The sequence below is a fragment of the Pseudomonas sp. PNPG3 genome (assembly GCF_023093815.1).
Lineage (GTDB): Bacteria > Pseudomonadota > Gammaproteobacteria > Pseudomonadales > Pseudomonadaceae > Aquipseudomonas > Aquipseudomonas asiatica.
The window spans coordinates 182,460-226,783 of sequence record NZ_JALLKV010000002.1 but is presented as its reverse complement, the minus strand read 5'-3'; the positions used below and the strand labels follow the sequence as shown (position 1 = coordinate 226,783).

Here is a 44,324-nt window from a genome sequence, read left to right as displayed (position 1 = left end):
ACTGGCCTCTTCGCGGGTAAACCCGCTCCCACAGGTTCTCCACTGCCCTTGAGGCCTGTGCAATACCTGTGGGAGCGGGTTTACCCGCGAAGAGGCCAGCACAGGCGACACCTCACCTGGCAGACAGCTCCTCGACACTGATCTCGCGCATGCGGAACTTCTGCACCTTGCCGGTCACCGTCATCGGGAACTCATCGACAAAGCGGAAGTACCGCGGCACCTTGAAGTGCGCGATCCGCGCCTTCGCCCAATCGCGCAGTTCCTCCGCGCTGGCCGTATGCCCCGGGTGCAGCCGCACCCAGGCCACGATCTCTTCACCGTACTTGCTGCACGGCACGCCAATCACCTGCACATCGGCCACCGCCGGGTGGGTGAAGAAGAACTCCTCCAGCTCGCGCGGGTAGATGTTCTCGCCGCCGCGAATGATCATGTCCTTGCTGCGCCCGACAATACGCACATAGCCCTGCTCGTCCATTACCGCCAGGTCGCCGGTGTGCATCCAGCCTTCCTCATCGATGCTTTCAGCCGTGGCCTTGGGGTTGTTCCAATAGCCCAGCATCACGCTGTAACCCCGCGTGCACAATTCGCCGATCTCGCCCCGCGCCAGCGTGTTGCCATCAGCATCGATCACCTTGTTCTCCAGCCTTGGCTGGGTGCGCCCGACGCTGGTCACGCGGCGCTCCAGGTCGTCGCTGGCGCCGGTCTGCAGCGACACCGGGCTGGTTTCGGTCATGCCGTAGGCAATCTGCACCTCGGCCATGTGCATCTCGCCGATAACCCGGCGCATCACTTCGATCGGGCAGGTGGCGCCGGCCATGATCCCGGTGCGCAGGCTGGACAGGTCGAACTCGCCGCGCTGGGGGTGGTCCAGTTCGGCGATGAACATGGTCGGCACACCATACAACGCCGTGGCCTTTTCTTCCGCCACCGCACGCAGGGTGGCCAGCGGGTCGAAGGCGTCGTTAGGGTAGATCAGGGTGCTGCCGTGGGTCATGCAGCCGAGGTTGGCCATGACCATGCCGAAGCAGTGGTACAGCGGCACCGGCACCACCAGCCGGTCATGCTCGGTCAGGCCCAGGCTTTCACCGACCATGTAGCCGTTGTTGAGGATGTTGCTGTGGCTGAGGGTGGCGCCTTTCGGGAAACCGGTGGTGCCCGAGGTGTACTGGATATTGATCGGGTCGTCGCAGCGCAGCTGTGCCTGGCGCTCGGCCAAGGCTTCGCGGCTGACGGCCGCGGCACGGGCCTGCAGGTCGTGCCAGGCGAGAAAGCCCGCCGGTGGCGCGACGGCCAGGCTGACCACACCGCGCAGTTCGGGGAAGCGTTCGCAGATCAGGGCGCCCGGCTGGCTGCTGGCCAGGCCCGGAACCAGGCCCAGCAACATGGCGTGATAGTCGGATGTCTTGAACGCGTCGGCGCAGATCACCCAGCGGCAGCCGGACTGGCCGAGGGCGTAGTCCAGTTCGCTGGAGCGGTAGGCCGGGTTGATGTTGACCAGGATCGCGCCCACCTTGGCGCTGGCGAACTGGGTGATGCACCACTCTGCGCAGTTGGGTGCCCAGATGCCGAGGCGGTCACCGGGCTGCACGCCCAGGGCCATCAGCGCACGGGCGTGCTGGTCGACGGCTTCGGCCAGTTGCTGCCAGGTGTAGCGCAGTGCCTGGTGGCGGACGACCAGCGCGTCACGGTCGGGGAAGCGGGCGACGGTGGTGTCGAAGGCGTCGCCGATGCACTGGGTAAGCAGGGGTTTGTCCTGGTTGCCCTGGGAGTAGCTTGGCTGGGGCATGGGCGGTCTCTTGTTGTTCTTGTGTTGATTGAGCGGGCCTCTTCGCGGGTAAACCCGCTCCCACAGGGACCGCAGCACATTCAGCCCCTGTGGAGATCCTTGTAGGAGCGGGTTTACCCGCGAAGAAAGCAACACCGGTTTAACGGATGAACACCTGCGGCGTGGTGGTGGACATGTCCCCACCCGGCAACTTGATGTTCTTCACTTTCTCCAGCGTATCCGGGTTGAACACCGCCAGGTCGTTGAAGGTGCCGCCCAGGTACAACTTGTCGCCTTTCTTGTCGAAGGCCACGCAGTAGTAAGTGTGGTCCAGATTCGCCGCCTTGATCAGCTTGCGCTGTTTGAGGTCGTACTTGGCCAGGCGGTTGAGCACGCCGTAGATCTGGTTCGGGTCTTTCGGCGAACGCAGCCCGGTGAAGTACAGCTCGGTCAGGTCGGCAAATTCCTGGGTGTGGGTCTTGCCGGTCTTCAGGTCGACGCTCAGGTAGCCATACAGCAGATCGGCGGTGGCCGGGTCCTGCTTGTCATCCTTGAACCTGGCAATGGTGTAAAGCATCGAAAACTCGTGGCGCGGGCTCTGGTGCGGCCAGAAGTACAGCACGTCCGGGGCGCTGTAGCCTTTGCGGTTCCAGTTGCGCAGCGGCAAGGCCACCGTGTACTTGCCGGTCTTCACGTCCATCTTGTAGATGTCCGGCCCGGCGACGTACAGGCTGCCATCGTCCGCCGCTCGCATCAGGTACACCTGGCGCGGCATCGGGAAGGTGCGCACCGGCTTGGCCTCCAGGCCGTCGGCGGTGCTGAACACCTCCAGCCGCGGTGGCTTGACCACGTAGTGGTCGTTCAGGCGCTGGGTCGGGTTGACCGTGGCGTACACTTCCTTGCCGTCCGGGCTGATGGCGAACGAGTACATCGACCGGCCCACCTCACCCGGCACGCTGGACAGGTTGGCGTGGAAGGTGTTCTTGCAGGTGTCCAGGTCGATGCCGTAGATGTCGCCGTAGTGGTTGTTGAGCACGTAGGCGGTGCGGTTGTCCGGCGCCATCATCGCGGTGCCGGGGCCGAACTTGTCGGGCATCACGCAGCTCTTGTACACCGTGTCACTGGCCACATCGACCACGTGCAGGTTGTTCGGGTAGTTGGTCACGATCATGTATTCGTGGCCAGCCTTCAACGCCGGCCCGGTGTCGGCGGCCTGTACCAGCCCGGCACAGGCCGTGGCGGCGATGGTGAGCGCGAGTGACGCGCAGCGTCCAGCTTTCATGCGGTTTCCCCTTGTCATTCTTGTTGGGCCGGTCACTTGTCTTTCGGGAACACGGTGCCGAGGTTGCGCCAGTCTTCCGCCGAGTTGCTCGCCTGGGCGTTCCAGTCCTGGTAGGTGCTCATCATGTCCGGCACCTGGGCCGGCCACCAGCAAGGGTCGGAGCAGCCATACAGGTCGGCCTCCATCGGCTGGCACAGCGAGCTCACGCCACCAAAGGCGTCCACTTCCCAGCCCGGGTCGGTGGTGGCGGTGCAGCCCGCCACTGCGCTCATGGCCATGACTTCTTCGACGCGGTCTTCGGCGGCGGCCTGCTCGAGGATGCGCGCCTTGTTGTTCAGGGGCTTCAAGTGCTTCATGTCAGTGCGCCTTCCGCGGGGTGATGTAGCGATCGATGAAGGCCGGGTTGGCGGCCATGATGCGGCTGTAGACTTCGATGCCGAAGTCGACCCAGTCGCGCATCAGTTCGCAATAGTGGTAGGTCGGGTGCTGCGGGTCGCCATAGCGGGCATAGCTTTCGTGGTAGCAGCCGCCGGAGCACAGGTTGCGGATGCGGCAGCTGTCGCAGCCGGTGTTGCTGCGGTCCAGGCGCTGCGACAGGAAGTCGTTGAGCTGCGCCTGCTTCACGCCCTGGTGCACATTGCCGAAGGTCGGCAGGCTGGACCCGGTGAAGCGGTGGCACAGGTTCAGCTCGCCCTCATGGTCCACGGCCAGCATCTTCAGCCCGGCGCCGCACGGCAGGGCCTTCTTGTGGCCTTCGTGGATGTCGGTGATCAGCTGGTGCAAGTTGGAGAAACCGATGTTGCGGTGCTCCAGCGCAGCCTCCAGGTAACGCCGGCCCAGCGCCTTCATGTTGGCGAACACCTGCACCAGTTCTTCGCCGGTGAGGTTGAAGTTGGCCATGTCGCCGGAGGTGACCGGGGCAAAGCCGACTTCAGCGAAGCCCAGTTCGTTGAACAGGTGGTTCCAGATGGTCTCGACGTCGGTGATGCCACGGGTCAGCGTGACCCGTGCGCCCACCGGGCGGCTGTGGTAGCGCGACAGCAGCATGTCGACCTTGCGCCGCACCACGTCATAGGTGCCCTGCCCGCCCACGGTGATGCGGTTGCGGTCGTGCACGGTCTTGGGGCCGTCGATGCTGATCGACAGGCCGAAGCGATGGGCATTGAGCCAGTCGACGATCTCTTCGTTGAGCAAGGTGGCATTGGTGGTCATGATGAACTCCACCTGCTTGCCCGCCTCGGCGAAGCGCCGCTCGCAGTAGGCGACCATGTGCTCGATCAGTGGCCGGTTGGACAGCGGCTCGCCACCGAAGAACACCACGCTGTAGCGCTGCTCGTCGGGCGACTCCTTGAGCAGCATCTCCACCGAAGCCTCGGCGGTGGCGGTACTCATCTTCTTGCCCGCGGACGGTTTGTCCAGGTCTTCCTTGTAGCAGTAGGTGCAGCTGAGGTTGCAGCCGGTGTTGACGTTGAGCACCACGGTGTTCAGCGCCGTGCGCTCGACCTGCTTGAGGGCGATTTCCGGGGTCAGCGGCGAGCCGTCGCTGACCAGTTCCAGCGCGATCAGCTCGCGCAGGGTGTCCTGGATATCGCTGCCGGCAAACCGCTGGCCAAGGCGCTGCATCAGCTCCTCGGCCGAGCAGCCTTGCTGGCGCAGGGTGTCGATGATGCCGCCGGTCACCGCGTCGGCGGTGAACAGCGAACTGCTGGGGATATGGAACAGCATGCGGTCGGCGTCGACCTGCACTTCATGCAGGTTGCGTTCGACCAGGTTCAGTAGCGCGCCCATGGCGACCTCCCGATAATCGATCCGTTGGAAAACCGTAAGCCCCCTGCCGTTACGGCAGCGGCGGGTTGTTCCAGCGCTGTACGGTGACGATCATGTGCCCCTCGCCAGTCTGGCCACCGTCGGCCAGGGTGGCGATGACCTTCAGGTTGCCGGCGTTGTTGGTCATCATCTTGCGCTCCGGGTTGGGGCCAGCACCGCCTGGCACGAACACGCCATCGGCCTGCATCTTCCCGGCGAACTTGACGTCTTCGTCCTCGACCGCACGCTCGTTGAACGGCTCGACCTTCCAGCTGGCCGGCAGGTAGCCGATGCGCAGCGGCTGGCCATTGGCGTCCTTGCCCCAGGCTTCGGCCTCGAAGCGGCCCTGCACCTTGGGCACCGAGGCACCGTTTTCGCCGATGCGGGCGATGGAGAACGCCGGCACCACTTTCACTTCCTCGACTTTGTCGTACACCGCCAGGTTGACGCCCTTGAGCGCCCCGATGGCGACTTCGCGCTGGCCTGGTTTGGCATCGGCCGCGGCGCGGGCCTTCACCCGTACCAGGGTCGGGGTCTGCTCCAGCACCTCGGTCACTTCCACGCCAGCGCCCAGGTCCGGTTTGCCGGCCAGGCCGCTGCCGACCAGGGTGATCTCGCTTTCGCCACCGGCCTTGATGAATGCCGGTTGTACCGCCAGCAGGCGCGCCTTGCCCTCCTTCACTGCGGTGAAGTCCAGGCCACGCTCGTCGTGCTCGGCCTCGAACATGCGGCCCTTCATTTCGCCATCCAGCGCGGCGAACACCTGGCGCAGGTTGGCGTCGCCGACCTTGACGTTGCCACGCCATTCATAGCCGTTGTAGAGGATCGCCGAACCGCTGCCATTGAACGGCGTGCCGTCGGCATAAGCGCCCTTGACCTCGACCTTGAAGGTGTCACCCTGGTCAGGCGTGACGCTCATCACCCCGCGCACATCGCCCTTGGCCAGCATGTGGCCGCTGAATGCCCACTGACCCGGCAGCGCATCGGCCTTTGGCCTGGCCTTCTGCCATTCGGCCCACGCCGCGCTTTCCAGCGGGTAGCGCTTGGCCAGGTCGGGCACCACTTGTTGCAGGGCGATCGGCAGCCAGTCGCGGTCACGCGCCTGGGCCTGGTATTCGAGGGACGGCCACTGGCCGAGATGGAAGTTGACCAGGTGCTCCCATTCCTTGGCCGGGCGCCGCTGCAAGGCGACACGGGCACCGGAGTGGCAACGGCCACAGGTTTCGCTGAGCTGGGTGTCGAACTGCTCGACAGTGTTCAGCCGGCGCTCCATGGCATACCGCACGCCATCGGTTTCGCTGGGCGCCAGGCCCTGCTTGTCGGCCAGGTACTTGACCAGGGTGCGGCGGTCGTCGTCGCTGATCTGCAGGCCGTGCATCACCTGCATGCGGGCGATGCTCATCAGCCAGCCTTCCGGCGTCTTGCGCTGGTGGCTGATGCGGCTGTAGGTGTCGTTGCCTTCGGGGATATGGCACCCCATGCACTTGTTCTGCAACAGGCTCGGGCCCTGCTCGGCCGCCATGGCCTGGGTGCTCAGCAGCGCGGCGGCGACCAGCGCCAGTTTGCCCGCATGCCGCCGGAGTCGAGTCGTCTTCAAGGTCAGACCTCCACGGTTGTTGTTCTTATCGTTTTCGCACGCTTTGGTACAGCAGGTGTGCATGTGACGGTTGTGATACAGGAACTGTGCCAGGTGCTGTAAAAGCGTTTTCTTTCAACCTGTTAGCCGGTTTTTCGGCCTTGGCCAAGAGCAGGTATGGCCAATTGCAGCGTGCCATTTCGCGACAGGGTGTTTCATCCTGAGACAAGGGCCTGCCCGCTCCCACACGCCGGGGCCAGCGCTGTACCGGTGGGAGCGGGCGTGCCCGCGAAGAGGCCGGAACAGCCACTGTTTCACCACCGTCTCACACCGTCTCAATGTGCAACAGCGCAACCCTGCAATCCCAACCTTGCACCAGGACAAAACCCAACCCGCTCAAGGGTTTGCAGCCATCTACCGACCTTGGCACGCCCATTGCGCCTATGCCTGTCACATCCAATGACAAGAGGCACCGTCCCATGCTTTCCGAACTGCCCATCCTGCCCGCCACCCGCGCCTTTCTCGAACGCAAGCTGAAGATGCGCATCGGCGCCGACTGGCAGGACGCCGCCAGCGGTCGCACCCTGTCGTTCCGCAACCCGGCCACTGGCGAGGTACTGGGTGAAGTGCCCGCCGCCGAGGCCGAAGATGTCGACCGCGCGGTGCGCGCCGCTCGCCAGGCCTTCGACGATTCGCCGTGGAGCCGCCTGCGCCCACGCGAACGGCAGAACCTGCTGTGGCGCCTGGCCGACCTGATGGAGCGCGACGCCCGCCAGCTGGCCGAACTGGAATGCCTGAACAACGGCAAGAGCGCCGCCGTTGCCCAGGTGATGGACGTGCAACTGGCCATCGACTTCCTGCGCTACATGGCCGGCTGGGCCACCAAGATCGAGGGTAGCACCGTCGAAGCCTCGATGCCGTTGATGCCCAACGACCAGTTCCATGGTTTCGTGCGGCGCGAGGCAGTGGGCGTGGTCGGCGCCATCGTCGCCTGGAACTTCCCGTTGCTGCTGGCCTGCTGGAAGCTCGGCCCGGCCCTGGCTACCGGTTGCACCGTCGTGCTCAAGCCCGCTGACGAAACACCGCTGAGCGTGCTCAAGCTGGCTGAACTGGTGGACGAAGCCGGCTACCCGGCGGGCGTGTTCAACGTGGTCACCGGCACCGGCCTGAACGCCGGCGCCGCACTCAGCCGCCACCCCGGCGTGGACAAGCTGACCTTCACCGGCTCCACCGAGGTCGGCAAGCTGATCGGCAAGGCAGCCATGGACAACATGACCCGCGTCACCCTGGAACTCGGCGGCAAGTCGCCGACCATCGTCATGCCCGACGCCAACCTGCAGGAAGCCGCCGCCGGCGCGGCCACGGCGATCTTCTTCAACCAGGGCCAGGTGTGCTGTGCCGGGTCCCGCCTGTACGTGCACCGCAAGCATTTCGACAACGTGGTGGCCGACATCGCCGGCATCGCCAACGGCATGAAGCTGGGCAGCGGCCTGGACCCTGCGGTGCAGATGGGCCCGCTGATCTCGGCCAAGCAGCAGGACCGCGTCACCGGCTACATCGAGCTTGGCCGCGAGCTGGGCGCGACCATCGCCTGTGGTGGCGAAGGCTTCGGGCCTGGCTACTTCGTCAAGCCGACGGTGATCGTCGATGTCGACCAGCGCCACCGCCTGGTACAGGAAGAGATCTTCGGGCCGGTGCTGGTGGCGATGCCGTTCGATGACATCGACGAAGTGATCGGCATGGCCAACGACAACCCCTATGGCCTGGGTGCGAGCATCTGGTCCAACGACCTGTCTGCCGTGCACCGGATGATCCCGCGCATCAAGTCGGGGTCGGTGTGGGTCAACTGCCACAGCGCCCTCGACCCTGCCTTGCCGTTTGGCGGCTACAAGATGTCCGGCGTCGGCCGTGAAATGGGGGCGGCTGCCATCGACCACTACACCGAGCTGAAATCGGTGTTGATCAAGCTCTGATCATTTTCCTGTACCGGCCCTTTCGCGGGTAAACCCGCTCCTACAGGATCATCACAGGCCTGAACACTGTGGGGTCCTTGTGGGAGCGGGTTCACCCGCGAAGAGGCCGGCACAGGCAACCCGAGAACAACAACAAAAACATGGAGCACACCATGAGGCACAAACTCGCCTGCACATTGGCCCTGCTGTTCGCCGCCCCCATCACCCAGGCTTACGAGCTGTACAACCACGACGGCACCACCCTCAACGCCGACCTCGAAGCCCTGTTCGGCGCCTTCCACAGCGACGAAAGCTTCAACCTGGCCGGCAACCGCAAGCCCGGCAGTACCGCCTGGCAGGAAGGCTACGTCAAGTATGGCCTCAGCGGCAGCCAGGCCCTGGCCGACAGCGGCGCGCTCTACGGCGCCTTCAACCTGCTTAGCTCCGCCACCTGGGGCGACGGCGATGCCGCCGGCCTGACCCTGGGTGACGAGCGCCGCACCGCCATCGAAGACCTGTACCTGGGCTGGCGCTCGGCCAACCTGTTCCCGGCCTTGGGCGAAGACGGCGTGGACATTTCCGGCGGCCGCCAGGTGGTGACCCTGGGCGACGGCTTCCTGATCCAGGGCGACCCGGTGAACCTGGGCAAGGTCGACCTGGGCGCCAACTTCGACCGCGGCGGCGCCTACTACCTGGCCGCACGCAAGGCCTTCGACCGCACCGCCGTGCTGCGCCTGGGCGGCAAGCAAGGCTGGCGCAGCGACCTGATGTGGCTGAAGTCCGATAACCACTACCAGGCCGACACCTCGCTGGCGGTGGCCAACCTGGAGCACGTCGCCGACGCCGGCACCGTCGGCCTGAGCTGGATCCGTGGCCTCGACGTGGACCAGCGCTACGCGCAGATCATGGGCCTGGAACACCGCGACGGCATGGACACCGCCAGCCTGCGCGGGCGTGGCAACCTGGGGGTGAAAGACCTGGAGCTGGCCGCCGAGTACGTGACCCAGGACAAAACCGGCGGGCGGGAGAACGCCTGGTACCTGGAGGGCAACTGGACCTTCTCCGAACTGCCCTGGTCACCCACCGCCACCTACCGCTACAGCCGCTTTTCCGAAGATTTCGACCCGCTGTTCTATGGCCTGAGCCGTGGCTATGGCACCTGGTTCCAGGGGGAGGTGGCAGCCAACTATGCCGGGCCGTTCAACAGCAACAGCCAGGTGCATCACGTGGCGTTGAAGGGCAAACCACGGGACAACCTGACCGTCGGCGCGCTGTACTTCGACTTCGATACGCTGGACACCGACCAGGGCAACCTGGGCGGGCGGGAGCTGGACCTGTATGTGGAATGGATGGTCAACGACCACCTGCTGATCAGCCCGCTGGTAGGGTTCTACAAACCGGAACGCAGCGCAGCCAATGGCGGGACGCAGCTGGGTGGGCGGGATACCGGCACCTATATGCAGCTGATCGTCGGGACTTTCTTCTGATTCGAAATCCTGGGGCTGCTGCGCAGCCCATCGCGACACAAGGCCGCTCCCACAGGTACAGCGCTGCCATCAAGGTTTGTGCAGACCTGTGGGAGCGGCCTTGTGTCGCGAAAGGGCCGCAAAGCGGCCTCGGCAATCTCAAACCAAGCCCTGCTCCAACAACCACCGCCGCACCATCATCTGCTGCTCCCCTGGCAGGCCTGACAACACTGCCTCGATAGGTCGGCCGCTACGCAGCCCACGCACCACCGGCGCCAGCTCCACCCCCTGCAAATGCCACACCCCCAACGGCTGATCCGCCGTCACCACCACCTCGGCCTCATCCACCAGCCCGTCACGCAACACCGGCCGCCGCTCGACCCTCACCGCGCTCCAGTCCGCCGCCACGTGCAATGCCTGCATGTCCGGCCAACCCTGCCGCCGCGCCCAGAACGGCTGCCCCACCCGCCCCTGTTCTTGCCCATAAAAATCCCGCCCGATCCGGGCAAAACGCAAAAACAGCTGTTCGATCCGCTGCTGGTGAAACTGCCGCGCCAACCCGGCCCGCTCGGGCCTGCGCAGCAAGGTATTGATCACCACCGGTGCCTGCAGCGCCGAAGACAACGACTGGAAGATCCCGTTGCCCGACAGTGGGTCAACGGCCATCGCAGCATCGCCCACGCGTATCCAGTCCTGCCCGACACACTCACCGGCCAGAATCGCGGTGCTGCTGCGCGCATGCACCTCTGCCGGCGCCAAGGCCCTGGCATCGAACAGCTCGGCCACCAGCACGCTGCCGGCTCGCCGCGCCGCACAGTAATCCGCCAAGCCGGCCTTGCCCGGCAGCCCGGCCGCGTCCAAGGTGACTTGCCAGTAGCAGCGGCCGTCTTCCAGGCGCGCCATCCACGCCCAGCCATCCGCCAGGCTCTCCACCGCCGACGCGGGCGCCCCGGGGGCGGCCTGCCAGACATTCAGCAAGCTGACCGTCTCCGGCCCGCGCAGGCGGTCGGCGGCCAACGGGGCCTGGCGGCCTCGGGCTTCGACCAGGAAATCGGCCTGCAGTATCTGCCCGTCGTCCAGGCGAATACCATGACCGACTTCGCGAACCACCTCACGCACCCGCCCCTCGACCACGCTCACACCCGCACGCTGAAGGTCGTCGCGCAGCGCCCGGTCAAACATTTGCCGGTCGAGTAGAAACTCCTGGTTCAGTTGCAGCTGCTGGCCGTTCCAGTGCACTTGCCGAGTCGCCGGCATCGCCGCCTGGCGCAACGCCCCGCCAAGGCCGGCATGGCGCAGCCCGTCCAGCACCCGCTGCGAAACCCCTTCGACCGCCGCAAACCGGCGCCACTCGGACACCACCGTCACCGCATAACCCAGCCGCCGCAGGCCAATGGCCGTGGCCGCACCCGCAGGGCCTGCCCCCAACACCACAATGCGCGGTTCAGCCATGGCCGACACCTCGTCGCTCGGGGCCGGTAAACGCCGCGTGGTGGCGCAACCAGTCATGAACCTGCTGCTGGCCCATGCCCGGCTCGTCACACAGCAACGCAGCGATCCTGCCACTCAGGGCCGCACAGCCCAGGCTCGCGCCCGCCCTGCCGCCCGCCCCCACATAACCGCCGAAGTCCGCCTGCCGGGTACCCAGCCAGGACCACTGGCCCGGCGCACACCGGGCATCGCCGGTAACCCGGATCACCCCGGGGTAGCTGGCCGGATACACCGGCCCGCCCTGCGCCGGGCTGGAGGCGCACAACAGCACACCCGCGGCCAAAGCCTCGGCGCAGGCCTGGTGCAGCACTGGCCGGTCCTGCTGCAGGCCAAGGCTGAGGTTGACCAGCGTAACCCCCGCTTCCACCAGCCACAGCAGCGCGGCCGCCACCTGCAAGGCACTGGTGCTGGCCTGGGCGCCGAAAACCTGGGCCAGCAGCACGGGCACCGGCCCGGCCTCCCGCTGCAAGCCGGCGAGCACCGCGCTACCGTGCCCAAGCTGGTCGGGCAGCATGTCACCTTCGCGCAACTGGCCTTCCTCCAGCCAGAAGCGGCGCGCGCCCAGCAAGGCGCTGGCCTGCTCCGGCGTGCAACCACTGTCGATCACGCCAACACGCACGTCAGTGCCCATGCCTGATCACCTCCTCGGGCAGCACCTGCAACTGGCCAGCGTGCAGCTGCAGGTGCAGGTCGGCATCGGCCAGGGTCGAAGCACGGTGGCTGATCAGGATGCGCGTGCGGCCGGCGAACAACTGGTCGATGGCCGCGATCACTTCGCGCTCGGTGGCTTCGTCCACCGCCGAGGTGGCCTCGTCCAGTACCAGGATCGCCGGCGCCTGCAGCACCGCGCGGGCGATGGCTATGCGTTGTTTCTGCCCGCCGGACAACTGCTGGCCACGCTCACCCAGCAGGCCGTCAAGGCCCAGCGGCAGGCTGTCGACCAGGCTGTCCAGCCGCGCCAGGCGCACCACCCGCTCCAGTTCCTCACGGCTGGCCTCGGGCACGCCGTAGGCCAGGTTCTGTGCTAGGGTGCCGCGAAACAGCACGATATCCTGGCTGACCACCGCAATACGCCGGCGCAGCGCGGCCAGATCCAGTTCGCGCAGGTCGGTGCCGTCCAGCAGGATGCGCCCGGCGTCCGGGTCGTAGAAGCGCTGCAGCAGGTCGATCAGGGTCGACTTGCCCACCCCTGAGGCACCGCTGATGGCCACCTTCAGGCCACCCGGCACGCACACCTGCACGTCGTTCAGCACCGCGCCCTGGCGCCCTTCATGGGCAAAACTCACCCCCTCGAGGCGCAATTCGCCCGGGCCGTCGGGCACCGGCTGAGGGTTGGCTGCCGGGCGCACGGCCACGGCCTCCTGCTTCAGTTCCATCACCCGCCCCAGGCTCACCGCCATGCGCTGCACCGCCACGTACAGGCCCAGCAGGCTCTGCACCGGCCCTACTGCCATGCCCATGTAGGTGGAAAAGGCGATCAGCGCACCTAGTTGCCAAGTGCCCTGGATTACCCACCAACCGCCGACCAGGAACGCGCAAGCGCGGCACCAGGAGGTAAGCGTGCCGGGAATGGCCTGGGTGAAGAATTCGGTCACCTGCACCTTGAGCAACTGGCGCATGTAGCCCTGCCCCAGCTGGTCCAGGCGCCCCGCCTCGCGGCCTTGCTGGCCGGCGGCCTGGATGAACTTCATCGCCGGCAGGGTTTCGACCAGGAATGACGACACATCTGCCGAGCGTTCGCGCAGGTTGCGTACTTCGCGCTCCACCTTGCGCCGCATCCAGCGCAGCCACAGCACTTCGATCGGCACCAGCAGCGCCAGCAGCAGCGACAGTTGCCACGACAGCATCAGCATCAACACCACCGCGCCCACCAGGCCGATCACCGCCGACACCGCCGAAAACAGCGAATCCACGGCAAAGCGCTGGATTTCCGCTACATCGCCATCCAGCCGCGAAAGGATGTCGCCGATGCGCCGCCGCCCGTAGAACGTCGGCGACAGCTGCTGCAGGTGGCGGTAAAGGTCGTCGCGCAGGGCAAACAGGATGCGCCCCGACAAGCGCGTGTGCAGGTAGCGGTTGACCCCGGCCAGCACGGTACCCAGCAGGCCCGCGCCGATCATGATCGCGGCCATGTGCCAGAGGGTCTGGTAGTCCTTGGCCAGCAGCCCCTCGTCGATCAGCGTCTTGACCAGCCAGGGTTGCGCCAGCGCCAGCAACGAGGCGCCCAGCGACAAACCGAGCAACAGGCCGATGGCGCGTCGATGGGGGCGCACGAAACCATACAGCCAGGCCAACGCCTGGCGCATGAGTACAGGGTCGCTGGACTCCACCAGCCGGGCGAACAGGCCGCCCACGTCAGCCGCGCAACTGTTTGAGCTTGCGGTACAGCGTCGCCCGGCTGATACCCAGCGCCTCGGCCGCCGCGGACACGTTGCCCTGATGGCGCGCCAAGGCGCCACGGATCAGCTCCAGCTCTTTGTCCTTGAGGCTGCCGGAAGGCGCGGTGCCGCTGGCCAGTTCGTCCAGCAGGCAGTCGGTGAGGTGGTCCAGGGTCAGCACCTGCTCGCCGTCCTCGCGCATGGCCAGCGCGGTGCGCACGACCATTTCCAGCTGGCGGATGTTGCCCGGCCAGTCGAAGCCTTCGAGCAACGCGTTCAGGGCCGGGTCCAAGGTCACGCCCCGGGCATCGGACTTGTCCAGCAGCCCCTGGATGATTGCCGCCAGGTCATCACGCTCGCGCAATGCCGGCAGGCGCAGCGACACGCCGTTGACCCGGTAGTAAAGGTCTTCGCGGAAGTGCTGCTCCTGCACCAGGCGCTTGAGGTCGCGGTGCGTGGCACAGATCAATGCCACGTCGATCTCCTGCTCGTCGCCCGCCCCCAGCGGTGCCACGCGCCGTTCCTGCAGTACCCGCAACAAGCGCGCCTGCAGCGCTAGCGGCATGTCGCCGATTTCGTCGAGGAACAGCGTGCCGCCGTGGGCCTGCATCAGCCGGCCGACCATGCCGCCCCGGCGCGAGCCGGTGAACGCACCTTCACGGTAGCCGAACAGTTCGGACTCGATCAGCCCTTCGGGGATGGCCGCGCAGTTGACGGCCACGAACGGTTTGTCGGCACGCGGGCTGGCCTGGTGCAGGGCCCGGGCGACGACTTCCTTGCCGGTACCGGTCTCGCCCAGCAACAGCACCGGCAGGCCATTGCCCAGCCCCTGGCGGGCCATGCGCAGGTTGCGCGCCAGGCGCGGGTCGCCACCGGCCAGGGCGTCGAGGGCGGGTGACTGCTTGCCCGGCGCCGGCTTGCTCACCGGCGTGCTGCCGTTGACCCGGCCATGGCGCGGCAGCTGCAGGGCGCGGAAGTAGAACTCGCCCTTGGCCGTCTGCACACTGCTCACCCCGCCCTGCCACAGGCGGGCGATGAAGGCCGGTGACCGTTCACCCAGCAGGTCACTGCTGCGCCGGCCCAACAGCTCATGGCGCGGCACCTGCAACAGCTGGCAGGCACTGTCGTTGGCAGCCAGCACTTCACCGTCCAGGCTCAGCGCCAGCAGGCCATGCCAGGCGCTGTTGAGGTATTGCGGGCGGCTGTGAAAAGCCAGCACCAATTGCTCCGGGTGGCACAGGCCGAACATGCGGCTTTCGATGTTGCCGGCCGCCAGCATCAGCGTCGACAGGCTGTCCTGTGGTTGCGCCATCACCCCTTCACGGGTGATGTCGAGCACGCCGATCACCTCGCCGCGCGGGTCGCGCAGGGGTACCGAAGTGCAGGAGAACGGGCTGAGGCGGTCGAGGTAATGTTCGCCGCAGTTGATCAAGGTCGGCCGGCCTTCCACCACTGCCGTGCCGATCGCGTTGGTGCCACGCAGCGACTCGCTCCAGCAACTACCCGGGTGCAGGTCGCGCAGGCCCTCGCGTTGCAGCACGTGCTTCTGCCCTTCGATGGCCAGCACGTTGGCCTGGGCGTCGCCGAGGATAACGATACCGGCCTTGCCCTGGCGCGCGACCAGGTAGTCCAGTTCCGGGGTAACGGCGTCGACCAGCAGGCGGTTGCGATCCAGCAGCATGCGCAGGTCGTGGCCCTGCTCCAGGCCCAGGCCGACCTGCTCGCCCTGCAGGCAATCCAGGCCATGGCCCAGGCTGCGGCGCCAGGAGGCATCGATCTCGTCGCGCAGCATGCCCAGTGGCAGCTCGCCTTCGCTGACCAGCTTCAGGCGGGCCTGGCGGGATTCGTGCAGCGGGTCGTGGGCGTTTGTTATTAGTTGTCGCGCCATTTTCTACTCCGGCTGTACCCCGCAAGGTGGCGGGGAACGGGCTTGGGAATTTTCCGCAGTGTGCGGGAGAAATCCCTGGCCGTCATCAGGCTGAGGTAGAAGGTGGCATATGGTGACGTTTACGTAAAGGGACACGCAGGAGCACCGCCTTGCTCAAGATCTGAAAGCTTGCGCAAGCTTTGTAGGAGCGGGTTCCTAGAGGTCGATCACGGCTGCCGCTCGATTTCAACAAAGCCCAGGTGCCCGCCAGACACCCGGCACCGGCCCATTCGCGGGTAAACCCGCTCCCACAGGGACGGCGTCGCACTTGAGATCACGCGGTACTTGTGGGAGCGGGCATGCCCGCGAACACCGGCAAAGCCGGTGCCATCCACCACGTCGTCTGCTTCGCGGGCGCGCCCGCTCCTACAGGGACGGCGCGGGCTTCGAGTTGGCGCTGAACCCGCGAAGAGGCCATCGAGGTCAATCACGGCTGCCGCTTGAGTCCAACAAAGCCTAAGCGCCCGTCAGACACCCGGCACCGGCCCATTCGCGGGTAAACCCGCTCCCACAGGGACTGCGCGGGCTTCGAGTGGCGCTGAACCTGTGGGAGCGGGTTCACCCGCGAAGAGGCCCTCGAGGTCAATCACAGCTGCCGCTTGAGTCCAACAAAGCCCAAGCTCCCGTCAGACACCCGGCACCGTCTTCCGCCCAACCAGCTGCTGCCTCTCCACCCCATCCAGCAACGCCTCCACCACCGCCTTGGCCGAATCCAGCCCATGGTTCACCGGCTGACGTGATCCATGTGGGAGCGGCCTTGCCGGAGCGCCGGACCGGTCGGAAAGGTCCGCAAAGCGGCCCCGAGGAATCAGCAGTGATCACTATGTTGGGCCAGTCATTCCTGTGAGGTCACTCCTGTCCGCCTTGTATGTTCCATTTGATATCGAAGGTTGCTCTGCTGCTTTTCATTCATTTCCAGTCATGCACCAAGGCTGCAACCCACCTGGCACAGGAATAATTGGCCCGAAACAGATGTGGGAGCGGGCTTGTCCCGCGAAGCGACGCGCGGGCGGCGCTCAATCTCACAGGCGCCAAATCTCTACCGCCAAACACTTCAATTCCCAATCACCAAACCCCGGCCAGCGCTCTCGTCTTCTAAGGAGACTTCCCCAAAATCACGGCCACCGCTCTAAAACTGTGCCGATAATGCTCAACGAGCTCGACTCAAGATTAAGCGGCAATTTACAAACCAAACTCCCGAAGGATCTGATTCAAAGCTTGCTTGCTTTCTACCTTGCGGACGTTATGCACATAAAGATGCATCAACCCTGTCAGCACCATAGGATCACGTTCCGGGGCGAAGCCCTTGGCAGCATCTAAGTATGTTCGTGTCGAGCCATTCAGCCTGCCCGTATCTATAGCCAAAGCGGCCATTTTTTCATAATCTGTTAGACCGCCTAGCGTATCTAGTTCCGGAGCCGATTTTTTTTGTGCAGCAAGACGCTGCTCTGAATTTTTCCATATGGAATCGACTAACGGAGCCGCCGCTGGACTCACTCCAGATGCTTCTCTGTTGTTCGATGTACCTTGCTCCGTAGACGCTGACAATTTACGACGCTTACTGGCGGGAGAATAATCCGACTGGGGCAAAGGCTTATTTTTACGAGCCAAAGGAAACACTTTATTCTTTACTATATTCCTCCACCTAACCATCCCGCTTGGATCCGTAAAATTCACAGGGTCACCCCCACAATATGCATAGCAATTTATACCACCTTCAGCGAAAGGGCTAACCATGTCCACAGATAAAAACCTCATCAGCACCGGACTATAAATACGCTTGCCACCTCCTAAAAAATACCACCTCAAAAAGGTATCTCGAGGCTCTCCATTAAAACCAGTAAATGACTCATTCTGTACCGACACTTGATAACCATAGGCGGTATAGCCACCCCCCATTTCCAGGCAAAGTGCCGACTCATTGTTTTCCCCTTGCAAACTTAAGATAGGAAAGCCTAGAGTTCGCTACCGATAAAAATAATGCAACTGGCAAAATTATTAGTATTCTTCGCCGACCGAGGCCAGGGCCTGATAGGAAATCGCCGGCAATCTGCGCCCCAGCAGGGTCAAAAGTGAGCAAAATGTTGTATCGCCTGCACTTGCCTCTTCGTGGACAAGCCCCACGAAGAGGCCCTCAAACTCACTCATTGTTGCTGATTCTGGCTCAAATACTTGTCCACCGTAGCCTGCCCTTCCCCCGCATCCCCCGCCACCTGCCACAGCCGCCGTTCGATCCCCTGCGCCAGCAAGTGCCCCACCGCCGCCTCGATCGCCGACAGCACGCACAGCTGCGCCGGTTCGTTGGTGGTGTACCCCACCTCGGCCTCGAGCAGCTTCTTGAACTCGATGAACTTGAACACTCCCGCACTGCGCCCAACCGAATAGATGGTCTTGCTGGTCATCACATTGGCCAGGACCTGCCCGGTGCGCACGTCCACCGCGCGCAGGTTCACGGTCACCTGGTCGACGCGGTACTCGCGGGAGATGTCTATGCCCAGGTAGCGGGCACCTTCGCCGCCGCTGCGCACGTTGGTGTCGTAGGCGATGATGCCGCCCTCCAGCATCAGGTTGGCGGCCTGCAGCGGTGGCAGCTCGCCCATGATGTTTTCCGGCACGTCGGGCTTTTTCTGCGAAGCACGGATGATCTTGCGCTCGGTCAGCAGGTTCTGCAGGCCTTCACGCTCCAGCACCACGAACCAGCCACTGGCACTCAGGGCGTCCATCAGCATGCTTGCCGCGCCCTGGGTGACGCTGGTGGAGAACGAGCTGGCCGGGGTCGGCTTGTACTGCCCGGTCTGGTCGCGGAAGCCATATACCACCGCCATCAACCGGCCCTTGGGCCGTGGCATGTTGATCAGGTCGTAGTAGGTCGAGGCACGTGGGGTCAGGGTCGGGGTTTCCGAGTCCTGTTCGGCGGGCATCGGTTCGCGCAGGCCACAACCGTGCAGACCCAGGGCGGTGAGGATCAGCAGCGTGCTCAGCAGACGTTTCATGGTGTTCTCTCCCCAACAAATAGCCTTGCCCCTTCAAGGGTTCAGGCCGCTGACCTCAATGATCGAAATTTCTCCTGTGGCACGATCGGTGACCTTGATGCTCAAGGCCCCGGAATCGTCGATGACGTCGATGAGAAACGCATCGGTCGCCATGCTGCCGGTGTTGCCGTTACTGATGTTGTCCAGCAACTGCGACAACATCCGCGACTCAAGCTGGTTGCTGAAGCGCTCCAGGGCCGTGGTGCCGGCAAAGGCCGAGGAGCGGTCCTTGAGGTCGGGGTCGTCGTAGTCGTTCTGCGCCTGCGCATTGTTCAGCAACCAGGTGCCATTGAGCGGGTTGCCGCCAAAGGCCGGGTTGACCGGGGTGTACACCAGCTCGGTGGCCTGGGCGGCACACGCGCTGGCCAACAGGCAGGCGGCGATGCAACGGGGTATGTGGTGCTTCATAGCTCGTCCCTCTCCAGATCGGTGGTGTCCTGCAGCAGGCGTTGCAACTTGCGCTGGATGATTTGCTGCTTGACCAGGTCGGCTGCTGCAACGGCCTCGTCCTTGAGCTCGGTGGTGTTCGGCGGCAGGAAGCGGCGGTACACCACCTCACGCTCGAACTCTACGGTGACCAGGCTGCCCCAGCGGGCATCCGGGCGTTCGCGCACCACCAGGTTGAAATCCAGCCGGCTGGTGGCGCGCAGGCGGTCGGCGAAGTAGTAGTAAAAGTCGTGGCCGATGTGCGAGATGGTGTTGTCGACGATGAAGCCTTGCATCTCGTCCTCGTCCCCGGCCCTGGCCGAGGTGGCCAGCACTGCCACCAGCAGCAGGCCCAGGCACAACGCGGCCAGGCGGCTCATGGCGTGTCTCCCGGGCCGGCATGGGTCTGCACGCCACCGGCACTTTCGGTAAAGGCCTGTTCGGCGACGAACTGCCAGTCGCTGTAATGTTCCAGCCCGTCGAAACCGCTCCATTCGGCGCTGAAGCCACTGCGCTTGAACGGGGTGGCGTCCGAGCGGCTGTGCACGCCGGTGATGCGGCCATCGATCGAGCGCAGCAGGCCCCAATCGTCGCTGTTGGTGATTGGGTCGGGGTACAGCCGGCGAATGTGCCGCCTGGCCTGCGGGAAGCGGTTGTCCTGCAGCAGGTCGGCCAGTTCCTGCGGGTACTGGGCCAGCCCCGGCGAGGCGCGGTAGTAGCTGCGCAGGGCCTGGGCATACTGGCTGCCTACCCACAACAGCTGGCGTTCGCGGTCACGCTGGGCAGCACTGGCCCAGAGCGTGCCGGTGGCGGCCAGGGCCACGCTGCTGACCGCAATCAGCAGCAGTACGCCCAGGTAGGTGAAGCCGGCGTCGGCCTTACCATTCCGCGAACAGGCTGCCATCGCGCGCCCTCCCTGTGGCACCGCTCTTGATATCGGCCACGCCGCCTGCCACGCCTTCGGGCGGTGGCACCAGCTGCCAGGCATCGCTGCGCTCGGTGATCGGGTCAATCGGGGTGCTGCGCAGGTAACGCTGCTCCACCAACTGCTCCAGCGAGTCCGGGTAGTGGCCGGTGTCGCCGTAGTAGTGGTCCAGCGCCTCGCGCAACACCGCCAGGCTCTGGCGCAGGGTGGCCTCGCGAGAGCTTTCCAGGCTGTTGAAGTAGCGCGGCATGGCAATGGTCATCAACGTGGCGATGATCGCCAGTACCACCAGCAGTTCGATCAGGGTGAAGCCTTTGCTGCGTTTCATGGCTGTCACCATTGCCCGTAGGGGATGTTGTTCAGGCCTTTGCCGCGGGCCTTGGAATACACGTCGAACACGTCTTCACCTTCGCGCGGGTTTTCGGGGCTGCTGTCATAGGCGCGCAGCCCCCACCCGCCTTCGTCCTCACCCTTGGCCGCCACCAGCGGGTCGTGCGGGATGCGCCGCAGGAAGTAGAACTTGGCGCCCTTGGCGCTGCGCACATCGCGCACGCCGTCGACCAGCACCTGCAGGTTCGGCGGGTAGCCACTGGCGTCCAGGCGCTTCTCGATGTAGCCGGCATCGAACGCGCGCTTGTAGGCGTCGATGGCGTCGCGAATCTGGTACAGCGCCTCGCGCAGTTGCTGCTCCTTGCCGCGGCGCACCACGGTTTCAGTCAGCGGCGCGGCCATGCTGGCAAGCAGCCCGAGCAGTGCCAGGGTCAGCACCACCTCGATCAGGCTGAAGCCCTGCATGCGGCGCTGCGCGATCATGGCCGCGGGCTCCCTTTGGGTGGGGCGATCGCCATCTGGCTTTCCACCACCGGGGCATCGGTGGCCGGGGCATTGCCAGGCACATCCGCCGGCGGCAACGGCGCCATCTGCCGCACCTGCATGGCCGACTCGGTGCCGGTGGCGAACTCCATGTCCGACGGGCTCTGGTACGGCAGGTTGCGCACGATGCGCGGGGTGATCGCCAGCACCAGCTCCGACTTGCTCATGTCGTCCTTGTTGCTGCCGAACAGCCGGCCCAGGCCAGGGATGTCGCCAAGGCCCGGGATCTTGTTGCCGCTGGCGTTGTGGTCGTTGCGCACCAGGCCGGCCAGCACCTGGGTTTCGCCATCGTGCAGGCGCAGGGTGGTCTGGGCGTTGCGGGTGTCGACCTGGACCGGAATGGTGCCCTGGCGGGTGGCTTCCAGCGGGGTGGCGTTACTCACCTCCAGGGCTACCTTGATCGCCACTTCGTTGTTCAGGTGCACGGTGGGCTGCACCTCAAGCTTCAGGCCCACGTCCAGGTAGGTGACGCTTTCGGTGATCACCGGGCCCTGGGTGGACGGCACCGAGGTGGCGCTGATGATCGGCACCCGCTGGCCGATGTGGATGCGCGCCTGCTCGCGGTTGCTGACGCGGATCACCGGGCTGGCCAGGGTGTTGATGTCCTTGTCCTGGGCGTTGATCTTGGCCTGCGGTGCCGGCGCGATGCTGATGCGGCTGGAGTCGATGCCCTTGAGCTGGTCGAGCACGCTTACCGGCTGGCCGTCGGAGCTCAGCACGCCGAAGGTGTTGGGCCATTGCAGGCCGAGGTCGAGGATGCGCGAAGTGGCCACTTCCATCACCTCAACTTCCAGCACCACCTCGGGGTTGGACTGGTCCTGCGACTGCAGCAGCTTTTCGGCCATGCGCACGGCATCGGGGGTGTCGCGCATGGTCAGGGTGTTGAGGCGTTCATCGACGAACACGTCGCGGGTCTTGAGCATGGTCTTGACCATGTTCAGCGCGGTGTTGGAGTCGATGCTGGTCAGGTAGAAGGTGCGCATGACCAGTTCCTGGTAGTCCTTGGTCTTCTGCGGCGAGTCGGGGTAGATCATCAGGGTGTTTTCGTTGACGATCTTCTGCCGCAGCTGGTTCTGCTCCAGCAGCAGCGCCACGGCGTCCTCGATGCGCAACTCGCGCACGAAGATGGTGGCCTTCATGTCCGGGCGCATGTCCTTGTCGAAGATGAAGTTGATGCCGGCAACCTGGGACAGCACCTCGAAGATGGTCTTCAGGTTGGCGTCGCGAAACTCCAGGGTCACCGGCCGCTCCAGTTTGCTGCGCAGTTGCGGGAACGGTTGCGCGGTGCGCGCCTGCACGTTCTCGATGTCGCTGCGCAGGGCAATGCCCTTCTGGTTCTGCGGGTCCAGGCGCAGCACTTCGCGCATGTAGCGCTCGGCACCGAACAGGTCGCCCTGGCGCAGCGCCGCCTGGCCCAGCGCCACGCGCTCGTCGAGGGTGCGGATCAGCTCCAGCTGGCGGATGCCTTCCTGGGCGCGGCGGTTGTTCGGCTCCAGGGTCAGCACCCGGCCATAACCCATGCGGGCGCTGGCGAAGTCGTGGCGGATGCGGTCGGCGTCGGCCTGGGTCAGCAGCGCCTCGACCGCGGCCTGGCGGCTGTGGGCCAGGGCGATGTTCAGCTCGGTGTCACGTGGGTCTTCGCGCAGGGCTTCTTCCAGGCTGGCGATGCCGGCTTCGTACTGGCCCTCCTTCATCAGCTGTTCGCTGTCCTTGCGTACCGCACTGGAGCCGCAGCCGGCAATGGCCACGCACAGCGCCACAAGCAGGAATGGAGCCGGTTTGCACAGCTTTGACGACTTCATGGTGCGCTCCCTACAGACAAAGTCTGCGACTGATGCAAAGGCAGGTAGACCAGGTGCAGCTCGCTGGCCGATACCCGCTCGAGGCGGTAGGTGTCTTCGATCACGTCGCCCTGGCGCACGACGTAGAGTTTTTCGCCGCTCTGCAGGAAGATCTGCAGGTCGTCGCGGTCGCCGATGCGGCCAATGAACTGGAATGGCAGGGCCGGGGCAGTCGGGGCTGCGGCTACGGCGGGTGCGGTGACCACGGGTTGTTCGGTGACGGTGGCCAGGGCCTGGGGTTTGGTCCATTGTTGGGTCGGGAAGAGATCTCTTGAGGCTTGTTCCGGCCCTATCGCGGGTAAACCCGCTCCCACAGGGACCGTGGATACCGCCGATTTTGTGGGGGCGGGCGCGCCCGCGAAGGGGGCAACACTGTCTTCCTCGCCGAACCAATGACCCGGCGCCCAGGCCAGCGCCGCACTCACGCCGAGGAAGCCAACCCAGATGACAGCACGTTGTGTGTTCATCATGACCTCGACAGGTAAAGGGTCATGCGCAGGCGGGCGTTGAGTTCGCTGTCGCCAATGCGTTTGCGTTGCAGCTCCAGGTCTTCCAGCACCAGGGTCGGCAACTGCTTGAGCAGGCCCCTGAGGAAGCCGCGAATCTGCGGGTAGCTGCCGCGTACCGGCAGCACGATCTGGTAGCGCGCCAGTTGCGTCTTGGGGTCGATGCCCAGGGCATATTCGCCACGCGCCAGGGTGATATGCTCGGCGCTGGCCAGGTGGTACAGCCGCTCGATCAGCTCACTGGCCCGGGGCTGCCCCGGCAGTTGCTGGCGCAGGCTGTCGAGGGCCTGCTGCTCGGGCTTGATGGCAATCTTCAGCTCGCCACGCCTGACCCGCTCGACCTGCACGCTGGCGTCCGCTTCGGTGGCGCGCAGTTCGCGCAGGTTCTGCCATTGCGGCAACACCCCGGCACACAGCACGCCCACGGCCAGCAGGCCCACCGCAGCCGCAGCCAGGCCGACCGGGCCGACGCGACGCAGGCGCTCCTGGAGGATCAGGCTGTTCAGCGATTCACGGGCGCGCATGGCCGGTCTCCCAGGTAGCGGTGAGGGTGAAGCGCACCGGGTGTTCGGGCTGCGCGGCCAGCACTTCGTGGTTGAGCAACGACACATCGCTGAGCTCGGCACTGGCCTCCAGGCGCTGGTGGTACTGCAGCATCGCTTCCAGGTTGCGCGCCTCGGCGGTGATGCGCAGCTGGCCTTTGCGCGCGTCGGGGGCCAGGCTTAGCAGCGCCACGTCGTCCTGGGGCTGCGCTTCGAGCATGGCGAACAGCTGCTGCCAAGGCCGTTGCAATTGCTGCGAGACGCTTTGCATCTGCGCCAGGCGCTCGGCCTGTTCGCGGCTGGCGGCACTGCCCAGCGGTGCGACAGTGGCCGGGCGACGCCCCAGTTGCTGCTCCAGGCTGTGCACGCTGGCCTCCACTTCGACCTGCTCGGCCTGCAAGCTTTGTTGCAGCAGCACCAGGCCGGCGACCATGGCACTTGCCACGGCCAGCAGCGACCAGGCCAACGGGCTGCTGCGCCGGGGCTGGAATTCCAGGTCGAGGCGGCGCATGTCAGGCCACCGCCCGCCACATGGCGCACAGTGGGTCGGCATCGCTGGCTGGCTGGCACAGCTGCACCGCCGCCAGTTGCGGCACGTCACCCCGGCCCGGGGCATGCAGGTAGACCCGTGGCAGGTGCTCGCCGTACAGCTCGCAGGTACGCTCGATCAGTGCTTGCAGGGCCTGGTCACTGTCGGCACAGCCCTGCGTCAGCACTTGCTGCCAGGCCCCGCCGGCAGCCAGCAGCAGCACGCTGCGGCGCGGTTCGGCCAGGACGAACAGGAAGTCGCCCTGCCCCAGCTGCGCCGAGCAGCGGTTGTAGGCGGCCATCAGGTACGGCTGTACCGAGCGCAGGCTCAGGTGGCTTTCCCGGCCCAGCGCCTGCAGCCGCTGCAGCAGGGCCTCGGGCAACGCCGTGGCGATGCGCGCGGCACCGGCCGGCTCGGGCGACAGCACGATGCGCCAGTCGTCCAGCGGCTGCCCGTAGAGGTTTTCGAAACAGGCCCGGGCGTAGGCGTCCAGCTCGCGCGGGTGGCTGATGGCATCACTCCAGGGCACCAGGCAGAAGCGGCTGTACCGGGCCGACAGCAGTACCCGCAACTGGGCACCGCGCACGGCATGCTCGGCCAGCAGCGTGGCCAGGGCGTCGACGGCGGCCTCCCAGGCCGGTTGGGCGGCATCGCAGGTAAAGTCGCGGCTGCCCAGCCATTGGTGGTGATTGGCGTGCCAGCTACCCAGGCCCACACCTTCGGCACCGAGTACGGCACTGTATCTGTAAGCGCCACGATCAGATGAATGTGACACGGTTGATCTCCTCGAGTGTGGTACGGCCATCCCGGACCAGGTCCAGGGCCGAGGCCCGCAGCAGGCGCAGGCCACGCTGGCAGGCGAGGTTCTTGATTTGCGACAGAGGGCGACGCTCGACGATCATCTGCCGCAGGTCGTCGTCCAGGTGCAGCAGTTCGGCGATGGCGCTGCGGCCGCGGTAGCCACTGCCACGGCACTGGCCGCAGCCCTGGACGCGGACGAACTTCCAGCCGGCCACGCCCTCGCGGGTCAGGCCCGCGCCGTACAGGGTGTCGTCGTCGACTTCGCACGGCGTGGCGCAGTGCGGGCAGGCCAGGCGGATCAGGCGCTGGGCCAGCACCGCATTGAGCGCGGAGACGAAGCTGTAGGGGTCGACCTGCATCTGGCTGAAACGGCCGATCACATCGAACACGTTGTTGGCGTGGATGGTGGTGAACACCAGGTGGCCGGTGAGCGCCGACTGCACGGCGATTTGCGCGGTGTCCGGATCGCGGATTTCACCGACCAGGATCTTGTCCGGGTCGTGGCGCAGGATCGAGCGCAGACCGCGGGCGAACGTCAGGCCCTTCTTCTCGTTGACCGGGATCTGCAACACCCCAGGCAGCTGGTATTCGACCGGGTCCTCGATGGTGATGATCTTGTCCACGCCGTGGTTGATCTCGCTGATCATGGCGTACAGGGTGGTGGTCTTGCCGCTGCCGGTGGGGCCGGTGACCAGGATCATGCCGTAGGGTTCGGCGGCCAGGCGACGCAGGGCGCGCAGGGTTTCCTCGGCAAAGCCCAGGGCCTGCAGCTGCACGCCGCTGACCCGGTCGGACAGGTCCTGCTTGTCGAGCACCCGCAGCACGGCGTCTTCGCCGAAGATGCTGGGCATGATCGATACCCGGAAGTCGATTTGCCGGTCGCCCACGGCAACCTTGAAACGGCCGTCCTGGGGCACGCGTTTTTCGCCGATGTCCAGCTCGGCCATCACCTTGATGCGCGAGATCACCTGGTCGGCGAAGGCGCTGCCGCTGGCCTTGCCGGCGCCGTTGAGCACGCCGTCGATGCGGTACTTTATGGTCAGGCCCTGGCCGGTCATGCCCAGGTGGATGTCGCTGGCGTGCAGCTTGAGGGCGTCGTACAGCGTGGAGTTGACCAGCTTGACCACGCGGCTCTGGTCTTCGCTGATGCTGGCCAGCGACAGGCGCTGCAGCGGGTCGCTTTCGCTGCTGGTTTCGGCGTCGTGGTCAAGGGCGTCCACGGCGTGGAAGCTTTCTTCGTGGCGGGCCAGGAAGGTGGCGAGGTCCGCGGCGTGGGCCAGGTACAGCGGTGCGCCTTGCAGCACATCGTCGATCCAGGCCAGGCGGGCGTGGTCGAAGGGGTCGGCGAACACGCCCAGCAGTTGGCTACCCTGCTCGATCAGGACGAATTCACGCTTCAGGCACATCGCCAGGCTGACCTTGTCGAAGCGTGGGGTGCTGGCCAGCAGGGTGTGGCTGTCCAGCACCGGGTAATGCAGGGTCAGGCCCAGGCGCTGGGTGAAGGTGTCGGGGGTGTCGCAGGCCAGCTGTTCCAGGCGGGTGAGCAGGCGTTCGTCGCTGGTTTGCAGGCGGGCCTGGGCCAGCAGTTCGCGGGGGTAGGCAGAATATGCTTTTACCTGTGCCGGCCCTTTCGCGGGTAAACCCGCTCCCACAGGATTGCCGATTTCTTCAGAATTGCGGTGCCCCTGTGGGAGCGGGTTTACCCGCGAAGAGGCCGGTGCAGGCGGTAGAGCGTCCTGGGTTGCATCGAATGCTTCTGGCATGGCCTGCGACTCCGCTCAGGGGCGCGTCGCAGGCTGGCTCGGCCAGGGGTGCGGGCGCCGCTATTCCCCTGTGAGCAGTTGATCGTCGTCGGGCCCCGGGGGCTTGGCGCCGTTGCGTCGGCGGTCGGCCAATACCCAGCTTCCATCGTACAACTGCAGGGGGAACGATTCGTTCCTGTTCTGGCGTCGTTCGACAAACCCTTCAGCCGGGTTGTCCGTGGCCCTGCGCCGGCGCTCGATGCCCATCAGGTCGAAGACTGCACGGGCCAGTTCCACCAACGGGAACGGCTTGAACAGGACATGGCTCACACCCAGTTCGGCGGCCCGCTCACGCACCTCGACGGTGGGGTGGGCGGTAATCAGCACGAAGTGGCACTGCCTGTTCCTGCGTACGGTCTCCAGAACCTGAAAACCCTCCATGTCGGGCAAGCGGTAATCCAGCACGATCACTTGCGGTGCCAGGCTTGCAGCCTGCTCGATACCACTGGCACCGTCGTGGGCAACATGAACTTCCAGGCCTTGCGCCTGCAGGTACGCTTGCAGGTTCTGCGCAAGAGTCTGTTCGTCATCGACTACCAATACTCTGTTCACCAAGGTCGACTCCCAAGAACTGCCCGGTAACCCGGTCTGCGAAGTGCGCCCCTGTACAGGCTTGAGCAGGCTTCGTGCCAGGCGTGAAAAATCATGCTGCACCACTGTAAGTCATTGATTCGCCAGGGGGTACCGATCAACATCCGTAACGCAGCGGGCAGGCGCACCGGCCCGGTTCCCCACATGCGGGGAAACTGATGGCACACTGCCAGATCGTTATTCCCCATGATTGGGGAAACGCCATCAGTCACCTCAGTCGGCAATCTCCACGATAGCGGACGCACGCAAACGTTGGCGCACGGACTGGCGCGCCTGCGCCTCCCGCTGCCCGATGAGCGTGGCCCTGGCTTGAACCAGTCCCTGTTCGCGTATGACCGAAGGTTCGTCATTTTGTTTCTGCACTCCTTGCAGGGTTTCCAGGTTGGCATCGTAGAATGCCTCCACTTCGGCCTGGCTGGGCGCGGCGACAGCGCTGAGCTGGGCATACACCTGCTGCGCGGCCAGCTCGCGCCGGGTGTACTCATTGTACTGTGCCCTATCGAAGCCCGCTTCCGCCAGCCGCCGTTCAAAGATTGCCGGGCTGCCAAGTGCGGCCTCGACCTCGCCCACATGCGCCGACACCTGCTCGTCGCTGATGGCTATGCCGCGGCGCTGGGCCTCCTGCCACAACAGCTCCTTGTCGATCAGTTCATTCAGTGCCTGGTCGCGCAGGCGCTGGTACAGGTTCGGGTTGCGGATGCTGGCCACCGCGCGGCCCTGGGCATCCAGGTATTCGCTGAAATAGCGCTCCAGGCGCATCGTCTCGATCTCCACACCATTGACCCGCGCCGCCGGCATATCGGCCCAGCTTGCCTTGGCCAACACCTGCAACAGGCACAACAACAGAACGCGCATGGCAACCTCCGCTCAAGGGCTGTCCGGCAGTGGCCGGTACGGGGTGACCGCGGTGAATCGAGGCCCGGGCAGGGCCACCGCCACCACATGGGCACCGGCCATGCCCTCGCGGCGACCGGGGCCGAAGCCCAGGGCCGGGGTCAGGCCGGTGGACACATCATGCAGGCCTTCCAGCGCGGCAATCAGCTGCTCGCGGCTGGTGTCGCGGCCTGTCTGCTTCAACGCTTCACTCAGCAGGCGCAGCGCGCACAGGGTGTTGACCTGCAACGACGCCTGGCGAGGGTCGAGGCCCTGGCGCTGCTGCAGGCCGGCCAGAATCGCCTGGCCCTGTTCGGTCCAGTCCCCAGGCACGTAGGGATAAGCCAGGAACACCCGTTGCGACCAAAACTCGGGCAAGCGCGCCACGGCGCCGGTCACCTGGCTGGAGGCGGCAAACAGGTATGGCTGGCGGCCGGCTGACTGCAGCGCCGAAGCCAGTTCGGCAAAGGCCTGGGCACGGCCGAGGAAGACAATGCCCTGCCCGTCCACGGCCTGGCCAGCAAAGGCCTGGGCCGCAGGTGGTGACCAGCCCTGCTGCTGAAGGCGTTCGCGCACCTGTTCGGCCAACGCCGCTTGTTCATTGCCGGCATACACCACACGCAGGTCGTTGGCAGCCAGCCCCAGTGCCGCGCGGGCGTGGCCGGCCAGGCTCAGCAATTGCGCGGGCAAGCCGGGCAACGGGTCAAAAATCTGTGGGCTGCCGCCGCTGCGTGGGGTGCTGCCGATCAGCGGTACATTGTGGGGCGCCAGCAAGGTTGCCAGGCGCTGGTCGAGCATGGGTGCCAATGGCGCGATCAGGGCGAACACCTGCTCCTGCTCCAGCAACTGCTTCAGCGCCCGTTCGGCGCTAGCCGGGTCGGATCCCGGGTCAAGCACCACCAGCTCCAGGCGTCGCCCGTGGATGCCACCCTGCTGGTTGAGTTGCGTCAGGCCGTCTTCCAGCACCGCACGCACCACCTGCCCGGCCTCGGTCAGCGGGCCGGATGCCGGCAGCAAGGTCCCCAGGCGCAGCACGCCCTCCTCCACGCCGGGGTCGCGCTCCTGGGCCAGGCGCTTGAGGTAGGCCGTGAGGTTGCGCTGGTCGGCCAAGGTGAGTTCGAAGCGCGGCATGGCCGGGTCCAGGCGATTGCCTGCCGGGTCGACGCCGTGCTGAATCGCCCGGGCCAGGCTGCTGTCGCTGTAGGCCGGATAGCGGCGGCCGTTGACCTCGCGTTCGCCCTGGCCTAGCGCCAGGCGCTGCCAGTCGAGGCTGGGCGGGCGTACGCCCCCTTCGGCACGGCCGCGGCCATCGTTGCCGTGGCAGCTGGCACAGGGCAGCACGCTGGCGGGGACCGTCATGTCGCTGGCACCGACCCGGGCCTGCAGTTGTGCGTCGCTGTTGGAGACGCCCTGGCGGTAGAGGTGTTTGCCGGCTTGTTCATGTTCGGTCAGGTCCAAGGCAAAGGCAGAAGAAAAGTGTGCCATGCCGAGCACAAACGCCAACCAGATCGCAAGCCCTGTGGGAGCGGCCTTTGTGGGAGCGGCCTTGCGTCGCGAAAGGGCTGCGCAGCAGCCCCGGCGATAGTTGCACCACCCCAGATAACGGGGAGCGCTGCGCGCTCCTTTCGCGACGCAAGGCCGCTCCCACAAAGACCGCATCCACAAAGGGAGTTCCCAGAGTGGCAGATGCCACAGAGGCCAATGCCGCAGGAATCGCATGATACTCACCGCCCTGCCAAAGGCAGTGCCAGCAACTGCATGCGCTGGGCAATCGCCGCCGGCGGTGCATCCGGGCGGATCTTGCTCCAGCGCTTGCCGGCCACATCGCCGGCAATCAGCTGTGTCGAATGCTGCTCGGGGCTGGGCAGGAACTGGCCGATGCGCCCGAGCACCAGGTCGACATTGGCCTTGTCACCGGTCAGGAACAACCAGTTGGGCCCATCCACGCCCTGCTTCCCGGCAAACGCCTTGAGCACTTCGGGGGTGTCATTGAGCGGGTCGCTGCTGATCGACACAAAGGTCACCTGGCTGGCCAGCTGCGGCCCCATGGTCTCGCGCACTTCGCGCAACTTGCGGGTAATCAGCGGGCAGGCGTCGGTGCAATGGGTGAAGATCACGTTGAGCATCACCACCTTGTCCTTGAGCACATCGCTGTAGAAGCGCAGCTCGCGGCCATTCTGGTCCTTGAGCACAGTGTCGGTGAACCAGGCCTGGGCATCGCGGGTACCGCCGCCACTGGTCATCGCCTGCGGTGCCGGCTGCGGTTCTGGCGCCTGCGGGGCATGGCCTTGATGGGCGAACGCCACCGAGGCGAGGATCCACAGGCAGCCACCCAGCATCAGCCAGTCAAAACCGCGCATGCCTGCGCGGCGGGAGCTTACCAGGCTCATGGTTGCACCTCGTGATGGTCGGCAATCGCCGTGCTCTTGGCATGCACCCGGCGGGCGCCCAGGCGGTTGATTTCGTCGATCAGCACTGCCGGGTCGGTGAAGCCGTAGTAGCGCGTCCAGTGGCCGGTGCGCCCGTCCCCCACCAGGATCAGCGGCGGGTGCTGGCTGAGGTCGGCGCTGAAGCTGCCCAGGCCCTTGAGGGTTTCGCTGATGGCATATGGCGTGCCGGTCAGCCAGCTCCAGCCCGGCCCCTTCTGGAAGGCCTTGGCGTAGTCCTGCAGGCGCTTGGCGTCGTCACGTTGCGGGTCGACGCTGATCGATACCAGGTGAATGTCTTGCCCCACCCGGCCACCCAGTTGCTGCTGGACCTTGCCCATGATCGACGACACCACCGGGCACACCGTGGTGCAGCTGGTGTAGATAAAGCCCATGACCACCAGGTGGTCGCCTACCAGGTCTTTTTCCAGGCGTACCGGCATGCCGTCCTGGTTCAGCAGCGAGACATCGGCAAAGCGCACGCTGGCCTTTTCCTGGCGCGCCGCTGGCGGCTGTTCGGCGTGGCCGTTATGGTCGTGGCCGCCATGGGCCAGGGCCAGGTTGCCGGCAAAAGCCAGGCTCAGGGCCAACAGTGTGCAAACATGCTTGGCGTTCATCGCAGATTCCTCACGTCATTATCGGAAACGGTGGACGTTGCGGCCGGCAGCACGCGCAGGCTGGTGTAGTTTTCTTCGGCGAACTTGCGCCCCAGCGACGGCGACTGCACGTGCAGGTACCAGGCACCAGCTTCGGGCAGGCTCAGCGCTGCCTGATAGATGCCCTCGCCCACCTCCTCCAGCTGCAGGTTGCGTGGCATCGACGAAGGCGCCAGGAAGTAGCGCAGGCTCAGGTCGCTCAGGCCCAGGCGCGGCAGGCCGTCGTCGCCGACGATGCGCACCCGTGCGGTCACGGCGCTGTGCTGCGACAACGGCCGGTCCAGGCCGATGAACTCGGCATGTGCGCCCTTGCGCTTGCCGGCATTCGGCGCTGCGATCACATCGGTGCTGAAGCAGTGGATGATCTGCGGCTGGTTGAGCAAAAAGGCCACGTCGAACTTGCCGGCGGCGGGCATCTTCACCGTCGAGCCATACACGCCCGGCGCCAGTTCGCGCAGGCTGCGGTCGACGACGATGGCGGCACGGGCCTGGTGGCCACGGTTGTTGTAGCCGGACATCGGTGCGTTCATGCCTTCGGCGTAGAAGTAGGTGGTGTTGTCCACCGGGTTGACCACGAACACCGAATTGTCATCGCGCGACACCGACAGCCCCTGAGCCAGCGGCAGGTCGCCAGCCTGGCGTGGCGCCGCCGGGCCGGCCTCGAAGCCCTGGATGATCGGCGAACGCCCGTCGCCCAGGCTGGCCAGGTTGATCATGCTCACCTTCGGTGAAGCCAGGCCGCGCACGTAGGCATAGCCCTTGGTGAAAGTCAGCTGATACGGTTCGGCCGCCACCGGGATCCGGTGGATCAGCTTGTCGGTACTGGCGTCGATCACCAGGGCCTGGTTCTCCAGGGTGTTGAGCACGATGCCATAGCGGCCATCGCTGCTGAAACGCATCGGCCCCAGGCCCTGCTCGGCCTGGACCGTGTGGCGCAGCTGGTGGTTGCGGGCATCGAACACGCGCACGCTGCCCTCCTCGCCATCGACCACGTACACCGCCTGGGACAACGCCGAATAGCTGACCGACAGCGGGTGCGGGCCAACCTTGATGGTCTTGGCCAGGCGCATTTCCGGGATGTCGATCACGCTCAGGGTGCCGCTGTCGCGGTTGCTGACATAGGCGTAGCGGGAGTCACCACTGAAGGCGATTTCGTGGTGGCCGCCGCCGGTGTTGAAGGTTTTCAGGGTGTTGCGCCCCGGTACGTCTATCACCGTTACCCCGCCCTTGGCCGGGTCGCTGCTGTTGTTGCCTACCCAAAGCCGGTGCTGGTCCGGTTGCAGGGCCACGCGCAGCGGTTGGTCGCCAGCGTCCAGGTCGGCCACGCGGGTGAAGGTCTCGGTGTCGATCACCGAGACCTTGCCGCGCTCGGGAATGGACACGAACACCTGCCTGTCGTCAGCGGTGGCTACCCAGTCCATGGGCTGCCCAGGCAGGTCGATGCGGGCCATGGTGCTGGTCACGCCGCCCACCGATACGGTCGGGTCGATCACCGTCAGGCTGGCGTCCTTGTTCATCATCAACAGGAAGTAACTGTTCAGGTCGAGCAAAGGCCGCGCGCCAATGCTGCTTTTGAGGAACAGCGCGACACGGGCCTTGCAGCTCTGGTCGCGGTCGCCCTCCGGGGCCGACTGCGTCGGGTCGAGCCACGCCCCCGGGGCCATGCCCGACAGCGGTTGGCCACTGGCCTGGTCGCTGACCTTGAAACGGATGGTGGCGAAGCTGCCCTCCTGCAGCTCATCCCCCGCCAGCGGCCGGGCCTCGAACTCCACGGTCACACCGTCGCGGCTGAGCCGATGCGGGGCCTGCGGGTCGGCAGAGCCCTGCAAATACTCGCGCGGATCGCACCACAGGCTTTCATAGGCCACGCCCAGGCCGATCAGCGCTGCCCCCAGTGCAACCCCCATGCATGCAAGGCGGGTCTTCTTGTTCATTTTCGCGCCCCCATTTACCGTCACTGCGCCGGTGCCGTTGCCGGCGGCGCTTCATTGGTCACCCGCAAGATCCCCCACAGCCCCGAGAGGTTGCCGTAGGCGGCGTAGTCGCGGAACAGGTAGTCACCCGCCACCGCGTTGGCGCCGCCGGCACTGGGCAGCATGAAGCTGAAGTGCGCGGCCGGCAGCACGCTTTCCTGGGCACCGATGTACATGGCCATCGGGTTGTAGCCGAAGCGCACCGAGCCGATGCCAGGCAGGCTCAGCGGGTAGCCGTCCACGTCGTTCTTCTCGGCCTGGTAGTTGTGCAGCGGCCACAAGTGGCCATCCAGCTGGTAGACCATGCCGCGGCTGCCACCACTGGGCATCACGATATGGTTGCGCACCGGCTGGCCGGGCTTGGCGTACAGCACCGGGGTTTGCGGGTCGCCACCGACCAGGGCGTTGGCGTAGGCCATGTGGGCATTGGGCACATCGCCAAAGCCCAGGCCACCGGCGCGGCCGAAGGGTGAGTCGGGGGCCATGCCGAAGCGCAGCCACAGGGGTTCGGTCTTGTAGTTGACCGCCATGTTGCCGTTGTCCTGCGGGTCGCCGGCGGCGCCGTTGCCTTCGGTATTGATGCCCTCCACCGGGCGGCCGTCGGCCCAGCGCATGTTCAGCGCGCGCTGCCAGACCGTGACGAAGTCGCGGTAGTCGGGCTGGCCGGTGACCTTGACCGTGGCCTGGGCCCGTGTTGCGCTGTCCTCGGTCCAGGTGGCGGTCTGCGGCAGGATGCTCATGGCACCCACCAGGCCTTTCTGCGGCTGCTTGATGAAGTCCGACGGGGTCAGGTTGAGGCCGCCGAACTCGATGGCCGTGGTGTTGATGTTGTCCACCGTGCGGCCCAGCTGCGACACCGGCTTGCCTTCACGCTCCAGGTGGCCGGCATAGTACTGGTAGGTACGGGTCGGCCAGGCGCCACTGGTGCCGGCACGCGGGGCTACGGTCTGCACCGGGTTGAGGCCGACGTTGGCGCCATCGGACTTGGTGATGTCGTAGGCCAGCAGCTGGGCATGCAGGCCCACGTGGCTGGACGGCCGCATCAGGTTGTTGGCAAAGGCAGTGGCACCCTCGCTGTCGAAGCGGTCACGCTTGACCACGTTGTGCATCACCGCAGTGCTGGGCAGGTCCGGCATCACCAGCGGCAGGCGGTTTTCCAGGGTGATGCTGATGCAGTCGCCGGCGTTGGCGCGCAGCACCAGGGGCTCCACGGGCACGCCCGCCTTGAGCTTGCCGGTGGTGGCGTCCAGGTCGGCCTTGCGCACGTACAGGATCGCGGTCGGGTCGTGCAGCGGCGCGCTGTGGCCACCGATGGTGAAGGGTTCCCCATCTTCGGGGTCTACCCCACTGACCAGCGGGATGGCGGTCTTGCGGCTGTTGAACACCAAGGTGCCGCCATTGGCCTTGAGCGGGCCGCCGACATGCTGGCCGACACCGGCCGGGTCGTTGATGCTGACGCCGTTGCGGTTCTCGAGAATGTCGTTGGCCAGTGCCGCGACGATTTCGTAGCTGCGCTTGACGGTCGGGCGGCTGCCGATGCCGTTGGGGTTGGCCGTGGTTTTCGGGCAGATGCCGTCGAAGTTGACGGTGTTGCGCATGGCCACCGGCTGCGGGTTGTTGGGCAGCGGGAACAGGTCGGCACGCTGCGCGGTGTAGTTGCGCATGATGCCCCAGATGCCGTTCCAGTAGCCCTCCAGGGCCGCGTCCAGGGAATACAGGTAGTCACCGTTGGTGGCCGCCGAACTGGAGATCATCGACACCGGCGCCATGAAGCCCAGTTGCTCGGAAATACCGATCATCTGCGATGACTTCCAGCCCGAGTTGGAGCTGTTGCCGTAGCCGGTGCCGTTCTGCAGCCACTTCACGCCATGCAAGGTGACGTTGTGCTCCTCTTCATGGCCGCCGGCGTGCATGCGCAGGCGTACGTTGTCACCGGAGTAGGTGCGCAGCATCGGGGTAAACGGGTCGCCCGGTTCGCTGCCGGCCGCGTTGATGTGCGGCGGGAACAGCGTGGTGCCGCCGGTGGGGCCCACGGCCGAAGTAATCGCCGACGGAGCCAGGTTCATGGCCGGAATCGCCCGGTCGGTACGGGTTTGCAAGGCATAGCTGAGGTCGCCGGCCAGGCCGTCGGCCTGCATGCCACGCTTGCCGTCCGGGCCGACCTTGTTCGGGTCGTACACACGCAGGGCCAGGGGCTCGTTGCGGTAGTTGACGACGAACATGCCCGGGTCATCCACCGAGATTGCCTGCGGGCAGGGCCGGCTTGGGCAGCCCGGGTTGATGCCGCCGCGTTCCTCGACGATGGCCTCCAGCAGGTTCGACGCCTTGCCGCGCACCGGCGGGTTGATGGCGTAGCGGAAGCTGTCGGCGGTGGCCGGGTACGACTGGGCATTGGGGATGCCGTCCGGCCCGGCGCCGACGTATACACCGGCCTCGTAGGCGTGCTGGAAGTCGCTGTATTCCAGGAAGAACTCGCGGTAGCTGTCGTTCTTGCCGTCACCATCGTGGTCACCGGTCTGGATCACCGCCTGCCACGAGGTCGGGCCACCGTCCTGGCGCGTGGCCGGGTTGTACAGCTTCTCGCCGGTTTCGGCGTGGTACCAGGTGGAGTTGGCCGGTTCGGCCAGTACGGTGGCATACAACCCAAGCTGCTGGTGGGTCGATGGGCCGAGGTGGTCGTGGGTGAAGATGGTGCCCAGGCCACGGTCGACGTTGTACACGTTCACCAGCGGGTCGGCGAACCAGCGCTGCATGGCCGTGCGTGCGCCCAGCCAGTCGGCCCGGCCGAAGCGGCCGAAGTATGGGTGCTGCCGGGCTTGCGGGCAGGCGGCGGTGCCGTCGCGGCTATCGCCCTGGGTGCAGCCGTTGTAGGCACGAATGGCCTGCACCCGCTCGACCACGCTGCCGGGCGAGAGGATGCCGTCTTCGTAGTTCCAGCCGTTGGCCGAGCCGTCGGCGGCGGTCAGGTCCCACTTGGGCAGGTGGATGTGCTGGCCGATCACGTCGGTCGGGGTGCGCACCTGGTAGTCGTCCATCTCGTAGATGTTCGGGATCAGGTTGGTGTGCTGGTACATGGTGCAGTCGAAGGTGTTCATGCGCATCACCAGTGGCTCTGGCGGGCGCTGCTTGGTGATCACCGGCCAGGCGTCCTCCCACAGGGCGATGATGCGGGCCTGCGGGAAGTGGTAGCCGACCTTGTTGTACACCGCGTCGAACTGGATGTTGGCGCCCTTGTAGATGCGTGGGTGGTCGGCGGTGAAGGCCGAGGAGCCCCGGAAGTTCAGGCCCGAAAGGCTTTCGCCGCTGAAGAACTCGCCTACCCCGGAAGATTGGGTCAGGCGTTTGCCCCGGTCATCCATGCATGGCTCGTAGAACGGCGCGCCGGCAGTCGGCAAGGCGCCGTTGGTGCGGAACGCCTTGGCCACCGGCTGGCTGCCGGGGATCAGGGCAAAGCTTTGGTGTTCGGCCTGGGCATGGAACTGCATGGCCGCCTGCTCGACATCGGTGCCCTCTTCCGGCAGGTAGATGGGCTTGGCCTTGTGTACCACCTTGGTGAAATCGAGCTTGGTGGTGGTGGTTTCGGCCTCGCCGCCTGCAGATACGCCGTCCAGCGCGTGGCGCCCCAGGCCGCCATCCCAGCCATCGACCTGGTTCGGGTCAAGGTTGGCCCACAGCGCCTTGCCGCTTTCCTTGAGCTGGCGTGCCATGACCGGGTCGAGCATGTCCAGTGGCGGGGTTGGTGGGCGGTTGCCCACACTGCTTTCCATGCCGCCGATCCAGAACGGATAGCCAGGGTTTTTCAAGGTGCCGTCGGCGTTGCGGTTGGCGTCACTGCGGTCGACCAGCGCCAGCGAGCCGATGGCCTTGCGAACCGGCTCCTGGTTGGCTGGTTCTTCATCCTCTTCTTCTTCGGGCTCGTCGTCGTCATTGGCGGCAACCAGCTCTTCGGACAGCTTCGGTACCACCACCACCTTGCCTGGCATCGGCGCCATGGCCTTGCCGGGCAGCGGCACGATGGCCGGGATCGGCGTACCCGCAACGATCTCGCCATCGGGCAAGGCCCGCGCGCCAACCGCCGGCTTGCCGCTGCGCAGGGCGAACGGGGTGCTGTGGAAGCCGTTCTCGCCCTGCCCGCTCACTTCCAGGCGGGTGCCTTCCTCGAACACGTCGTGCACCCGCCACATGGCCCACATGCCCTGGGCGAAGTGCGGGTAGAAGTGGCAATGGTAAATGGCATCGCCCGCCACCCGGTTGCGGTTGCCCGCACCGCCGTTGGCGATTTCGTAGGTGTAGCCGACCCCCGCGCCGATGCCCTGGGCATCGATGTAGTCGGAATTGTCGTCATTGGGGTTGAACAGCCACTGGTGGCCGTGCAGGTGGAAGATGTGCTGTTCATGGCCGTTGTGGGTGTTGCGGAACTTGGTGAAGTCACCGATGTAGCTGTGGTGCACGTTGGCCGGTTCCGCCGGGAACAGGGCCATGCTGGCCTTGACCCCGACGGCACTGGCCGGTGGCACCTCGCCAGGGCGAATGTGCTCCAGGCCGACGTTGGCCGGCACGTCCACCAGGGTACCGACGTCACCGACAGTGTGCGCACTGAGGAAGAACTCCTCATAGGCACACGACAGGCAGTCGTGCATCGGCCCCACGCCCAGGCGGTTGGCCACCACTTCCGCGCCCATGCCACCGGAACCGTAGTTGATCATGAACGAGTCGCGGGTGGGTTCCAGTACGTGGCCCATCACCGGGTCGGCCCAGTAGCCCGGGAACGCCTGGGTGCCGGCGACCTCGTCGGCGAACTGCGAGGCAAAGTCGCGGAACGCCTCCAGGCGGTTGGGCAGCGCCGGGTTGCGCTTGCCCAGGTTTTCCAGCGGGTAGGTGGATTTGGGGAAGCTGCCATCGGGGTTGGGGCCCATGACGATGGCATCGGTTTCGCTGTTGATGATTTCGTTGCCGTCGACCATGGCAATGATCGGTTTGCCGGCCTTGCCCTCGGCGATCCAGGGTTGCATTTGCGGGTAGCGGGCTTCGTAATCGATTACCGGCTGGCCGGTGGCGGTGCGGCCGGTGGTGGCCAGGCGCATTTCTTCTTCGGTGAGGGTATTGCGGTAGGTGCGGCCGAGCTTGGGCACTACCACTACCTGGCCGAACAGGCCGTTGGCAACGTTGCCCGCAGTGCCCTCGCCGCCGAAGGTGGCGGCTTTGCTGGTGGCGGCAAAAGCGCCTTCGCGTTCGGCGTACAAGGTATAGCTGCGGGTGCTGCCGGGGCTGACGAAGAAGTTGCCGTTACGCCCGGTGTAGGCCGAAATGTCGGCGATGCTGTTGACCGCCTGCATGCCGTTGACCTGGAAGCCGACCATGCGTTCGGCCACTTGTTCATCGGCGACGAAGCCTTCGGCGGCTTCATTTTCGAGCTCCGGCCCCTCCTCTTCGCCCTCAGGCTCTTCGGCCTCGATGCCGTCCTTGTTGGGGTTGGCCTTGTAGTCGAGCAGGTTGGTCAGGTTGACGGTAAGGCATTCACCGGCGGCCACCCGCAGCACGATGGGCCGCGGGCGCTTGTCCGGGCGCAGGGTGACCTTGCCCGGTACCGCCGCCCCGCCGCTGCTGAGGGGGACCATCTTGTCGTCCACCACATCCTCGCGCAGGGCGAACATCATGCCGTTGGCGTTTTGCGCGCCAAGGCGGTTGAACATCAGTGGCTGGTCCAGCGCCACAACGTTGGCGACCAGGGTGCGCTGGCACTGCACGGCGGCTTCGCTGGTCGACTCCCAGCCGAGCAAGGCCAGAACGAGTGATGACAGGATGGGGCCTTTGAGTGGCATGGACATGCTGCACCTCCGGGACACAGGATCTCTGCGTGGAGCTGGAGCAAGGTGCATGCCAGGAGCAGATTGCTTTAATTTTCAGTAGGTTGCAGCGGCAAACGAAACAGATTGGGGAGGATTCCCCAGCGGCTTTCCCCGAAACGGGGGGTGGGTTGCGGGTGCTCGTCACAAGATTTTCAGTGCCTGGGAGATCGAGCGCCGCGCGGGCGGCGCTCGATCTCACTGGCACCGACAATGTAGTGCCGGACACATGTTAGCCATGACTCCAACCTCTCGCCCTACACCCCACAGCCAACAAAGCCAACAAAGCCATCACCTGTAAGACATTTCTGAACATGAAACCAAATGCTTCAGAATGAACCCGCTTAGGAATTATCCTACGCGCGCTGCCGAACTATCGCTGTTGTCGGGGAAACACCTCACGGATAACGTTTCCGGGTCGCTCCGGTGACCGGGCATGAGAACCCGACAGATAAGCTAGCAGCACCTCTATGGTGGCCGTACGTGGGCGGGCTTTCGCCTGGCCGGGTCTTTGCTAGCTTCTTCTCGGCTTTCTCACACCCGCGTACGGCTGCCACCTTCAATCCATGAGAAAGATTCAGGTGGTAGTTCCATTCCTCTAAGTAGAAGCTGGAATTACATAATGAAAAAGCTTGTCCCCGACCCACCCGTCAAACTGACGTCCCGCCCCTTCTACACCATCAACCAGGACATGCCCTCGGTTGACGCTCTGATCCACTCCCTTCAGCTGATGTCTGGCATCGAAGATACGCTGGACGAATTCATCTGCGCCAACGCCGGCGAGCCCGGCATCAATATGTTGGTCAATGCGGTGCATCATGTTCAGATGACCAAGGCCCTGACAGAGTTGCTGTTCCACCGGCAGGCCGGGGATATCACCTGGCATTGAAGTAGAGTCGACTGGCCTCATCGCCCGGCAAGCCAGCTCCCACAGGTACAGCATTGCTCTCGAGGTTATCGCTGTACCTGTGGGAGCGGCCTTGTGTCGCGATGGGGCGCGCAGCGGCCCCAGGATCTTGGCTGCGGTGCGGATATCGCTGGGGCCGCGTTGCGGCCCGATCGCGACACAAGGCCGCTCCTACAAGGGGTCTGCGCAGTCCAGGGGATTGATGTCACCCAACCAGGGCGCGTACGCAGAAGTACAGGATCGACGGGCCCATCAGGCAGCCCAGCCCGGTATGGAAGGCGGCTGTCAGCGCCCCGTACGGCACCAGGCGCCGGTCGGTCGCCGCCAGCCCGGCCGTCACCCCCGACACCGTCCCCGCCAACCCGCCGAACACCATCGCCGAACGTGGGTTGTCCAGCGCCAGCAGGCGCGCCGATACCGGGGTGAACACCATCACCAGGATCGCCTTGATCAGCCCGGTGGCAATCGACAGCGCCATCACGTCCGAGCTGGCCCCCAACGCTGCCCCGGTCACCGGCCCGACGATATAGGTCACCGCACCCGCACCAATGGTGGTCATGCTCACCGCATCACGGTAACCGAAGGCGTAGGCCACCGCAGCGCCGACAATGAATGGCAGCACCGTGCCGAGCAGCAGCGCCACCGCGCCGATCATCCCGGCCCTGCGCGCCTCGGTGGCCTGCACCTCGAAGGCCGTGGCGACAATGGCGAAGTCGCGTAGCATGGCGCCGCCCATCAGGCCGATGCCGGAGAACAGCGCCATGTCGGCCAGGCCTTTCTGGCCACCGGTAATGGTGCCGCCGACCCAGGCCAGCACCAGGCCGATGACGATGGCGATGGCCGAGCCGTGCACGCGGCCGAAGGTCAGGTACTTCGACAGCACCACCGACAACCACATGATCGCGCCCACCACCGCAAAGGCAGTGATCAAACCGTTATGTTCCAGGGCATTTTCAATGATCGGCCACATGATCAACGCCCTCCTGCAGGGGCGGCCTGCACATTGCTTTCGGGGCCGGCCTCCACTGCCGGCAGGGGTTCGCCGCGGTGGCTGCGGCTGATCAGGGCAATGGTCGCACCGCACACCAGTACCGCACCCACCGCCGCCAGCAACGCCACCGGCCCGCCGTGCAGGGCGGTGACCACGTTCTGTTGGGCAGCCATGGCCACCACCACCGGGATGTACATGGCGCCCCAGAAGCCCACGCCGAACTCGCATTCCTTGCTCATGCCGCCGTTGCGGTGCATGTACAGGCGTGCGCAGATCAGCAGGATCATGGCGATGCCGACCCCGCCCACATTGGATTTGACGCCCAGCAGCACGCCCAGGAAGTCGCCGACGATGACGCCGGCAAGCGTGCAGACCGCCAGCAGTGCCACACCATAGATGATCATTGTTGTTGTCCTCAGGTAGTGTCGAAGTTGCTTGTTGTTGTTCTTCGTAAACACACTTTTGTGCGGCTTTTGCCCCCATGGAACTGAACTCTGTGGGAGCGGCTTTAGCCGCGAACACCGGCGCAGCCGGTGCCATGCACCGCGTTGGATTCTTCGCGGCTAAAGCCGCTCCCACAGGGGTCACCATCCGCCGCAGTGTCGCTGTCATCGTTCGTCGGCCACCTCCTGGCGCAGCAGCGCATCCAGGGTGTCCCAGCGGGTGCCTTCAACAGCAACCACCCTGCCCTGTTCGAACACCGGCCGGGCCAGCCCGCCGAGCACGTTGCCGGGCGGCAATTCCAGGTGCAGGCGCACGCCACGCTCATAGGCGTTGCGCAACGTAGCACGCCAGTCGACCACCCGCGCCATGTTGCCGGCCAGGTCGTCGCGCAGACGCTGTGGGTCGAATATCGGCCGTGCGCTGCTGCCGCTGAGGTAGGTGATGCGCGGTCGCTGCAGCTCGACCGTGGCGAAGGCACTGGCCAGTTCGGCCGCCGGGCCATCCAGCAACGGGCAATGCGACGGCACGCTGACCGCCAGGCGCCGGGCCACGCCCTGGCCCAGGCGGCGTGCCCTGGCGGCAACCGCAGCCATCGCGCCATCGCTGCCGGCGATGACGATCTGGTTGTCGCTGTTGAGGTTGGCGACATACACCTCGCCGCCCGTATCGCTCAGCAAGCGTTCGACACAGGCCAGGTCCAGGCCGCTGAGTGCGGTCATGCCGTAGCCTTGCGGATAAGCGCGCTGCATCAGTTCGCCACGCAGGGCAACCAGGCGCACGGCATCGGCAAAGCCCAGGGCGCCCGCCGTGACCGCCGCCGGGTAGGCGCCAATCGACAAGCCTGCCACGTAATCCGGCGCGGGGCTGCGCTGCATCAGCCAGCGCGCCCAGGCCACGCCAGCCAGCAGCAGGCACAGCTGCACGGCACGGGTCGTCTGCAGGGCCTGCTGGCTGTCCAGCGCCAGGGCCTGCTGGCCGAGGGTGTCACTGGCCTCTTCCAGCAATTGCCCGGCGCCCTCAGGCAGGCGCTGCAGCATGCCCACCTGCTGGGCGCCCTGGCCGGGGAAGGCGAACAGGCTGCTCATGCGGCACGCTCCATCGCTGCCCATGGGTCGCTGACCAGGCGTGGGCCATGGGCCGACTTGAGCAGCACGCGGCGGGCGCAGCCGGCCCACTCACGCAGGGCGACGGCACCCGCCGGGGTTTCCAGCTGCAGGTCGATTCGACAAGGCGCGCAATCGAGGATATCCAGCAGCTCACGCGCCTGCGCCCTGGCCAGCGGTTGTGGCGTGCGCAGCAGCAAGTCCAGGTCGCTGTCGGCGTGTACCACCTCCATACCAGTGGCGATCTGGTACCCCACCCCACCTGTCGGCCCCCAGGCCAGGCCGCTGGCATCCAGTACCGGGGCGACCGAGGCCAGGGCCTGCAATGCAGGCCAAGGGCTCTCAGCTTGCCAGCGCAGCGCTTCGGGGCCTTGCTGACACCGGATATCGGCCAGCCGCATCAGTACACCCGACCGCTGCGCCCTACCCTGGCCACGCAGCCCCACCGCCACCCAGCCGTCCGCACAGGTGGCACGGCGCACCACCACCGGCTGGCCGCTCAGCAGCACATCCTGCGCCCAACGCGGCGCATCAGCAGGCAGGCCCGATAGGGGCATGCCCCAGAGCAGGTCGTGCGGCCTTGGCGCGTTCATCTCAAGCGCCCTGCCACTGGCGGCGCAGCTGTTCGCGCACCTGGCGCGAGGCGCTGCGGTTTTCGCCCGCCAGCCGCGACGACAGGTCGCTCGAGCTGCCGATGTCGCGCACCGCATCAGCCAGGCAGGCACGTACCTGGGCGATGTCGGCACTGCTCGGCGTCTCGGCGTTGTCCACCGTCAGGCGGCGCCACAGCAGGCCCAGGGAGGCGTAGCTGGCCAGGTCGTAGGCCATCGGCGGCACCTCGGCGGCCAGGGCTTCCAGTTGCTCGACGCTGCGCAGGGTGATGCGCGCTGCCGCCGCCTTGCCCATGGCGTGCACCATGACCCCGGCATCATCCAGGGCGATCAGGCGCTGGGCCTGGTAACCGTGGGCCAGGAAGGCACCGGACATGGCCTTGCCGACCAGCAGGCCTATCACCGGGTGCCCGGCCAACCGCGCCTGGGCATAGGCCTGCACCGCAGCGGCCAAAGCCTGGTGAATTCCCAACGCCTCCTCACGGCGGCCATAGGCCTGGCTGGGCACGTCGATCACCGCGACGATGGCGCGCTTCTGACCGTGGCGGTCAGCCTCGACCGCTTCGCTCACGGCCTTGGCCAGGCCCCAGCCTTCCAGCAGGCCGACTTCGCCCGAGCGCGCCCGGGGGAACGGGTTGTCGGTGTCCGGCACCACGGCGATGAAACGCGCCAGGCGGTTGTCCAGTTCGCCATCGATTACCCGCAACGACGCGGGGTAGCCGGGCAAGGCTTGCCCACCGGCCAGGCCCGGCAGCCAGTTCAAGGCACGGTTCATTTGGCTTCTCCTTGGTAAAGGTCACGCACGGCAGCGGCATCCAGTTGCGTGCAGTCATCGCCCAGCCGGGCCAGGCGTTCGAGGAACCAGGCGTGTTGACCGGCGCGATCCCTTGAAGGCTCGTCGAGCAATTGCAGCAAGCGTTCGCGCAACGCCTCGATGTCATCGGCCACACAGGCATCGACCAGGCCGCTGGCGTGGCGCTGCT

39 protein-coding genes (1 of these 39 only partly in view) are annotated in these 44,324 nt (G+C 65.7%); 3 read left to right on the top strand and 36 right to left on the bottom strand.

Going from position 1 to position 44,324, the window contains the following annotated elements:
• Positions 1-112: 112 nt before the first annotated feature.
• The 5 genes from MJ643_RS03100 to peaA all read right to left on the bottom strand — a co-directional run bounded on the left by MJ643_RS03100 (position 113) and on the right by peaA (position 6,450).
• Complete coding sequence (locus MJ643_RS03100) at positions 113-1,786, bottom strand: fatty acid CoA ligase family protein (protein WP_208209424.1); 1,674 nt, start codon at positions 1,784-1,786, stop codon at positions 113-115.
• A gap of 139 nt (positions 1,787-1,925) precedes the next feature.
• Positions 1,926-3,047, bottom strand: coding sequence for a quinohemoprotein amine dehydrogenase subunit beta (gene peaD, locus MJ643_RS03095; protein WP_015270567.1), 1,122 nt, complete (start codon positions 3,045-3,047; stop codon positions 1,926-1,928).
• A 32-nt stretch (positions 3,048-3,079) separates the two neighbouring features.
• Positions 3,080-3,403 carry a quinohemoprotein amine dehydrogenase subunit gamma gene (gene qhpC / locus MJ643_RS03090; protein WP_004375838.1) on the bottom strand — a complete coding sequence of 108 codons (324 nt, stop codon included), beginning with the start codon at positions 3,401-3,403 and terminating at the stop codon, positions 3,080-3,082.
• A 1-nt stretch (position 3,404) separates the two neighbouring features.
• Entirely contained in the window at positions 3,405-4,835 is a 1,431-nt protein-coding gene (gene peaB / locus MJ643_RS03085; protein WP_015270568.1) for a quinohemoprotein amine dehydrogenase maturation protein, read from the bottom strand.
• 49 nt (positions 4,836-4,884) lie between these two features.
• Positions 4,885-6,450: a quinohemoprotein amine dehydrogenase subunit alpha gene (peaA, locus tag MJ643_RS03080; RefSeq protein ID WP_031325501.1), complete on the bottom strand. Its 1,566-nt coding sequence runs from the start codon at positions 6,448-6,450 to the stop codon at positions 4,885-4,887.
• Between the two features lie 458 nt (positions 6,451-6,908).
• Between peaA and MJ643_RS03075 the strand changes: the two genes are divergently transcribed.
• Both MJ643_RS03075 and MJ643_RS03070 read left to right on the top strand, forming a co-directional pair.
• Positions 6,909-8,402 (top strand): aldehyde dehydrogenase family protein, encoded by a 1,494-nt coding sequence (locus tag MJ643_RS03075; RefSeq protein ID WP_013972847.1) that lies wholly within the window; start codon positions 6,909-6,911, stop codon positions 8,400-8,402.
• Positions 8,403-8,554: 152 nt separating this feature from the next.
• Positions 8,555-9,868 (top strand): hypothetical protein, encoded by a 1,314-nt coding sequence (locus tag MJ643_RS03070; protein WP_024087216.1) that lies wholly within the window; start codon positions 8,555-8,557, stop codon positions 9,866-9,868.
• 138 nt (positions 9,869-10,006) lie between these two features.
• On the opposite strand, the gene MJ643_RS03065 is transcribed toward MJ643_RS03070, so the two are convergent.
• The 25 genes from MJ643_RS03065 to mnxG all read right to left on the bottom strand — a co-directional run bounded on the left by MJ643_RS03065 (position 10,007) and on the right by mnxG (position 39,267).
• Entirely contained in the window at positions 10,007-11,299 is a 1,293-nt protein-coding gene (locus tag MJ643_RS03065; protein WP_038409716.1) for a tryptophan 7-halogenase, read from the bottom strand.
• Positions 11,292-11,969, bottom strand: a complete 678-nt coding sequence (locus MJ643_RS03060) for a peptidase S8 and S53 subtilisin kexin sedolisin (RefSeq protein ID WP_208209145.1) — start codon at positions 11,967-11,969, stop codon at positions 11,292-11,294. Before MJ643_RS03060 ends, MJ643_RS03065 begins: the two co-directional genes overlap by 8 nt.
• On the bottom strand, positions 11,959-13,692 hold the full coding sequence (locus MJ643_RS03055) for an ABC transporter ATP-binding protein (RefSeq protein ID WP_013972851.1): 1,734 nt from the start codon (positions 13,690-13,692) through the stop codon (positions 11,959-11,961). The genes MJ643_RS03060 and MJ643_RS03055 overlap by 11 nt, the downstream gene beginning before the upstream one ends.
• A gap of 1 nt (position 13,693) precedes the next feature.
• Positions 13,694-15,604 carry a sigma-54-dependent Fis family transcriptional regulator gene (locus MJ643_RS03050; protein ID WP_208209144.1) on the bottom strand — a complete coding sequence of 637 codons (1,911 nt, stop codon included), beginning with the start codon at positions 15,602-15,604 and terminating at the stop codon, positions 13,694-13,696.
• Positions 15,605-16,825: 1,221 nt separating this feature from the next.
• A complete protein-coding gene (locus MJ643_RS03045) occupies positions 16,826-17,542 on the bottom strand; it encodes an RHS repeat-associated core domain-containing protein (RefSeq protein WP_208209147.1) in 717 nt (238 codons plus the stop codon).
• 99 nt (positions 17,543-17,641) lie between these two features.
• Positions 17,642-17,791: a hypothetical protein gene (locus MJ643_RS03040; RefSeq protein ID WP_023661487.1), complete on the bottom strand. Its 150-nt coding sequence runs from the start codon at positions 17,789-17,791 to the stop codon at positions 17,642-17,644.
• Positions 17,788-18,636, bottom strand: a complete 849-nt coding sequence (locus MJ643_RS03035; protein WP_013972853.1) for a CsgG/HfaB family protein — start codon at positions 18,634-18,636, stop codon at positions 17,788-17,790. The genes MJ643_RS03040 and MJ643_RS03035 overlap by 4 nt, the downstream gene beginning before the upstream one ends.
• Before the next feature lie 33 nt (positions 18,637-18,669).
• Positions 18,670-19,083: a curli assembly protein CsgF gene (locus MJ643_RS03030; protein ID WP_013972854.1), complete on the bottom strand. Its 414-nt coding sequence runs from the start codon at positions 19,081-19,083 to the stop codon at positions 18,670-18,672.
• On the bottom strand, positions 19,080-19,481 hold the full coding sequence (csgE, locus tag MJ643_RS03025) for a curli production assembly/transport protein CsgE (protein WP_013972855.1): 402 nt from the start codon (positions 19,479-19,481) through the stop codon (positions 19,080-19,082). Before csgE ends, MJ643_RS03030 begins: the two co-directional genes overlap by 4 nt.
• Positions 19,478-20,005 carry a type II secretion system protein gene (locus tag MJ643_RS03020; RefSeq protein WP_013972856.1) on the bottom strand — a complete coding sequence of 176 codons (528 nt, stop codon included), beginning with the start codon at positions 20,003-20,005 and terminating at the stop codon, positions 19,478-19,480. The genes csgE and MJ643_RS03020 overlap by 4 nt, the downstream gene beginning before the upstream one ends.
• Positions 19,980-20,354, bottom strand: coding sequence for a type II secretion system protein (locus MJ643_RS03015; protein ID WP_208209143.1), 375 nt, complete (start codon positions 20,352-20,354; stop codon positions 19,980-19,982). Before MJ643_RS03015 ends, MJ643_RS03020 begins: the two co-directional genes overlap by 26 nt.
• A 5-nt stretch (positions 20,355-20,359) precedes the next feature.
• Complete coding sequence (locus tag MJ643_RS03010; RefSeq protein WP_085720390.1) at positions 20,360-20,839, bottom strand: type II secretion system protein; 480 nt, start codon at positions 20,837-20,839, stop codon at positions 20,360-20,362.
• Positions 20,836-22,701, bottom strand: a complete 1,866-nt coding sequence (locus MJ643_RS03005) for a secretin N-terminal domain-containing protein (RefSeq protein ID WP_015270590.1) — start codon at positions 22,699-22,701, stop codon at positions 20,836-20,838. The genes MJ643_RS03010 and MJ643_RS03005 overlap by 4 nt, the downstream gene beginning before the upstream one ends.
• Positions 22,698-23,207: a hypothetical protein gene (locus MJ643_RS03000; protein WP_208209142.1), complete on the bottom strand. Its 510-nt coding sequence runs from the start codon at positions 23,205-23,207 to the stop codon at positions 22,698-22,700. The genes MJ643_RS03005 and MJ643_RS03000 overlap by 4 nt, the downstream gene beginning before the upstream one ends.
• The gene (gene pilO, locus MJ643_RS02995; protein ID WP_208209141.1) at positions 23,207-23,770 is read right to left on the bottom strand and encodes a type 4a pilus biogenesis protein PilO; all 564 of its coding nucleotides are present in this window, start codon (positions 23,768-23,770) and stop codon (positions 23,207-23,209) included. The genes MJ643_RS03000 and pilO overlap by 1 nt, the downstream gene beginning before the upstream one ends.
• Entirely contained in the window at positions 23,757-24,299 is a 543-nt protein-coding gene (locus MJ643_RS02990) for a PilN domain-containing protein (protein ID WP_208209140.1), read from the bottom strand. Before MJ643_RS02990 ends, pilO begins: the two co-directional genes overlap by 14 nt.
• Position 24,300: 1 nt before the next feature.
• On the bottom strand, positions 24,301-25,092 hold the full coding sequence (locus tag MJ643_RS02985) for a hypothetical protein (RefSeq protein ID WP_024087223.1): 792 nt from the start codon (positions 25,090-25,092) through the stop codon (positions 24,301-24,303).
• Positions 25,076-26,881 (bottom strand): GspE/PulE family protein, encoded by a 1,806-nt coding sequence (locus MJ643_RS02980; RefSeq protein ID WP_024087224.1) that lies wholly within the window; start codon positions 26,879-26,881, stop codon positions 25,076-25,078. The genes MJ643_RS02985 and MJ643_RS02980 overlap by 17 nt, the downstream gene beginning before the upstream one ends.
• 60 nt (positions 26,882-26,941) lie before the next feature.
• A complete protein-coding gene (locus tag MJ643_RS02975) occupies positions 26,942-27,475 on the bottom strand; it encodes a response regulator (RefSeq protein ID WP_031325917.1) in 534 nt (177 codons plus the stop codon).
• Between the two features lie 249 nt (positions 27,476-27,724).
• On the bottom strand, positions 27,725-28,366 hold the full coding sequence (locus MJ643_RS02970; RefSeq protein ID WP_208209139.1) for a SurA N-terminal domain-containing protein: 642 nt from the start codon (positions 28,364-28,366) through the stop codon (positions 27,725-27,727).
• Positions 28,367-28,378: 12 nt separating this feature from the next.
• A complete protein-coding gene (locus MJ643_RS02965; protein ID WP_208209138.1) occupies positions 28,379-29,869 on the bottom strand; it encodes an ABC transporter substrate-binding protein in 1,491 nt (496 codons plus the stop codon).
• 239 nt (positions 29,870-30,108) lie between these two features.
• On the bottom strand, positions 30,109-30,774 hold the full coding sequence (locus MJ643_RS02960; protein ID WP_208209137.1) for an SCO family protein: 666 nt from the start codon (positions 30,772-30,774) through the stop codon (positions 30,109-30,111).
• Positions 30,771-31,427 carry an SCO family protein gene (locus tag MJ643_RS02955; protein ID WP_013972869.1) on the bottom strand — a complete coding sequence of 219 codons (657 nt, stop codon included), beginning with the start codon at positions 31,425-31,427 and terminating at the stop codon, positions 30,771-30,773. The genes MJ643_RS02960 and MJ643_RS02955 overlap by 4 nt, the downstream gene beginning before the upstream one ends.
• Positions 31,424-33,400: a YncE family protein gene (locus MJ643_RS02950; protein WP_208209136.1), complete on the bottom strand. Its 1,977-nt coding sequence runs from the start codon at positions 33,398-33,400 to the stop codon at positions 31,424-31,426. The genes MJ643_RS02955 and MJ643_RS02950 overlap by 4 nt, the downstream gene beginning before the upstream one ends.
• Before the next feature lie 20 nt (positions 33,401-33,420).
• Positions 33,421-39,267 (bottom strand): manganese-oxidizing multicopper oxidase MnxG, encoded by a 5,847-nt coding sequence (mnxG, locus tag MJ643_RS02945; protein ID WP_208209135.1) that lies wholly within the window; start codon positions 39,265-39,267, stop codon positions 33,421-33,423.
• A gap of 640 nt (positions 39,268-39,907) precedes the next feature.
• Between mnxG and MJ643_RS02940 the strand changes: the two genes are divergently transcribed.
• Positions 39,908-40,174 (top strand): hypothetical protein, encoded by a 267-nt coding sequence (locus tag MJ643_RS02940; protein WP_023662334.1) that lies wholly within the window; start codon positions 39,908-39,910, stop codon positions 40,172-40,174.
• A 223-nt stretch (positions 40,175-40,397) separates the two neighbouring features.
• Here MJ643_RS02940 and madM read toward each other — a convergent pair whose 3' ends face one another.
• The 6 genes from madM to MJ643_RS02910 all read right to left on the bottom strand — a co-directional run.
• Complete coding sequence (madM, locus tag MJ643_RS02935) at positions 40,398-41,162, bottom strand: malonate transporter subunit MadM (RefSeq protein WP_208209134.1); 765 nt, start codon at positions 41,160-41,162, stop codon at positions 40,398-40,400.
• 2 nt (positions 41,163-41,164) lie between these two features.
• Entirely contained in the window at positions 41,165-41,587 is a 423-nt protein-coding gene (madL, locus tag MJ643_RS02930; protein WP_003258591.1) for a malonate transporter subunit MadL, read from the bottom strand.
• A gap of 204 nt (positions 41,588-41,791) precedes the next feature.
• Positions 41,792-42,712, bottom strand: a complete 921-nt coding sequence (gene mdcH / locus MJ643_RS02925) for a malonate decarboxylase subunit epsilon (RefSeq protein WP_013972873.1) — start codon at positions 42,710-42,712, stop codon at positions 41,792-41,794.
• Entirely contained in the window at positions 42,709-43,323 is a 615-nt protein-coding gene (locus MJ643_RS02920) for a malonate decarboxylase holo-ACP synthase (protein ID WP_038409729.1), read from the bottom strand. The genes mdcH and MJ643_RS02920 overlap by 4 nt, the downstream gene beginning before the upstream one ends.
• A 1-nt stretch (position 43,324) precedes the next feature.
• Positions 43,325-44,116 (bottom strand): biotin-independent malonate decarboxylase subunit gamma, encoded by a 792-nt coding sequence (mdcE, locus tag MJ643_RS02915; RefSeq protein WP_024087232.1) that lies wholly within the window; start codon positions 44,114-44,116, stop codon positions 43,325-43,327.
• Positions 44,113-44,324 carry the 3' end of a biotin-independent malonate decarboxylase subunit beta gene (locus MJ643_RS02910; RefSeq protein WP_208209133.1) on the bottom strand. The gene runs 637 nt beyond the window's last position, so 212 of the gene's 849 nt are visible here — the last part of the coding sequence; its start codon lies beyond the right edge, outside the window — the gene reads right to left on this strand; the stop codon is at positions 44,113-44,115. The genes mdcE and MJ643_RS02910 overlap by 4 nt, the downstream gene beginning before the upstream one ends.

Coding starts and splice junctions, on each gene's coding strand:
- MJ643_RS03005 (WP_015270590.1), bottom strand. CDS start 22,701: ATGAAGTCGTCAAAGCTGTGCAAACCGGCTCCATTCCTGCTTGTGGCG.
- MJ643_RS03045 (WP_208209147.1), bottom strand. CDS start 17,542: ATGGGGGGTGGCTATACCGCCTATGGTTATCAAGTGTCGGTACAGAAT.
- MJ643_RS03010 (WP_085720390.1), bottom strand. CDS start 20,839: ATGATCGCGCAGCGCCGCATGCAGGGCTTCAGCCTGATCGAGGTGGTG.
- MJ643_RS02980 (WP_024087224.1), bottom strand. CDS start 26,881: ATGCCAGAAGCATTCGATGCAACCCAGGACGCTCTACCGCCTGCACCG.
- MJ643_RS03015 (WP_208209143.1), bottom strand. CDS start 20,354: ATGAAACGCAGCAAAGGCTTCACCCTGATCGAACTGCTGGTGGTACTG.
- MJ643_RS03070 (WP_024087216.1), top strand. CDS start 8,555: ATGAGGCACAAACTCGCCTGCACATTGGCCCTGCTGTTCGCCGCCCCC.
- mdcH (WP_013972873.1), bottom strand. CDS start 42,712: ATGAGCAGCCTGTTCGCCTTCCCCGGCCAGGGCGCCCAGCAGGTGGGC.
- MJ643_RS02920 (WP_038409729.1), bottom strand. CDS start 43,323: ATGAACGCGCCAAGGCCGCACGACCTGCTCTGGGGCATGCCCCTATCG.
- peaD (WP_015270567.1), bottom strand. CDS start 3,047: ATGAAAGCTGGACGCTGCGCGTCACTCGCGCTCACCATCGCCGCCACG.
- MJ643_RS02965 (WP_208209138.1), bottom strand. CDS start 29,869: ATGGCACACTTTTCTTCTGCCTTTGCCTTGGACCTGACCGAACATGAA.
- MJ643_RS03100 (WP_208209424.1), bottom strand. CDS start 1,786: ATGCCCCAGCCAAGCTACTCCCAGGGCAACCAGGACAAACCCCTGCTT.
- MJ643_RS03065 (WP_038409716.1), bottom strand. CDS start 11,299: ATGGCTGAACCGCGCATTGTGGTGTTGGGGGCAGGCCCTGCGGGTGCG.
- mnxG (WP_208209135.1), bottom strand. CDS start 39,267: ATGTCCATGCCACTCAAAGGCCCCATCCTGTCATCACTCGTTCTGGCC.
- mdcE (WP_024087232.1), bottom strand. CDS start 44,116: ATGAACCGTGCCTTGAACTGGCTGCCGGGCCTGGCCGGTGGGCAAGCC.
- MJ643_RS02960 (WP_208209137.1), bottom strand. CDS start 30,774: ATGAGCCTGGTAAGCTCCCGCCGCGCAGGCATGCGCGGTTTTGACTGG.
- peaB (WP_015270568.1), bottom strand. CDS start 4,835: ATGGGCGCGCTACTGAACCTGGTCGAACGCAACCTGCATGAAGTGCAG.
- madL (WP_003258591.1), bottom strand. CDS start 41,587: ATGATCATCTATGGTGTGGCACTGCTGGCGGTCTGCACGCTTGCCGGC.
- MJ643_RS03050 (WP_208209144.1), bottom strand. CDS start 15,604: ATGGCGCGACAACTAATAACAAACGCCCACGACCCGCTGCACGAATCC.
- MJ643_RS03020 (WP_013972856.1), bottom strand. CDS start 20,005: ATGGCAGCCTGTTCGCGGAATGGTAAGGCCGACGCCGGCTTCACCTAC.
- MJ643_RS03060 (WP_208209145.1), bottom strand. CDS start 11,969: ATGGGCACTGACGTGCGTGTTGGCGTGATCGACAGTGGTTGCACGCCG.
- madM (WP_208209134.1), bottom strand. CDS start 41,162: ATGTGGCCGATCATTGAAAATGCCCTGGAACATAACGGTTTGATCACT.
- MJ643_RS03030 (WP_013972854.1), bottom strand. CDS start 19,083: ATGAAGCACCACATACCCCGTTGCATCGCCGCCTGCCTGTTGGCCAGC.
- MJ643_RS02950 (WP_208209136.1), bottom strand. CDS start 33,400: ATGAACAAGAAGACCCGCCTTGCATGCATGGGGGTTGCACTGGGGGCA.
- csgE (WP_013972855.1), bottom strand. CDS start 19,481: ATGAGCCGCCTGGCCGCGTTGTGCCTGGGCCTGCTGCTGGTGGCAGTG.
- MJ643_RS03000 (WP_208209142.1), bottom strand. CDS start 23,207: ATGAACACACAACGTGCTGTCATCTGGGTTGGCTTCCTCGGCGTGAGT.
- MJ643_RS03040 (WP_023661487.1), bottom strand. CDS start 17,791: ATGAGTGAGTTTGAGGGCCTCTTCGTGGGGCTTGTCCACGAAGAGGCA.
- MJ643_RS02940 (WP_023662334.1), top strand. CDS start 39,908: ATGAAAAAGCTTGTCCCCGACCCACCCGTCAAACTGACGTCCCGCCCC.
- MJ643_RS02970 (WP_208209139.1), bottom strand. CDS start 28,366: ATGCGCGTTCTGTTGTTGTGCCTGTTGCAGGTGTTGGCCAAGGCAAGC.
- MJ643_RS02955 (WP_013972869.1), bottom strand. CDS start 31,427: ATGAACGCCAAGCATGTTTGCACACTGTTGGCCCTGAGCCTGGCTTTT.
- qhpC (WP_004375838.1), bottom strand. CDS start 3,403: ATGAAGCACTTGAAGCCCCTGAACAACAAGGCGCGCATCCTCGAGCAG.
- MJ643_RS03075 (WP_013972847.1), top strand. CDS start 6,909: ATGCTTTCCGAACTGCCCATCCTGCCCGCCACCCGCGCCTTTCTCGAA.
- pilO (WP_208209141.1), bottom strand. CDS start 23,770: ATGCGCGCCCGTGAATCGCTGAACAGCCTGATCCTCCAGGAGCGCCTG.
- MJ643_RS03035 (WP_013972853.1), bottom strand. CDS start 18,636: ATGAAACGTCTGCTGAGCACGCTGCTGATCCTCACCGCCCTGGGTCTG.
- MJ643_RS02990 (WP_208209140.1), bottom strand. CDS start 24,299: ATGCGCCGCCTCGACCTGGAATTCCAGCCCCGGCGCAGCAGCCCGTTG.